General features: G+C 37.3%; 53 protein-coding genes and 1 pseudogene (2 of these 54 cut by a window edge). 43 read left to right on the top strand and 11 right to left on the bottom strand.

Annotation, left to right across the window (positions count from 1 at the left end; all coding sequences use genetic code 11):
* Positions 1 to 577, top strand: the final stretch of a protein-coding gene (serS, locus tag E7Z78_RS05590) for a serine--tRNA ligase (RefSeq protein WP_292742266.1). Its footprint begins 701 nt before the window's first position; only the last 577 of its 1,278 coding nucleotides appear in the window; its start codon lies off the left edge, out of view; the stop codon is at positions 575 to 577.
* Between the two features lie 129 nt (positions 578 to 706).
* Here the strand turns inward: serS and E7Z78_RS05595 are convergent, their stop codons facing one another.
* Positions 707 to 1,390 (bottom strand): TIGR00266 family protein, encoded by a 684-nt coding sequence (locus E7Z78_RS05595; RefSeq protein WP_292742241.1) that lies wholly within the window; start codon positions 1,388 to 1,390, stop codon positions 707 to 709.
* 152 nt (positions 1,391 to 1,542) lie between these two features.
* Between E7Z78_RS05595 and E7Z78_RS05600 the strand changes: the two genes are divergently transcribed.
* The 4 genes from E7Z78_RS05600 to E7Z78_RS05615 all read left to right on the top strand — a co-directional run bounded on the left by E7Z78_RS05600 (position 1,543) and on the right by E7Z78_RS05615 (position 4,301).
* Complete coding sequence (locus tag E7Z78_RS05600; protein WP_303724187.1) at positions 1,543 to 2,175, top strand: flavodoxin family protein; 633 nt, start codon at positions 1,543 to 1,545, stop codon at positions 2,173 to 2,175.
* Positions 2,172 to 2,804, top strand: coding sequence for a flavodoxin family protein (locus E7Z78_RS05605; RefSeq protein WP_292742265.1), 633 nt, complete (start codon positions 2,172 to 2,174; stop codon positions 2,802 to 2,804). Before E7Z78_RS05600 ends, E7Z78_RS05605 begins: the two co-directional genes overlap by 4 nt.
* Positions 2,801 to 3,400, top strand: a complete 600-nt coding sequence (locus E7Z78_RS05610; protein WP_292742264.1) for a flavodoxin family protein — start codon at positions 2,801 to 2,803, stop codon at positions 3,398 to 3,400. Before E7Z78_RS05605 ends, E7Z78_RS05610 begins: the two co-directional genes overlap by 4 nt.
* A 127-nt stretch (positions 3,401 to 3,527) precedes the next feature.
* Entirely contained in the window at positions 3,528 to 4,301 is a 774-nt protein-coding gene (locus tag E7Z78_RS05615) for a hypothetical protein (protein ID WP_303724188.1), read from the top strand.
* A 194-nt stretch (positions 4,302 to 4,495) separates the two neighbouring features.
* Here the strand turns inward: E7Z78_RS05615 and E7Z78_RS05620 are convergent, their stop codons facing one another.
* Positions 4,496 to 4,981 carry a DUF308 domain-containing protein gene (locus E7Z78_RS05620; RefSeq protein ID WP_292742263.1) on the bottom strand — a complete coding sequence of 162 codons (486 nt, stop codon included), beginning with the start codon at positions 4,979 to 4,981 and terminating at the stop codon, positions 4,496 to 4,498.
* Between the two features lie 56 nt (positions 4,982 to 5,037).
* On the opposite strand from E7Z78_RS05620, the gene E7Z78_RS05625 reads away from it, so the two are divergent.
* The 9 genes from E7Z78_RS05625 to E7Z78_RS05665 all read left to right on the top strand — a co-directional run bounded on the left by E7Z78_RS05625 (position 5,038) and on the right by E7Z78_RS05665 (position 16,128).
* Positions 5,038 to 5,556 (top strand): nitroreductase family protein, encoded by a 519-nt coding sequence (locus E7Z78_RS05625; protein WP_292742262.1) that lies wholly within the window; start codon positions 5,038 to 5,040, stop codon positions 5,554 to 5,556.
* On the top strand, positions 5,543 to 6,718 hold the full coding sequence (locus E7Z78_RS05630; protein ID WP_303724189.1) for a MalY/PatB family protein: 1,176 nt from the start codon (positions 5,543 to 5,545) through the stop codon (positions 6,716 to 6,718). The genes E7Z78_RS05625 and E7Z78_RS05630 overlap by 14 nt, the downstream gene beginning before the upstream one ends.
* 10 nt (positions 6,719 to 6,728) lie before the next feature.
* Positions 6,729 to 6,836 carry a zinc-ribbon domain-containing protein gene (locus tag E7Z78_RS05635; protein WP_292742232.1) on the top strand — a complete coding sequence of 36 codons (108 nt, stop codon included), beginning with the start codon at positions 6,729 to 6,731 and terminating at the stop codon, positions 6,834 to 6,836.
* Between the two features lie 109 nt (positions 6,837 to 6,945).
* Positions 6,946 to 7,101: a hypothetical protein gene (locus E7Z78_RS05640; RefSeq protein WP_292742259.1), complete on the top strand. Its 156-nt coding sequence runs from the start codon at positions 6,946 to 6,948 to the stop codon at positions 7,099 to 7,101.
* A gap of 235 nt (positions 7,102 to 7,336) precedes the next feature.
* On the top strand, positions 7,337 to 8,596 hold the full coding sequence (locus E7Z78_RS05645; protein WP_303724190.1) for a transposase: 1,260 nt from the start codon (positions 7,337 to 7,339) through the stop codon (positions 8,594 to 8,596).
* 87 nt (positions 8,597 to 8,683) lie between these two features.
* Positions 8,684 to 9,007, top strand: a complete 324-nt coding sequence (locus E7Z78_RS05650) for a hypothetical protein (RefSeq protein WP_292742257.1) — start codon at positions 8,684 to 8,686, stop codon at positions 9,005 to 9,007.
* Between the two features lie 214 nt (positions 9,008 to 9,221).
* Positions 9,222 to 12,776, top strand: coding sequence for a C1 family peptidase (locus E7Z78_RS05655; RefSeq protein ID WP_303724191.1), 3,555 nt, complete (start codon positions 9,222 to 9,224; stop codon positions 12,774 to 12,776).
* A 258-nt stretch (positions 12,777 to 13,034) separates the two neighbouring features.
* A complete protein-coding gene (locus E7Z78_RS05660) occupies positions 13,035 to 15,581 on the top strand; it encodes a lectin like domain-containing protein (RefSeq protein WP_303724192.1) in 2,547 nt (848 codons plus the stop codon).
* 10 nt (positions 15,582 to 15,591) lie between these two features.
* The gene (locus tag E7Z78_RS05665; protein ID WP_303724193.1) at positions 15,592 to 16,128 is read left to right on the top strand and encodes a hypothetical protein; all 537 of its coding nucleotides are present in this window, start codon (positions 15,592 to 15,594) and stop codon (positions 16,126 to 16,128) included.
* An 18-nt stretch (positions 16,129 to 16,146) separates the two neighbouring features.
* On the opposite strand, the gene nudC is transcribed toward E7Z78_RS05665, so the two are convergent.
* Positions 16,147 to 16,941 (bottom strand): NAD(+) diphosphatase, encoded by a 795-nt coding sequence (nudC, locus tag E7Z78_RS05670; RefSeq protein ID WP_303724194.1) that lies wholly within the window; start codon positions 16,939 to 16,941, stop codon positions 16,147 to 16,149.
* Between the two features lie 62 nt (positions 16,942 to 17,003).
* Here nudC and E7Z78_RS05675 point away from each other — a divergent pair, with 62 nt between their 5' ends.
* The 5 genes from E7Z78_RS05675 (at position 17,004) to E7Z78_RS05695 (ending at position 20,327) form a co-directional block, all read left to right on the top strand.
* Positions 17,004 to 17,504, top strand: a complete 501-nt coding sequence (locus tag E7Z78_RS05675) for a ferritin (protein ID WP_303724195.1) — start codon at positions 17,004 to 17,006, stop codon at positions 17,502 to 17,504.
* A gap of 39 nt (positions 17,505 to 17,543) precedes the next feature.
* A complete protein-coding gene (locus E7Z78_RS05680; protein ID WP_303724196.1) occupies positions 17,544 to 18,188 on the top strand; it encodes an adhesin in 645 nt (214 codons plus the stop codon).
* Between the two features lie 18 nt (positions 18,189 to 18,206).
* Positions 18,207 to 18,671 carry an NADAR family protein gene (locus E7Z78_RS05685; protein ID WP_303724229.1) on the top strand — a complete coding sequence of 155 codons (465 nt, stop codon included), beginning with the start codon at positions 18,207 to 18,209 and terminating at the stop codon, positions 18,669 to 18,671.
* A 106-nt stretch (positions 18,672 to 18,777) separates the two neighbouring features.
* Positions 18,778 to 19,761: a beta-ribofuranosylaminobenzene 5'-phosphate synthase gene (locus tag E7Z78_RS05690; protein WP_303724197.1), complete on the top strand. Its 984-nt coding sequence runs from the start codon at positions 18,778 to 18,780 to the stop codon at positions 19,759 to 19,761.
* A gap of 29 nt (positions 19,762 to 19,790) precedes the next feature.
* Positions 19,791 to 20,327: a ribonuclease H gene (locus E7Z78_RS05695; protein ID WP_303724198.1), complete on the top strand. Its 537-nt coding sequence runs from the start codon at positions 19,791 to 19,793 to the stop codon at positions 20,325 to 20,327.
* A gap of 64 nt (positions 20,328 to 20,391) precedes the next feature.
* Here E7Z78_RS05695 and E7Z78_RS05700 read toward each other — a convergent pair whose 3' ends face one another.
* From E7Z78_RS05700 to E7Z78_RS05710, 3 genes are all read right to left on the bottom strand, one after another.
* Complete coding sequence (locus E7Z78_RS05700; RefSeq protein WP_292742323.1) at positions 20,392 to 21,135, bottom strand: SDR family NAD(P)-dependent oxidoreductase; 744 nt, start codon at positions 21,133 to 21,135, stop codon at positions 20,392 to 20,394.
* Between the two features lie 183 nt (positions 21,136 to 21,318).
* Positions 21,319 to 21,750 carry an acetolactate synthase gene (locus tag E7Z78_RS05705; protein WP_303724199.1) on the bottom strand — a complete coding sequence of 144 codons (432 nt, stop codon included), beginning with the start codon at positions 21,748 to 21,750 and terminating at the stop codon, positions 21,319 to 21,321.
* Between the two features lie 8 nt (positions 21,751 to 21,758).
* Positions 21,759 to 23,060 (bottom strand): phenylacetate--CoA ligase family protein, encoded by a 1,302-nt coding sequence (locus E7Z78_RS05710; RefSeq protein WP_303724200.1) that lies wholly within the window; start codon positions 23,058 to 23,060, stop codon positions 21,759 to 21,761.
* A gap of 203 nt (positions 23,061 to 23,263) precedes the next feature.
* Here E7Z78_RS05710 and E7Z78_RS05715 point away from each other — a divergent pair, with 203 nt between their 5' ends.
* The 5 genes from E7Z78_RS05715 to E7Z78_RS05735 all read left to right on the top strand — a co-directional run bounded on the left by E7Z78_RS05715 (position 23,264) and on the right by E7Z78_RS05735 (position 25,655).
* The gene (locus tag E7Z78_RS05715) at positions 23,264 to 23,974 is read left to right on the top strand and encodes a DUF2162 domain-containing protein (protein WP_303724201.1); all 711 of its coding nucleotides are present in this window, start codon (positions 23,264 to 23,266) and stop codon (positions 23,972 to 23,974) included.
* Between the two features lie 15 nt (positions 23,975 to 23,989).
* Positions 23,990 to 24,634, top strand: coding sequence for a MotA/TolQ/ExbB proton channel family protein (locus E7Z78_RS05720; protein ID WP_303724202.1), 645 nt, complete (start codon positions 23,990 to 23,992; stop codon positions 24,632 to 24,634).
* An 8-nt stretch (positions 24,635 to 24,642) separates the two neighbouring features.
* Positions 24,643 to 24,963: a DUF2149 domain-containing protein gene (locus E7Z78_RS05725; protein ID WP_303724203.1), complete on the top strand. Its 321-nt coding sequence runs from the start codon at positions 24,643 to 24,645 to the stop codon at positions 24,961 to 24,963.
* A gap of 101 nt (positions 24,964 to 25,064) precedes the next feature.
* Positions 25,065 to 25,382 carry a transcription factor S gene (locus E7Z78_RS05730; RefSeq protein WP_303724204.1) on the top strand — a complete coding sequence of 106 codons (318 nt, stop codon included), beginning with the start codon at positions 25,065 to 25,067 and terminating at the stop codon, positions 25,380 to 25,382.
* A gap of 48 nt (positions 25,383 to 25,430) precedes the next feature.
* Positions 25,431 to 25,655 carry a hypothetical protein gene (locus tag E7Z78_RS05735; protein WP_303724205.1) on the top strand — a complete coding sequence of 75 codons (225 nt, stop codon included), beginning with the start codon at positions 25,431 to 25,433 and terminating at the stop codon, positions 25,653 to 25,655.
* A 3-nt stretch (positions 25,656 to 25,658) separates the two neighbouring features.
* On the opposite strand, the gene E7Z78_RS05740 is transcribed toward E7Z78_RS05735, so the two are convergent.
* Genes E7Z78_RS05740 through E7Z78_RS05750 form a run of 3 tightly spaced genes read right to left on the bottom strand, consistent with a single transcriptional unit; the run spans position 25,659 to position 29,912 of the window.
* Complete coding sequence (locus E7Z78_RS05740) at positions 25,659 to 26,075, bottom strand: hypothetical protein (protein WP_303724206.1); 417 nt, start codon at positions 26,073 to 26,075, stop codon at positions 25,659 to 25,661.
* 42 nt (positions 26,076 to 26,117) lie between these two features.
* Positions 26,118 to 28,007, bottom strand: coding sequence for a PP2C family protein-serine/threonine phosphatase (locus E7Z78_RS05745; RefSeq protein WP_303724207.1), 1,890 nt, complete (start codon positions 28,005 to 28,007; stop codon positions 26,118 to 26,120).
* Positions 28,008 to 29,912: a SpoIIE family protein phosphatase gene (locus E7Z78_RS05750; RefSeq protein WP_303724208.1), complete on the bottom strand. Its 1,905-nt coding sequence runs from the start codon at positions 29,910 to 29,912 to the stop codon at positions 28,008 to 28,010.
* Positions 29,913 to 30,019: 107 nt separating this feature from the next.
* Between E7Z78_RS05750 and E7Z78_RS05755 the strand changes: the two genes are divergently transcribed.
* The 11 genes and pseudogenes from E7Z78_RS05755 to E7Z78_RS05810 all read left to right on the top strand — a co-directional run bounded on the left by E7Z78_RS05755 (position 30,020) and on the right by E7Z78_RS05810 (position 43,556).
* The gene (locus E7Z78_RS05755) at positions 30,020 to 31,576 is read left to right on the top strand and encodes a ClC family H(+)/Cl(-) exchange transporter (protein ID WP_303724209.1); all 1,557 of its coding nucleotides are present in this window, start codon (positions 30,020 to 30,022) and stop codon (positions 31,574 to 31,576) included.
* On the top strand, positions 31,577 to 32,077 hold the full coding sequence (locus tag E7Z78_RS05760; RefSeq protein WP_303724210.1) for a nitroreductase family protein: 501 nt from the start codon (positions 31,577 to 31,579) through the stop codon (positions 32,075 to 32,077).
* Positions 32,078 to 32,195: 118 nt separating this feature from the next.
* Positions 32,196 to 34,019 carry a BspA family leucine-rich repeat surface protein gene (locus tag E7Z78_RS05765; protein WP_303724211.1) on the top strand — a complete coding sequence of 608 codons (1,824 nt, stop codon included), beginning with the start codon at positions 32,196 to 32,198 and terminating at the stop codon, positions 34,017 to 34,019.
* A 98-nt stretch (positions 34,020 to 34,117) separates the two neighbouring features.
* The gene (gene mch / locus E7Z78_RS05770) at positions 34,118 to 35,089 is read left to right on the top strand and encodes a methenyltetrahydromethanopterin cyclohydrolase (RefSeq protein WP_303724212.1); all 972 of its coding nucleotides are present in this window, start codon (positions 34,118 to 34,120) and stop codon (positions 35,087 to 35,089) included.
* Between the two features lie 134 nt (positions 35,090 to 35,223).
* Positions 35,224 to 36,054: a DUF4013 domain-containing protein gene (locus tag E7Z78_RS05775; protein WP_303724213.1), complete on the top strand. Its 831-nt coding sequence runs from the start codon at positions 35,224 to 35,226 to the stop codon at positions 36,052 to 36,054.
* Positions 36,055 to 36,161: 107 nt separating this feature from the next.
* Entirely contained in the window at positions 36,162 to 36,707 is a 546-nt protein-coding gene (gene rbr / locus E7Z78_RS05780) for a rubrerythrin (RefSeq protein WP_303724214.1), read from the top strand.
* A 56-nt stretch (positions 36,708 to 36,763) separates the two neighbouring features.
* Positions 36,764 to 37,096 carry a hypothetical protein gene (locus E7Z78_RS05785; protein WP_303724215.1) on the top strand — a complete coding sequence of 111 codons (333 nt, stop codon included), beginning with the start codon at positions 36,764 to 36,766 and terminating at the stop codon, positions 37,094 to 37,096.
* Positions 37,097 to 37,150: 54 nt separating this feature from the next.
* Positions 37,151 to 37,696: a rubrerythrin gene (rbr, locus tag E7Z78_RS05790; RefSeq protein ID WP_303724216.1), complete on the top strand. Its 546-nt coding sequence runs from the start codon at positions 37,151 to 37,153 to the stop codon at positions 37,694 to 37,696.
* Positions 37,697 to 37,770: 74 nt separating this feature from the next.
* On the top strand, positions 37,771 to 38,055 hold the full coding sequence (locus E7Z78_RS05795) for a hypothetical protein (protein WP_303724217.1): 285 nt from the start codon (positions 37,771 to 37,773) through the stop codon (positions 38,053 to 38,055).
* A gap of 17 nt (positions 38,056 to 38,072) precedes the next feature.
* Positions 38,073 to 39,484, top strand: a pseudogene (locus E7Z78_RS09740) (nicotinate phosphoribosyltransferase).
* Positions 39,485 to 39,629: 145 nt separating this feature from the next.
* Positions 39,630 to 43,556 carry a C1 family peptidase gene (locus E7Z78_RS05810; RefSeq protein ID WP_303724231.1) on the top strand — a complete coding sequence of 1,309 codons (3,927 nt, stop codon included), beginning with the start codon at positions 39,630 to 39,632 and terminating at the stop codon, positions 43,554 to 43,556.
* Between the two features lie 12 nt (positions 43,557 to 43,568).
* Here E7Z78_RS05810 and E7Z78_RS05815 read toward each other — a convergent pair whose 3' ends face one another.
* On the bottom strand, positions 43,569 to 44,279 hold the full coding sequence (locus E7Z78_RS05815) for a thymidylate synthase (RefSeq protein WP_303724219.1): 711 nt from the start codon (positions 44,277 to 44,279) through the stop codon (positions 43,569 to 43,571).
* Between the two features lie 274 nt (positions 44,280 to 44,553).
* On the bottom strand, positions 44,554 to 45,246 hold the full coding sequence (locus E7Z78_RS05820; protein WP_303724220.1) for a hypothetical protein: 693 nt from the start codon (positions 45,244 to 45,246) through the stop codon (positions 44,554 to 44,556).
* A 671-nt stretch (positions 45,247 to 45,917) separates the two neighbouring features.
* Between E7Z78_RS05820 and E7Z78_RS05825 the strand changes: the two genes are divergently transcribed.
* The 8 genes from E7Z78_RS05825 to E7Z78_RS05860 form a co-directional block, all read left to right on the top strand.
* Complete coding sequence (locus E7Z78_RS05825; protein ID WP_303724221.1) at positions 45,918 to 46,490, top strand: XRE family transcriptional regulator; 573 nt, start codon at positions 45,918 to 45,920, stop codon at positions 46,488 to 46,490.
* Positions 46,491 to 46,645: 155 nt separating this feature from the next.
* Entirely contained in the window at positions 46,646 to 48,310 is a 1,665-nt protein-coding gene (locus E7Z78_RS05830; protein ID WP_303724222.1) for an AMP-binding protein, read from the top strand.
* A gap of 197 nt (positions 48,311 to 48,507) precedes the next feature.
* Positions 48,508 to 48,867 carry a hypothetical protein gene (locus tag E7Z78_RS05835; RefSeq protein ID WP_303724223.1) on the top strand — a complete coding sequence of 120 codons (360 nt, stop codon included), beginning with the start codon at positions 48,508 to 48,510 and terminating at the stop codon, positions 48,865 to 48,867.
* Positions 48,860 to 49,255: a hypothetical protein gene (locus tag E7Z78_RS05840; RefSeq protein WP_303724224.1), complete on the top strand. Its 396-nt coding sequence runs from the start codon at positions 48,860 to 48,862 to the stop codon at positions 49,253 to 49,255. The genes E7Z78_RS05835 and E7Z78_RS05840 overlap by 8 nt, the downstream gene beginning before the upstream one ends.
* A gap of 343 nt (positions 49,256 to 49,598) precedes the next feature.
* Positions 49,599 to 50,120 carry a hypothetical protein gene (locus tag E7Z78_RS05845; RefSeq protein ID WP_303724225.1) on the top strand — a complete coding sequence of 174 codons (522 nt, stop codon included), beginning with the start codon at positions 49,599 to 49,601 and terminating at the stop codon, positions 50,118 to 50,120.
* Positions 50,117 to 50,269 (top strand): hypothetical protein, encoded by a 153-nt coding sequence (locus E7Z78_RS05850; protein WP_303724226.1) that lies wholly within the window; start codon positions 50,117 to 50,119, stop codon positions 50,267 to 50,269. Before E7Z78_RS05845 ends, E7Z78_RS05850 begins: the two co-directional genes overlap by 4 nt.
* Before the next feature lie 8 nt (positions 50,270 to 50,277).
* Complete coding sequence (locus tag E7Z78_RS05855; RefSeq protein ID WP_303724227.1) at positions 50,278 to 50,625, top strand: hypothetical protein; 348 nt, start codon at positions 50,278 to 50,280, stop codon at positions 50,623 to 50,625.
* Between the two features lie 620 nt (positions 50,626 to 51,245).
* Positions 51,246 to 57,671 carry part of the coding region annotated (locus tag E7Z78_RS05860) for a right-handed parallel beta-helix repeat-containing protein (protein WP_303724228.1) on the top strand (this coding region is incomplete at its 3' end). 3,431 nt of the annotated region lie beyond the right edge of the window, so 6,426 of the 9,857 annotated nt are shown.

Consider the following 57,671-nt stretch of genomic DNA (forward strand, 5'->3'; position numbering starts at 1 on the left):
AGCTGCTCTTCACAGGGATGAAATCATAAGTCCTGATGAATTGCCGTTAAGATACTGTGCATTATCAACCTGCTTTAGAAAAGAGGCAGGGTCTCACGGAAAAGACACATTAGGTATTTTCAGGGTTCACCAGTTTGAGAAAATCGAGCAGTTCATCTACTCAACACCTGAAGATTCAAGAAACCAGCATGACCATCTGATGGAAGTCACAGAAAGGATTTACCAGAAATTAGGCCTTCCATATCAAATCATTGCTATCGTGTCATCTGCATTGAATGACAATGCAGCTATCAAATACGATTTGGAAGCATGGTTCCCAGGTTCCGGTGCATTCAGGGAATTGGTATCATGTACCAACTGTAAAGACTACCAGGCTCGTAAGACCAAGACTCGTGTAGGTAGAGCAGGTTCTGGAGATGCTCAAACATTACACACATTAAACAGTACAGCTATTGCAACTGAAAGAACAATGTGCTGTATTTTGGAAAACTATCAGCAGGCTGACGGTAGTGTTAAAGTTCCTGAAGTGTTAGTCCCTTACATGAATGGAAAAACAGTTATCGAAGCTAAAAAATAGTTTTATTTTAAATTATGGAGATTTATCTCCAAATATATCCTTTTTTTATTATTATTTTTTTTTTATATCTGGTTTTTTTAAAAAAAGTTTAAAAAAGTTTATTTTATGAAAATAAACTTCTTTATTTGATTATTCTTTAGGTTGTGGCAGGTATGGTGTTATTGCCTCAACGAGTCTGCTTAGTGGCATGCTTTGAATCCAGACTCTTCCGGGTCCGGTCAATGTAGCGAAGAACAGTCCTTCACCACCGAACAGCATGTTTTTTGCACCTTTAACCCTTTGAATGTCAAAGTCAACGGTCTCTTCCATTGCAGCAACGTGACCTTGGTCGATAATCAGCTTTTCACCTGGTGCAAGGTCCTTTTCGATAACGTCTCCGTCAATTTCCAAGAAAAGCATTCCTTCTCCGGTGAACTTTTGAAGAATGAATCCTTCTCCACCGAATATTCCTGCACCGAGTTTTTTTCTGAAGTGCATTTGAATGTCAACACCTTTTTCGGATGTTAAGAATGCGTTTTTCTGACCGATAATGGAATTTGATCCGTTCAGTCTTATTGGGAGAATTTTTCCAGGATAGCATGATGCGAATCCTATTTCTGCACCGTCTTCTTGTGCTGTAAAGAAACTTAAGAATATTGTGTCTCCGGATAATGCTCTTCCAAGTCCTTTTAGAAGTCCTCCTCCTGTATTTGTATCCATTTTCATGTTTGAGCTCATGAATGCCATGGCTCCTGTCTCATCAACCATTGTTTCGCCTTTCTGCAATTTGCAGATTACTATTGGAAATGCTCCTCCGCGAATTTCATATTCCATGATATCACCTAATTAATTATTGAATTTTTATATTATATAGATATTCACCTATTATTTGTAATTTTGTTAATTCATTGTATGGATTTAATATAAATAGTTTTTTTAAGCATTAAATTCAATATAATTAATTAATAAGTTATATGGGGATTAAAATGAAAACAATTGTAATTAATGCAAGTCCAAGAAGAAAATGGAACACCGCACAAATCATGAAGGAAGCCGCTAAAGGTGCAGAGTCAGCCGGTGCTGAAGTTGAATACGTTGATTTATATAAACTTGATTTACATGGCTGCATGAGTTGTCTTGTATGTAAGAGAGAGGATAAGGAACGTTGCAAATGCTACTGGAAGGATGAACTGTCTCCTCTAATCGAAAGGATACTTGATGCTGATACATTATTAATCGGCTCTCCGATATACTTCAATGAGCCTACAAGCCACTACCGTGCACTGATGGAAAGACTGATATTCTGCATATTGTCCTACGACGGTTTCGGGTCATACTTTGAGGGCAAGGTAAATGTCGGATTGTTCTTTACAATGAACGCTCCTGAAGACTACTATGAGACAATGATGGAGGATTATCTCCAGTCATCATCCCAGGTTTTCAACATGCTCAACGGAGAGGTCAAAATCTATCCGGTATTCAATACATTGCAGGTCAATGACTACTCCAAGTATGCAATGGGAGCATTCAATGAGGAGGATAAGAAACGTAGTCGTGAAAAGCAATTCCCAGTTGACTTAAAAGAAGCCTTTAAAATAGGTGCGGAGCTATCCAAATGAAGACAATTGTCATTAATGCAAGTCCAAGAAAGAAATGGAACACTGCTGAGATAATGCAGGCAGCACAAAAGGGTGCAGAGTCAGCAGGTGCCGAAACAGAATACTTCAACCTCTATGACTTGGTGTTCAAGGGTTGCAGGAGCTGTCTTGCATGCAAGCTGAAAGAAAAGACCAAGGGTAAATGCTACTGGAACGATGACCTGACAAAGGTAATCGATAAGATTCTTGATGCGGATTGCCTCTTGATAGGCTCACCGATTTACTTCGGCCAGCCGACAAGCGAATTCAGGGCACTGGTTGAAAGGCTGATTTTCTGCATAATGTCATATGATGACGGTTCAAGCTATTTCACCGGAAAGGTCAATGTGGGAATATTCTACACAATGAACGCTCCACTGGACTTTTATGAACAGTCAATGAAGGACAGCCTGTCCAGCACAGAATTTTTATTCTCATTCTTAAACGGTCAGATTGTAACCTATCCTGTTTGCGATACCATCCAGGTCAGCGACTATTCCAAATTCAACATGGCAGGGTTTTCACAGGAAGCAAAGGAAAAGCAATGGATCCTGCAGTTCCCAAAAGACCTTGAAAAGGCATTTGAAATCGGAGCGGAGCTAAGCAAATGAAAGCGGTTGTCATTAATGCAGGTCCCAAAAGAAGGGACCATAACGCACAGCTTGCAAAATCATCTTTAAAGGGTGCCGAATCCACAGGGGCTGAAGTTGAATATGTTGATTTATATTCCCTTGATTTGTGCGGATGCATGAACTGTACAATCTGCAAGAAAGAGGAAAAAGTCGGCAAGTGCTACTGGAAGGATGAGGTTTCACCATTGATTGAAAGGATTCTTGATGCTGATTGTCTTTTGATTACAGTGCCAATCTTTTTCACTGAACCCACCAGCCATTACAGGGCATTGATTGAGAGACTGGTTTATTGCATAGTCTCCTATAAGACAGGTAACACATTTAAGGGCAAGATCAATGTGGGATTGTTCTACACACTGAATTATTCTGTGGAATATTTTGAAAAGTCCGTAAGGCCTAACCTTAAATCATCAGAAGGTCTGCTTGAGATGTTCAACGGGGAAGTTCAGATTCACTCATTCAGAAGCATTACCAAAAGGGAGTCTGAGGAATCCGATGAACTTGATGAAAAGGAAAAACTTTTTTCAGCTGATTTGGATAAAGTTTTTGAAATCAGCGCTGAATTATGCAAATAATTTGGTCATTTTTTTTAAATTTTTCACGTATACAAATTTTAAAAATGAATACATTTATATACTACCTAGTTGAAATATTGTATTGTATACAAAAACCAAAATTGTAATACAAATTTTAGGTGATACAATGACAAACCAAAAGAGAACTAGAAAGTTTGTATTCGGAAATGAAAAATTCGGAGGATCATACATTCCAGGGGAATTTGAAATCAATTTCCCGGAAGATTTGTCCCGTGAGGACTTCGAAAGAATCTTCGATGAAAGAATGCAGGCTCTACACAAAAGAGGACACGACCTTAAAGAGGAATTCTTCGACAATGACTCAAAAAGAAAGGAGAACCTCAAGCCATTGAGCATTCGTGTGAAACCACACACGAAGGAGTTCTTTAAGAATCACTCAATACTCTCACCAAGAGACGTGCTTGAGATGTATGAGGAATTCAACAACGGAAGTGAAGCATTCATAAACTCATTGCTTGAAGAGGAAAACCAATTGAAAATTGAATTGACAGAAATTCAGGAAAAACTACACAATGCGAAACTGTTCAGAGAAAAACTCGGTGATTTGAAACCCGAAGGTGAGGTTTTAACCGACGAGGACAAACTCCTAAAATTAAAACAGCAGTACGAAAGATCAGAAGTTAGACAAATTGGCAATGAGACTTCCGTCGGCAAGGCTCAAAACGATATCATTCAGCATATTCAAATGTACAATACACTTAAGGTTGATGCATACGGCAATGACTACATCATTCTTACAGTATACACCAATGCGCAGCCTGTTGTATTCTACTTCAAAAACGAATATGATGAAGATGATATCTTAGAGATAATCTCACGCATTAAAGAGTTCTGCGCCGAAAAAGACATAGGATTCCATGAATTGGAATCAGATATATAAACATTTTGCAAGTGTGACAAATCATCAAGTCGCACTTCAACTATTTTTATTTAAAACCAGCACCAAAAATACCAATTGGATTTAACATTAAATCCTAGACTTGGTTAATTAGAGTTTGATAAGTTTTAAGCAATGTAAAAGTGTTTAATTGGTGATGGTTGGAAAAAAATTCTTTTTTTTATAATTAGCCAAGTCTAATCTGATAGAAGCATTGCAATTCCCTCAATGATTAGGACTATGCCTATTATTATTGCAATGTATACTGGTTGTGACATTGCAAATGCCGCAAGAGCGATTGCAATTATTCCCATTATCAATACCAATATTGAAGTAAAGGTAGATACACGGCTCATTTTGGATACAAGTCCGGTAATACCGAAGATTATCATTATGAATCCGACAAGGTAGAATTGAACACCTGTAAGGAATGACAATGCATCAATATAGAATAGGAACAGGAATCCAAATATAATAGCTATTATACCAATGATAATAGTTATTGTTGAATAGGTATTGTTAATGTTGTTTCTCATGTTGAATCCCATGAATGCAGCTGAAATACCGAAGAACAGTAAGCTCAATCCAACGATGAATGAAACCATTCCTGCTGAAAACATTGGGAATATAATGAAAATCAAACCGAGAATAATGGACAAAAGTCCTGCACTCTTATTAATCACTATGTTCACCTCCATTTCTACTAATTATTTATATGATAAAGATATTATTTAAAAATATGTCTGATTTTGAAGAAATAATCAATACAAGAAGAAGCATTCGTGAATATGCTGATAAGGAAGTTAGTGATGATGATATTTTAAAAATCATTAAGGCAGGAATGCAGGCGCCAGGTTCAAGGCTTGGAGCTGAACCTTGGGAGTTTGTAGTGGTTAAAAACAAGGATACCCTTGCAAAACTCGGTGAAATTAAACCTAGAGTAACCAACGCGCCAGTTGCAATTGTTCTTGTGGCCAATATTGAAAGGTCATTTTATAAATTAGTATGGCAACAGGACATGGGAGCTGCTGCTGAAAACATGCTGCTTGAAGCGGTAAACCTTGGATTGGGTGCATTGTGGAATGGTGTTGCACCTGAAGAGGAAAGAATGGAGGCAATCGGTAAAATCATTGGAATTGATGATATAACTGAAACCAAGCCTTACTGTATAATTACAATAGGATACCCTGCCGACGGCTGGGAAAACAAGTTCATGGACAAGTTTGATGAGGAAAGAATACACTATGAAAAATACTAAGTACGACTTTGAAAGTGTTGTGGACAGGCACAACACCGATTCAGTCAAATGGGATTTATTTGATGATGATTTGCCGATGTGGGTGGCGGACATGGACTTCAAGGTGGCTCCAAAAATCAGCGAAGCCATCCTAGAAAGGGCCAATCACCCAGTATACGGCTATACCATAGTCACTGATGAGCTTTTTGATGCATACATCAGTTGGTGGGACAGAAGATATGGCTTGAAAATGTCTCGTGAGGATATGGCATATGCAATGGGAGTGATGCCGTCAATATCATCAATGATCAGGTGCCTGACTGATGTTGGCGATGAGATATTAATTCAAACACCTGTTTATCATGTCTTTTTCTATGTCATTGAGGAAAATGACAGGAAAGTGTTGGAGAATGAATTGATTTTTGAAAACGGCGAGTATAAAATCGATTTTGATGACTTGGATGAGAAACTGTCAAAAGTCAAGATGATGATTTTATGCAATCCCCACAATCCGATAGGAAAAATCTGGTCACGTGAGGAACTGGACAGGATTGATGAGCTGTGCCGAAAGCATGACGTCATACTGATTTCTGATGAGATACACTGTGACCTGACAGATCCCGGTGTCAAGTACAATCCGTTCAGGGCAAATGATAATGTCATAAGGTGCCTTTCACCGTCAAAATCATTCAATATAGCAGGATATCAAAGTTCAGTGGTTCATGCAACAAACCCTGAGCTATTGGAAAAGATAAAATCTCAAATTCACATTGACAATTCAGACTCATGCAACGTTTTTGCAACAACTGCTGTTCGATCAGCATACAATGAATCCGAGGACTGGCTGGAGGAGCTTAGGGAAGTCCTGTATGAAAACAAGCAGATTGTCAGGGATTACCTATCTGAAGAGCTTCCAATAGTCAAGTTGATTGAATGTGATGCCACATACCTGTTGTGGCTTGACTGTTCAGCTTTAAACACTCCATCAAAGGCATTGTCTGAATTCTTAAGGCAGAATCAGGGATTGTTCATCTCAGCAGGTTCCGATTTCGGCCAATGCGGAGACAATTTCCTGAGGATGAATATAGCATGCCCTCAAAAGTTATTAAAGGAAGGGTTGGATAAGCTTAAGGCTGGTGTAATTGCCTTAAACAACATAAACAGACTATCTAAAAATATATAGGGGGAGTTATATGAAGACATGTCCTCGTTGCGGTTCAATACTGGCTGATAATGAGCCATATTGTGACAACTGCGGTTTTGACCCTGATTTTGACAGTGATGATTGGGAAGATGAATGAACATATTCATCTAATCCATTTTTTTTTAAATAAATAAGCTAAATTTAAATAATCTAAACAAAAAAATTAATTATCATGAAGAAAGGTTTGAAGATTTTGTTTTGTTTTATTGTCATTTCTGGTGGGTTGTGCATATGCAAGTGATGAAAACTCAACCGAAATCATTGAAGTTCAAGACGAAGAATTAATCGAAAGCATTAACTTTAACATTATTGTGCAAGAATTCTCCGGCTTCTTTAAGCCGGGAGATGAATTGCACTTTTAAGGGGTTTTGTTGAATTTTTAGAATTTTTTTGCAAAATAAAAAAATATGCCGTATTACTTTCCAAATGCTCTTAGATAAACTCTATTTATTATAAATGTATATAAGTTGTTATAAGAAAAAGAAAACATATTCTTTTTTTGATGTTTAATCAAAAAAATCAAAATCTATGTTTTTTTTTCGAGTATACAAATAAAATTAATGAGATCTTTGTCTAAAAAAGTGTGGGGAGCATATTATGGTTGATAAAACTTTTATTTTGACCGATAAGATTGAGTTTGTCCCTGATGAGAATTTAGAAGGGGAATTAAATTTCAATTTACGGGCAACCGGTTACGTATTCAACAAAACATTAGAATACAGCATTTACCGTGAAAACCTAGTCAAAGAATTTGGAATAGGAAAAACATGTAAAATCAACCGTAATTACACACAAAAAATCGTAAGAAATCTAAAAAAACAAAAACCATTCCTGAAAAAAGCAGAATCCACTTGTATCCAGGCATCCACCGACCGTTTAATAAAAGCATATGAAGGATTCTATGATGGAAGAACTGGACGCCCTAAATTCAAGTCCCTTAAAAAAAATCCTGTACGATCCATCACACTCAGAAACAACGAATATAAAACTAAAACTGGAATAAAAGGATCTATAAGATGGGAAGGTAATAAATTACGCTTAAACAAACTTGGATACATTGAAGTCAAACATAAGCGAGACATTGATGGTAAGATCAAAGAAGCTACAATCCTAAAAGAAAACGGAAAATGGTTCGTGTGTATAACATATGAAGTAGAAAAAATACAACCCAGGGAAACATTTTCTGGCCCGTCTTTATATGTGGGCATAGATGTGGGATTAACAGACTTCCTAACATTTTCCAACGGAAAAGTTATACCTAAACCTGATTTAAAACGAATAAACGGTAGAATACAATATTACAATCAAAAACTGGCACGACAAAAGGAAGGTGGTTCCAACTGGAAAAAAACACTAAAAAAACTACACCGATGGATAAACAAGAAAAACAATGTCGTCAATGACTATTATCATAAAATATCTTATAATATTGTAAAACACTGTGAATTCATAGCAATGGAAACATTAAACATACGAGGAATGATACGTGCACGTAATTTAAGCAGAAGCATTCATGAAATCGGATGGGGAAAACTCATTGAAATGATACGATACAAAGCAGAATGGTACGGACGTGAATTCGTACAAATCAATCGATGGTTCCCTTCCAGTAAAAGATGCAATGTTTGTGGTGAAATAAATCATGGTTTAGGTCGTGATGAAAGAGAATGGGAATGTCCACGCTGCCATAGCATACTTCAAAGAGATGTTAATGCTGCAAAAAATATTTTAGACGAAGCTCTACGCGCCACTGGTTCAATGGTGCTATGCTTAGTAGATTTCATACCTATTGGTCAAGGAAAATTCGAATATTATTACGAATGGAAATGCTTTGACGAAACAATGGGTATGGCCTAAGAATCTCCAGCTTCTACAAGCGGGAGAGGTTCAAACAGATATAACTTCAAGGCAGAATATTTCTACACAGACTCATTTAACAGTGCTTTGAAGCAACTGAAAAAGGGCGGAGCCGCACTGATTGCGTTTCTTCCAAATCATTACGTGTCAGTTATAGATATAAGTAATAACGGAAAGAAGATATTGGTCAGCAATTCCTACGGTAAATACAATGTAGGTGGAAACAGCAAGGTGCCTACAAACTGGGTTTCAGTTAAATATTTCAAATCCAAGTTTGCAGGAGTTGGATTGGTTGTCAAGCTCAAGTACAAGATGTCTAAAAGTAAAAAAGCCGAAATGAAAAACTTCTACAACAGCATGGGTCCTAAATGGCAGAGGCAAAATGTCCATGAAAGGATAATTAACACATGATTTTTCAGGGCTGTCAATTAGGTCATAAGTAGTATTTTTTACTTTTTTTGATTGTTTTTGGGTTTTTTAATCAAAGTTTTTTTGAGTATTCTTGCAATATTGCGATAAAAAGACGAAATGAAGACCTAACAAACTGACATCGCCTTTTTTAAAAATATTCAAAATTATTTATACATTGATGAATAAAAACTTAATCATATAAAGGTAGATAATTATGAAGTTTTATAAGATAAGCATAATCTTTCTATTTTTATTCATTGTATCTATAGGGGTTGTTTGTGCTGAAGATGCTAATCACACAACACAGGATGCTCTTGAAATAAGTGAAGGCGACGTTGCCCTGGAAGCTTCCGAGGCAACATATACTGATTTAGGAGATCAAATAAAGGCCGCTACTGATTCAACAGTAAAATTAGAAAATGATTATAAGTATAATGACAGTGATAAACTGTATATAAATTTAAACCACTTGAATTTAACCATTGATGGTAACGAAAAATCAATCGATGGGAACAATAAAGCTGGTTTTTTGAAAATTTCTAATCATAGTAATGTAATAATTAAAAATCTTTTTGTGAAAAATTGTAATAATACAGCCATTATTGTTGGTAACTCAAAGTTGACTCTCATCAACGTAACATTTGAAAATAACCATGATGAGGAAAGCGGAGCGGCAGTTTATGCAAGAGGTTCTAATGTAACCTCAACAGACACTAAATTCCTGAATAATTACGCTTTTTATGGTTCTGCAATATATTCCACTTTATCTAATGTAACTATAAACAATGGGTTGTTTAAAAATGATAATCCTGTAGTTTGGAGCCTGATTAGGGGATCTGGAAGTGTATTAGAAATTAACAATACCATTTTTGCAAACACAACATCCAAATATGCGACTGCAATCTATAATAATGGGGTTACTATCATTAAAAAATCAAAATTCCTTAATCTATCTGCAAATGTTACAGCGGGTGCAATTGCAGTTAAGGGAAGCGCTTTTACTTTTACAACCATTGATGATTGTCAGTTCATAAATGTCACTTCCTCAAGAAATGGTGGAGCACTTTACCTGGATATTGCTGGAGATTCAGAAGAATCTTCTGGAATAGTTTCAATCAACAACACTCTATTTAAAAATTGTTCCTCTGAGTTTGGTGGTGCTGTGCTTCAATTGGATGGAAGTTTAAATATTTTTAATTCCCAATTTGAAGACAATTCTGCCGTTGAGAATGGTGGAGCTGTTTACACATCATATGCAAATCTGATAATCAAAAACACTACTTTCACAGGAAATAATGCCAGCACCGATAACGGTTGGGGAGGCGCAGTATTTTTTGATAAAGGCATCATAATTGTTGATGATTCCACATTTAAGAATAATGGAGCTAAAGAAGGAGCAGCAATCTTTAGCTATGATGGTAATTATCAAATCAAAAACTCCAAATTTGAAAACAACGCCAATGAGGACATTCACACTTACTTTGATGTAAAGAATTCAAAAATATCAAATTGTGGCAATGTTAAAAAGGTTATAAACTCCACAAAGTATCCTTATGATGTAAGGTATAGTGGAAATAGAATTGTATTGAACCGTACTGAAATTAAAGGTTCAGCTAATGATCCATACTTTAACTTGAATGATTTGGGTTTGGTGACTCCTGTTAGGAATCAAGGTTCAATGGGAGCCTGCTGGGCATTCGGTGCCGCTGGTGCTTTTGAGTCAGCATTCAAGATTGCAACAAACATTACAATTGATGTTTCTGAAAACAATATCCAGAACATGGGATTGAGATACTCCATTTTTGGTTCATCAGAATTCGGGGAAGCCGGAACATATTTCATGAGTGCTGCACACTTCCTAAGCTGGCTTGGAGCAATCAATTCAGAAGATGATACTTATGATGAACTTGGTAAGATTTCAGCATTGAGCTTCTCACCAAATGCGTATCATATTGTTGATGCAATCTTTGTGGATGTAACCAACAGAACAGCTTTAAAAGAGGCTTTGGTTAAATATGGTGCTTTAAACTTATTTGTTTTCGGTGCAGATTCCAATAATAAGTTTTATAACGACACTACTCATGCCCAATATACTTATGGAAACCATAGTGGAAACCACTATGTCACCCTTGTCGGGTGGAATGACACATTTTCAAGGAATAATTTTATAGAGGATCCTGGTTATGATGGTGCATGGATTTGTAAAAACAGCTGGGGAACTGGCTGGGGTGACAATGGATTCTACTACCTTTCATACTATGACGTTGCATTAAACGATTCAGAAGCGGTCGGTTTCATTATAGAAAACACAGAACCATATGAAAAACTCTACCAAAACGAGCTTGGAGGTTGCGATAAATATGATAAAGAGTACACTGAGTATGCTGACACATTTGTAAGCCAAGATGGGGACATCATTGCTGCTGTCGGAACATTCTTTGAAAAGGCAAACTCTCCTTACACCATTTCAATTTATGTTAATGACTATAAGGTTTACAGCCAAAGCGGCAGGTCACGTCATGCAGGATACAATACAATCAAGCTTAACAATTATGTGGCTATTGAAGACGGGTCAGTGTTCCGTATCAATATAAAGTCCACTTCAACACCGGTACTTACAAACACAAGACAGCACATATTAACAAACAACTCATTTGTTGTAGAAGACGGTAGTTATGATTTCTTCAAAAATGCCGTTGTGCCAATCAAGGTTTACACTTATCATACTTATCTGCAGGTTCCAAACATCGTTTCCTATAAAGGTAACGGCAATGTGGTGCTCAACATTATCGGGTCTGCTGTAGGCGATGTTATTGTTAACTTCAATGGTTCAACCACTGTCTTGACTCTTGAGGACGGTAATGCCAGCATTGATCTTGGCGTCTTGCCTGTTGGGGATTATGTTGTATCAATCTATTATAATAATTCCGTATTCATAAGCCATGTCAAGGTCTTCGAGACAACCATTGATTGCGGTGATTCAAATACAGCGACCTTTGCATACAATACTGACTTCACATTCACTGTAAAATTGGTGGATTGTCAAGGCCAACCAATTAAAAACACTGAAATACCTGTAAAATTTGATGGTGAAACAGTAAAAGGATTGAAAACAGACGAAAACGGTTATCTTGATGTCACAATATTTGCAGGAAATACTATCGGAAAACATTATCTTGACTATGTAAACCCAGTAAGCAAAGAGTCCCTGAGGGTGACACTCAATATCGTTTCAAGATTTGCCGGAAACGCCAATGTCAACATGTACTACTTCGACGGACACACATTCAAAGTTCGCATCAGGAATAATGATGGTAATTTTGCAGGAAGCGGTGAAGTCGTAACCATCAAAATCGGCAAAAAATCATTCAAGGTGAAAACAGACAAGAAAGGTTATGCAACCTTGAAGATTCCTAGCACAATAAAACCTGGAAAATACACAATATCCGCATCATATGTCGGCCAAACAGTCAAAAACAAGTTGACAGTAAAACAGGTTCTCAAGCTCACCAAGGTTAATGTCAAAAAGTCCGCTAAAAAATTGGTATTGAAGGCAACCTTGAAAAACGGCAAAAAGGCACTCAAGTCCAAGAAGGTGACATTCAAGTTCAACGGCAAAAAATACACTGCAAAAACCAACAAGAAGGGAATTGCAAAAGTCACCGTTAAAAAATCAGTGCTTAATAAACTGAAAGTTGGCAAGAAGGTAACCTATCAGGTAACATACTTGAAGGACACTGTAAAAAGAACTGTAAAAGTAAAAAGGTAGATGTTTCATCTACCATTTTTTTCTATTTTTCAAAAGCTATTTTTAATCAAATCCATGATTAATTAAAACATGGTTTCATTGGTCATCTATAATTTTACACTAGCTATTTTTTCATTACCTATGATGATTAAAAAGAAAATATCTTATTTAATTTTGTGATTATATTCACTAAAACATTTTTTGCCTTAATGATTAAATTATCATATATTTCTGTAAAATTTATTATTCAAAAAGGATAAATTATTTTTTGAGGATATGATGAGATCAAAACTTTCAATAATATTAATTGCAATATGTATTCTGCTCATGTTTACAACAGCCATCTCAGGATTTAGCCTTTCGGATATTTTGGCTGGCGGTGAATATCATTCATTCGATGAGCTGAAGGATTTAGTGTCAAATGATACCAATGAATTGAACCTGGATTTTAACTATAAATATGACAATGGTACCATCGACTTGAACGAGTATGAATCATTCACTCTAAATGGAAATGGTCATACGATTAAGGGGATTACAGGAAACGAGAGTTTCTCAATTGATGAAAAAAATGTCACAGTCAATAACGTTACATTTAAGGACTGCAGGCATGTGGGCTTTGATTTAATTGCATCTAATATCACATTCAACAATGTTAATTTCGAAGACTGCACCGCACTGAATAACGGGTCAACCTACCTGACTTCATATGAATCCAATGTAACATTCAAAAACTGCACATTCCAATCCAAGGAGGACTGCTCCAGTGAGTTTTTCGAGTCAGATGGCTGTGCAATATTCAACAATTGCTCATTTTCCGGTGAAAGCAGTCTGGACTACCCTCACATAGTTGTTGACAGGGGTGAATTGCTTGTTGCAAACTCCTCTTTCGAGAATCTCTCATCAAAGTCAGCAACTGCAATCAACTATAAGGGATGCAATCTCACCATATCAAACTCAAGCTTCACAAACCTCAACTCAGACTTGAGTGCAGGTGCGGTCATGGCCAAGTTCTTCCCTCGTAATGAGGATGGGGATGAAAGCAATATACTCAATTACAGCGCTGATGACTTTGTAATTGACAACTGCAATTTCACAAAGGTTTTATCAACACAGGATGGAGGTGCTGTTTATGTTGACCTTGACTCAGACTGTAAGAGTGTTGTTCAAAAACTCGTTTTGACAAATTCAAGATTCACTGACTGCAGTTCCCGCTTCGGCGGTGCCGTCGCCAATTTGGGTGGTGTTTTCAACATCAAAAACACAACATTTGAAAACAACTCCGCAGGTTTTGAGGGAGGTGCAATATACACTTCATGGAGCAATGTCAATCTTGAAGATTCCAATTTAATTAACAACACTGCATCCTCAAATGCCGGTGGAATCTATTTCGACAAGGGCAAGCTTACAATCAAGAATTCTACATTAGAAGACAATAATGTTTCCAAACAATCATCCAAGAGTGCAAATGCAATATATGCAAATGATGCGGTTCTCACTTTCAGGGATTCAAAATTCAACAACACTGGCCTTAGCGTCTATTCATCATTTTCAAATTCCACCAAAATGCATAATGTGGAACAGAACAGTGATGTTTTCTCACTAAACAACAATGATTACATAACATCAGTTGAAAATGACGGAGTCAACCTGAATCTTTTAAACAACACCAATAAATCAAATGGCACATTGCCTGACAAGTATGATTTGAGGGATCATGGTTGGGTAAGTCCTGTTAGAATACAAGGGGATAATGACGACTGCTGGGCCTTTGCAACTGCAAACTCAATGGAGTCATCACTTCTCAAGGCAACAGGCCAGAACTACAACATTTCACCGAACTACATACAAAAGCTTCAATTGAAGTACTATAATGTTGGAGATTCCAGAATTAACCACACCGGCTTTGCATACAGTGGCCTCGGCAATGCCCTAAGCTGGTATGGTGCAGCATTGGCTGATGCTCCTTACGATGACCGTGGATATGTCACTGATGTTGACTTTTCTGAAGAGAGGATTCATGTTCAGGATGCAATGATAATATTCGGCCAGAGAAATGACACTCAGGATTTAATCAAGAGAGCCATTCTTGATCATGGAGCGGTCAGCACTCAAATTGAATTTGGTTCAGAGGTTAATCCTAAATATAATGCCCATTATATCAACACCACTGAGTCCCAACCTAATCATTTCGTTTCAGTTATAGGATGGGATGACAATTATCCTGTTGACAACTTCATTGAACAGCCTCCAGGACCTGGTGCATGGATATACAAGGATTCCATGGGGGATAACGGCACAGCATACCTGTCATATTACGATGGAACATTCCTGGCAATGGATAAGAACCCAATTGTAGGTCAAAATGCTGGAATCTGTTATATATTTGAAAACGACAATGACTATAACATTAACTACCAGACAGATTTGACAGGGCTCACTGGCTTTGATGAAAACTACACAATGTATTCCAATGAATTCGTCTCAAAAGGCAATGATTCCATTGCTGCGGTTGGAACATACTTCAACGAATCCGGGATTGACTATTCATTTGATGTTTATGTCAACGGAAAACTTGCTCACTCACAAAACGGCACCAGTGATTTTGCAGGGTTCAGGACAATCATCATGGACAAGTACATTCCAGTCAAGACAGGAGATAATTTCAAGGTAATATTTAAAAACAATAATGTTCCATATCAGGAATATTCAAGACAGCACTACATGGCCAACATGAGCTTTGCAAGCAGTAACGGCAATGACTGGGTTGATTTTGCACCGGCTAACAAGACCGTGTGCCTTAAGGTTTACACTAGGGATAACTAGGAAGGTTTAGATGGAGATAAATATTGAGAAAAACACTTCCTCAAAGTATTATGATGAGGTTTTAAGTGTAATGTCAAATTACAAGAAACTGGTTAAAAATCCTAATCAGAAAATTGCAAGCATTAAAAGACAGGCAACAATACTGACAGGGATTTCACTGATATTTCTGGTTATTTTTGCAATATTGTATGCAAGGGATGTGACTTACTCATTATACATGTATGTTGTGGTCATATTCGCCGTGGCACTGGTTTTGGGGATAATATATTACCTGCTGATTAACAGAAGAATCAATAGTTTCAAGAGTGTCGATTCAGCCAAAAGGCTCGTAGTTGAAAATGATTTTGTTGAAATGCATGTTGGAAGTGAAAGGACAAGACTTGAAATGTCTGAAATCCAACATATTCTGATAAACAATTATTCAATATGTTTCCTTCCAAAAAATGTCAATTCCAAAATGATAGCTGTTGATGTGAAGTATAAGGATTCCATATTGAAAGCAATTGACAATAAAAGCTTAATTATAGATAATTCTAGTTTATACTAGTATTATTTATCTTTTTTTTTATACTGAGTCGATGAATTCCTGAATCAGCCAGTCGGAAATGCTGATGTCTGACCCGTATCTGATTATCTCATCCTTTTTAAACCATTTTGCCTTAAGTATCTCATCACCGTCAACCTTTATTTCACCGGAATCATACTCTGCAGTGAAAGCAAGCATCAGTGAATTTGGAAATGGCCAGGATTGGCTTCTTTGGTACTTGAGGTTTTTAATCTTGACGCCAACTTCCTCAAGGACTTCCCTGTGAACCGCTTCCTCAATGCCCTCGCCAGGTTCAACAAAACCGGCTATCAATGCGTATCTGATGTTGTCATGGTAGCTGTGCTTTGCCATGAGAAGCTCATTCCCTTTCCTGATGGCTACAATAATTGCAGGGGCGATGCGAGGATAATGGTTTTGACCGCATTCAGGACATTTTAGCATCATGTCCTTTTCGTCTAGCTTTGTTGGTGTTCCGCATCTTCCGCAAAACCTGTGTGATATGTACCAGTCCCTTACAAGAACCGCCTTTCCAGCAATATGGTAAAGATCATGATTGAATTCATAAACCTCCTGCAGAGGATAAAATGATTCATTGCCTTTAACATTTACAACAAAAGCATCCTTACCATTGTACTGGCCAATCAATAGGCAAAATTCAACATCAAAATCATTTAAATCTTTTGCCAATTCCTTATCACTAGTCAGATACAATTCTCTTTCATCATTGAAAACAAACAGGTAATCTTCGGTTTTTGGTGTTGCAGTATCGCTGAATGAAATCTCGTAATTTTCGTAAAGGGACTTTTCTATCATAATGTTTAATTTTGTAGTAGGTTTTATAAGAAATTAATTATAAAAATTATAGTGGTGATATTATGGTATCAGAAAATATGGAAAAAGCATTAAACGGCCAATTAAACGCTGAAATTTACTCAGGATACTTATACTTATCCATGGCAGCATACTTTGAAGATGAAGACTTAGCAGGATTCGCTACCTGGATGAGAGTTCAAGCTGAAGAAGAATTAGAACACGGAATGAAATTCTACGACTATATTATCAGAAGAGGAGCTTCCGTAACATTAACCGAAATTGAAGGACCTCAAACCGAATGGGACTCCCCAGTAGCAGCATTTGAACACGTTTTAGAACATGAAAAGAAAGTATCAGGTCTCATCAACGATTTAGTTGACTTAGCTATTGAAGAAAAAGACCATGCAACCAACAACTTCCTCCAATGGTTTGTTGAAGAACAAGTTGAAGAAGAAGAAAACGCTATGGAATTAGTTGCAAAAATCAAATTCGCTGACGGCGACAACAGATTAATGTACGAATTAAACAAGGAATTAGGTGGACGTGCACCTTCTGAAGACTAGATTCAATCTAGTCACTCCTATTTTTTTTTTAGTGATTTTATGTATGCAGAAGGCCCGACCGATGAAGCGCAAGTGGATTCAACCCAATTCGATGCAAAGCTATTGGGTGAGAATGATTTAGGCAGTGTACACATTCATGGTCCTTTTGGAGATGCTGACTCAAAGATTAAAATCGCTTATGTAATCGGAATGCATCCCCTAGAAAGCAAGTCCCACAGGGCATTGTTTGACGAATTGACAGGTAAAGAGGACTTGAAATACTGTTATTACTTATACAACATCAATGTCAATGACAAGGCATCACAAACAGAGGGACGCCTTGAAGGCCAGAAACTTGCACAGGAATTCATTAGGGATGACATCATCAACAAGAAATATGACTTGTTTTTAGACATTCACTCAAACAGGGGATCAAAAGGTCCAGGTGAGTATAAGATAACCAATTTTGTCTTTGCACCTGGATTTGACGATGAATCATCAAAGTTCATGAATGAAATAATAGACAATATTGATGAAATCATCTATTATGCACCGGAATTCCGCTCAAGCCCGCCGTTCATAACAGAACCGACCGCAAAGGCAGGAATACCGACCCTAGTATATGAATGTTACTCCTATGAGAAATTTGAATATACATGCGACTTGGCCTTGAAATTGATTGACTGTGTTGACAACTTGTTTTAGGTGATTATTTTGAAATTAGTGGGTTTTCACAATCCTGATGAGGAAAACGGTTACCTTTCAAATTGGCATCTCTCCAGATTTGAGGTTGACGGCATCGAGTACTCCTCAATGGAGCAGTACATGATGCATCAAAAGGCAATATACTTCAAGGATGATGCCATTGCAGATGAGATAATGGACACTGATGATCCTCGTGTGATAAAGGAATTGGGAAGAAAGGTGTCAAACTTCAACAGCTCATACTGGAATGGGATAAGGCAAATTGTAGTCTACAGAGGACTGTATGCCAAATTCAGCCAAAACGATGAGTTGGCAGAAAAGCTCAAATCCACAGGAGATGCAGTTCTTGCCGAATGCTCATACGGTGATAGGATATGGGCGATAGGCATTTCCATGGATGATGATGACAGGTTCGACATTTCAAAATGGAAAGGCCAAAACCTTTTGGGTTATGCTCTCATGATGGTTCGAGAGCAACTCTGAACTTTTTTTTTGAAATTTTTTGTTGTATGGTGTTAAAACAAAACAAAACTTTATAATACTATATAAACATAAATAAATAAGGTATTATTTTAAGGACGTGAAAACAATGATTATTAGAGCACCTTCAAGAATACATATGTCTCTTATCGATTTGAACGGGTCATATAGAAGAGTCGATGGTGGTATTGGTCTAGCATTAGCTGATCCACAATTTGTATTGGAAGTTGAGCAAATTGACAGTGGAATAGAACTTGAATTTGCTGAAACTGTAACAGATGAAGAAGCTATTGAAGAATGTAAGGAAAAAATTCCTGATGCGGCTCAAAGAACCGTAGAACACTTCAATATTGATTCAGGATTTAAATTTATTGTACATCAAACATATCCTCCACATTCAGGATTTGGAAGTGGAACTCAAATTGCTGTTTCAACAGCTCACTTAATCACAGAAACAATGGGAATTGAAATTGAAAGCCGTGAATTAAGCAGCATTGTTGGAAGAGGAGGAACCTCTGGTATCGGAACATACACTCACGATTTAGGAGGATTTATTTTAGATGGTGGACACAGTAAAGAGGAAAAACCATTGTTCCTGCCATCCGGTGCTTCACAGGCAAAACCTGCAACACTGATTGCAAGATATGAGTTTCCTGAAGAGTGGAACATTCTCATTGCCATTCCTCACATTGAAAAGCATGTGGAAGGTGATGATGAAGTGGATGTATTCCAGACCTATTGTCCAATTCCAAAAGAGGAAGTTGAACAAGTGTCTCACCTTATTTTAATGAACCTTGTTCCATTCATGCTTGAAAAGGACATTAAAAACTTTGGATGGGCTGTAAGCGAACTTCAAAAGGTCGGTTTCAACAAGCTTGAACACTCCCTTGATGACAGTTACCTTCCAATAATGAAGGCCATTGAAAAGGCTGGAGCATATGGTGTGGGAATCTCATCATTCGGTCCTGTTCTTTACACAATGTTTGATGATGAAAATGCAGACATTGTTGAAAAGACCAAGGAAATTATTGGTGACAAGGGAGATGTCTTTGTCACAAAAGCACAAAATCATGGATTTGTTATTGAAAAATAACATTCCAAAATTCTTTTTTTTTTGATATTATGGTTAGATACATTTATTATACTGACGGCGCAGCCACCATGAGGAACAAGGATGGAAAATATCTTCGTGAGGCTGGCGGATGGGCATTTGTCGAATTAAAAAACGCCAAGATAGAATCTCAACAATCCGGTGGGTGTCCATTAACAACAAACAATGAAATGGAACTCTATGCAATCTATGCGTCAATAAAGGATTTCTTAAGCAAATCCGATGAAGGGGATTCATTGGTGATATGTTCCGACTCAGCATACTGCATTAACATCTTCAAGAGCTGGGCAGCAGGCTGGCAGAGAAGAGGATGGCGCAAAAGCGACGGCAAGGAAATCCAGAATCTTGAAATTATCAAGGCTACTTGGGAATTGATTGGCAAAATAGATGACATCGCCTTTAAAAAGGTAAAAGGCCATTCAAGGGATAAACTTAATGTAATGGTTGACAAGTTGGCCGTTGAGGCAAAAAAAGTCGCTGAGGATACAGGCAAGACCACAGGATACAATCAGGAACCTGATGAGTTGCTTGGAAGTAAACAAAACTAATTTTTTTTGAGATGGTTAAATTAAAAGGGGGAAGCCCGAAGGCTTCCTGTTTTGTAAAAAGTGTTTAAATTTCAAATCCGCCGTCTGCTTTGATGATTTGGCCGTCAATGAATGATGAATCGTCACTAGCAAGGAATAATGCTAAGTGTGCAATGTCTTCACCTTCACCGCATCTTTTAACTGGGCATTGGTCAATCATTTGTTGTAATGCTCCTGGTCCACCGATACTGTCAACCATTGCGGTGTGGATTAAACCTGGTGCAATACCGTTACATCTGATTTCAGGACCTAATTCCCAAGCCATGGATCTGGTCAATCCCATCATTGCGTGTTTACTGTCGACGTATGCTGCAAATCCGTGGTGAGCTCCGAAGGATGCTACGGAACAGGTGTTGACGATTGTTCCTTTTCCTTTTTCTTTCATTACTGGTGCAACGAGTTGTGTCAAGAGTAATGCTGATGTTACATTAACGTTGAATACTCTGTTCCATTCTTCAAGGGTCAATTCCATTAATGGGGACATTGAAAGCATTCCTGCATTGTTGAATAATACGTCAATGGTTCCGTATTCTTCCATGGTAGCATCGAATATTTTTTGAACGTCATCTAGGTTTGCCATGTCGGCAATTACATAGATTGCTTCGTTTCCTGCTGCTTTAATGTCGTCTACAACTGCTTTTGCTCTTTCTTCGTTTCTTCCAGTTACAACAACTTTTGCTCCTTCTGCTGCAAATAATTTTGCTGATTCTCTACCCATACCGGAGGTTGCCCCGGTTACGATTGCTACTTTTCCTTCTAGTTTTCCCATTTTTACCACCTAAATCTAAACACCATGATAATTCATGATATTTATGTATAAAAATATGTGGAAAAATGTATTTAAATATTGTCTAACAAATGCAAAATATTTTTTACATTTGTAGAATGTTTATGTAAAAATTTAGAATATATTTGAAAATTGTTCCAAAATAAAAAAATAGTAATGAAGAAGTTACAGATTGTAAACCTCTTCAGCGGAAACGATAGGTATGTTGTTTTTAGTCAATACATCAATCAACTTGTCGATATCATCCGCATGTAGCAATAGAATCGCCTTTCCTTCCTTATCATGTGAAAATGCATAAAGATATTCCAAGTCAATCAGATTCTCTTTAATGATATCTAAAACGCTTGTAAGGCCACCTGGTGTGTCGTTCATTTCAACACCTATGATATCTGTGATTTTCACAAGAAAATTGTTTTCCTCAAGTGCTTCTTTACCTTTAATCGGATCATCCACCACAAGTCTTAGGATACCGAATTCAGAAGTGTCTGCCATGCACATTGCCCTGATGTTCACGTTTGCAACGGTAAGCACTTCTAAAGGCTTTGAGAGGCTTCCCATTCTGTTTTGTAAAAATATGGATAATTGTTTGATTTTCATGTTATCACCTAATGCAAGTTTCTTTTGTCAATTACTCTTTTTGCTTTTCCTTCAAATCTTGGTAATGTTTTTGGTTCTACTAATGTTACTTTTACACGTATTCCTGTTTCATTTTCGATTGATTTGCCGATTTTATCCTGGACAGCCATCATTTCTTTAACTCCATCGAAGAAAATCTCCTGTGAAGCTTCGACTTTAACCTCGATTTCATCCAAAGTGCCAGGTCTTGTAACTATAATCATATAATGAGGCTCTGTATCACCAACCTTAAGCAATGCTTTTTCGATTTGTGATGGGAAAATAGCTACTCCTTTCACTTTAATCATGTCGTCTGATCTGCCTGTGATTCTGCTCATTCTTGCATGGGTTCTTCCGCACTCACATTTTTCATAGGTGAGTTTGGTAAGGTCTTTTGTTCTGAATCTGATTACTGGCATTCCTTCCCTTTCAAGGTTGGTCAATACCAGTTCTCCAGGTTGGTTTTCACCTATCACCTGTTGGGTTTTAGGATTGATTATTTCAGGGTAGTAGATGTCCTCTGCAATGTGAAGTCCCTTTTGGGCGCAGCATTCAATACCGACACCTGGACCCATGAGTTCAGTCAATCCGTAGATGTTGTATGCCTTGGCGCCGAAGAGCTCTTCCACTCTTTGCCTTATCTCTTCGGTCCATCCTTCAGCTCCAAATCCGATTGCCTTGATGCCCAATTCTTTAGGGTCGATTCCGTCCTCAAGGGCAACTTCCGCAAGGTGGATTCCATATGATGGTGTGAAGATCAATCCGGTTGTTCCGAAGTCCTGCATGATTTCAATCTGTCTGCGGGTCTGTCCGGTTGAGATAGGGATGATTGCCGCTCCAACCTTATGTGAACCGTAGTGAACTCCAAAACCACCTGTAAACATACCGTAACCGTGGGTGTTTTGAAGAATGTCCTCTTCACCGATTCCCATCATGGTCAATCCTCTTGCAATGGTTTCTGCCCATGTGTCAAGATCCTTTTTGGTATATCCTGAAACGACAGGTTTTCCGGTGGTTCCTGATGAGGAGTGCAATTCCTTAATCTCTTTAATGTCAACTGCAAATAGGCCGAAAGGATAGCTTTCGCGCAGGTCATCTTTTGTGATGAATGGTAATTTTTCAATGTCCTTTAAAGTTTCAATATCTTCTGGATAAACTTCTGCTTCACTGTATTTCTTGTTGTAGTAAGGTATTTTATCAAATGCCCTTTTTACAGTGGATTGAAGTTTTTTTAATTGTAATTCTTCAAGGTCTTGCCTTGGCATGGTTTCAATTTCTTCGTTCCAAAACATGTATTTGCCTCATTATTTTTAATATAATTAATATCTCTATTTTATCAACCTTAAATATTGCCATAAATGTTTTAAGTCATTTTGTCCAATATATTATTGATGGTTGTATTCGTACACATCGATTGACTGAAAAATTTTATATATTTTATTAGATTAATATTTAATTGGAATTAATTAAATTTAATTTGATTGGAGAATTTACTATGGATATGATGAGTGTTTTATGGCAAGTTGGTATATTTGCGTCCGTTCTGGTATTCGGTATCAAAATCGGGCTCGCATCAGGTTTGGCTAACTTGTCTAAAAAATTGTTCGCAGTAATCTGTATTGCTTACGGTGGTGGTGTGATCCTTATTTCTGCAATCGCTTCTCTTTATTCTGAACAGTTGGTTCAGGCGATTTACAGTTATAATACAATATTCTACATTATCATGGCTTCAATCATGATTATTGCAGGTTTATTTACTATAAGAGAATGGAAAATTCATGATAAGAATACATCAACTGCAACTTCTCTAGCTATCATCGCTCCTTGTCCATGTTGTTTCGGTTCAATTATTGCAAGTGTATTGATTGTTGCTCCAACAATAGGTGTCAGTTCACTTAACCTGAGCTGGTATGCTGCAGCAGCACTTGTGGCAGTCATGATTGTAACCTATTTTGCATCAAATACTATTGTGCGTTTCCTAAACAGGCCTTATCCTATTGTTTTAGGAAATTTCATGCTACTATTAGGTGCTTATTTCTTGCTTTCAGCGATTGTTATACCGAACATTGCAGGAGTGTTATCAAAAACCACAAGTCCTATTACTATGGGTTCTCCTCAAGACGTGCTGATGGTGGTTGTAGCCTTTGCTATTTTACTATTCGGCGGCATGGTCTTAAACAGAAATGGTAGGAGTATTTTAAGATAAATATAGGTGAAAAATATGGCTTTAAATATACCTGGTGGAGAATTTTTAACTGGCTCACTTGATGTCATTTCACAAAGTCTAACAATCCCAGTATTGATAATTCTGCTTGTTATTGTTATTATTTCCATTATTACATTAGGTGGAGCCATTGCAGAGTACACATCAAGACGTAAGGTTCCTGTTGGAACAATTAGAGATTTGATTTATGATATTAACAGAGCGGAATCTGTGGATGCTTTAAAAAATGTTATAGCTAATGCAAAAATTCCAAAAGCACAGAAAAGAGCATTGGATGAAATCGCTTCTTCATCTGAACTTGGTGAAGCTTCAAGGGAAGCGCTTGCACGTAAATTATTCGAGTTTGAAGAAGAAAAGACTATGAACACATTACAAAAGACTGATATTATTACACGTATAGGACCTACCTTAGGGTTAATGGGTACATTGATTCCTATGGGTCCGGGTCTTGCAGCATTAGGCGCAGGAGACATCAATACATTGGCATCTTCCCTGACTGTGGCGTTCAACACCACAATTGTAGGTATCGGTTCCGGTGCATTATGTTACTTCATTGGAAAAGTCAGATCAGGCTGGTATGACAGATACTTATCCGATTTGGACGCTTTAATTGATGCAGTTCTTGACAGAATGAGAAGCTAGTGATTTTTATGGTAAGAAAACAGAGTAGGCGCAGACGTCAACGTGTCGAAGAAGACCCAATGGCAGGTACATCCAACCTTGTGGATGCAATGCTTGTTATTGCTGTAGGTTTTCTTGTTTTTGTTATCATAAGCTGGAACATGCAGGCAATGATTGATCCAGACCATAATATTCAAGAACAAATGCAGCAAAAGATGACTGAAGTTGACCAGGGTCAACAGTTGAATGAAACTCCAGACACTTCTAACAGTTCTGGACAAGGATATACCGAAATGGGTAAGGTATATAAGGACCCTGCGACGGGTAAGCTGATTATGGTGGAAGGTTGAGCTTCCACATCAAACTTTTTTTCTTTTTTATTTTGACCGATTATTTTATAAACACCTTCAACTAAACTATTACTTACGAATTTTTAATGGTGTTTATTGATATGGAATTCTGTCCAGATTGCGGTGCAATGCTAATGCCTAAAAAAGGCAAGATTAAATGTAGATGTGGTTATGAAAAAAATCTTACAAATGATGATATTGAAAAGCAGTATCACATGGAAGGGGAAACCAATCCTCAGGCAAAGGTGATTGTAACCGACAACAAGAATGTGGCACTTCCGACAACTCGAATAACTTGCTATAAGTGCGGAGGAACCAAGGGCTACTGGTGGACAGTTCAGACTCGTTCAGCCGATGAGGCTCCAACCAATTTTATCAGATGCGCCAAATGCGGAAACACATGGAGAAGCTCCAACTAGAACTTCTTATTGTAAATTTCTTCAAGTCAAAAAGTTTGAAGGGTTAATATGATTGATCGAGAAAATTTCAGGAAATCATTAGAGGATGCAACACTTGAAGAACTCATTAAAAAGCGAGACGAAATCATGCTAGAAATCCGCAGGTATGAAAAAGATAAGGAGCTAAGGGAAAATGATTTTTATGAATCCCCTCCTAAATTCATTTATGTCATGAACCATGAATATCTCGCAGAATTATGTCATTTAATTAATGAAAAACAATTAAAAAAATAGTGATTAGCTTTCTAATTCATTTTTAAGCTCTTCTAACCTGCAAAGCAAATTATAATATGTGCCGTCATTTATACAATCATCATACCATCCACCACCGGAATGGCGTTCTGCCCTATGGATTAATGTAAAAACAGTAATTATCTCAAGAAAATCCAATTTTTCTTTGGATAAGTCTTCAACGTATTTTTTCCCATATTTTTCTTTTATTTTTGTCATATTATTGATATAATCAACATCTAACATCTTATACATATATAACAGCATTGTAAAATCATGTGGATTAAATTGAGGATTATTTTCTTCAAGCATTGACTTATACTGTAAATAAAAATCCAAGATGTCCAACATCTCTTCTCTTGTAAAATCAGTTCTTCTGGTCTTTGGAAAATGCCAATTATCATCAACAGTTATTTTTCTCATAATTCATATTTTTGAACTTATTTAAATTAACATTTTTTGGAATTATTTCATTCTAACGATTATCATTGTGGTATCGTCAAATTGTTCTTGGCTGTTGCAGAACTCGTCAATGTCCTTTTTGACGCAATCGATGATGACGTTCAACTCATCGTCTTGATGTTCGTTGAGGATGTTTTTCAATCTTTCATCGCCATAGAATCCATTGTAATTGTCATTGGCTTCTGTAACTCCGTCAGTGTAGAGGAATATTGTATCATTTGAATTTAAGTGTATTTCATGGGTTTCGTAAGGCATGTCTTCCATTGCTGCAAGTACAAGGTCTGGGGAACTGTTTAAATATTCAAAGCTATCTCCATTTTTAACCAGTGGAGGATTGTGTCCTGCGTTGACATAGGACACCTCACCTGTTTTTGTGTTTATCCTTCCAAGCCAGCAGGTTACAAAGAGTGTCTCTGAATTTCCCTCGCATAACTCATTGTTGACCTCATAAAACACTTTGGAAAGGTCACTGTATTGTTTTGCATATTCCTGGATTAATGTCATTGCCTTAACCATTATCAATGCGGCTGTAACTCCTTTTCCGCTCACATCACCTATTACAAATCCGACATTATCATCATCTATCTGGAAGTAGTCATAGAAGTCTCCGCCAACTTCACGTGCGGCTTCCATGGACCCCCAAAGAGTAATGTTTTTGCCTTCGTAGAATTCTGCAAATTTAGTTGGTATCATTGAGTATTGGATGTCATGGGCCAGTTTCAGTTCTGTTTCATACCTTTCCTGGTCCTTGGTCAGTTTTATCAGATCCTCACCATAGTCCACAAGCTCCTTTTCCATGTTCACTAAAGATTGTGAGAGGGATTTTATCTCGTTGTTCACCTTTATTGATTTAAGGTTGTTTTTCAGCTCATCAACATCGTCCATTGTGTTTATTTCCTGTGAAATGTAATTGGATAAGCGATTTATTGGATTTACCACATATCTTTCTAAAAACAGCATATATATTATCATTGGAATTATGAATGCCATCAGGATATTTGAGAAACTGGATATATATAAATCCAATAGTTCCTCTCTGCTTGCTGTACTAATCAGCTGGTCAATGAAAATTGCCCTTCCAATAATGGTTAATACAATGAATGCAGTCATTATCAGGATTATGAAAAATATGGATATGCATGTCTTATAGAAGATGGTGAGCTTCAAGATATTGTCCATCTTCAAAACTTCATTGTCATAAGGCTTGATTAAAAAGACTAGTGTTAATATTAGGGATATTGAAACCAGTACTCCATTGTTCAAACCTGAGGACAATATCAGGAATACCTGTATAATGACTGCGGCCAAAAGGGATATGTCATAGATTTTAAGAGGCATCACTTGTGAAATCTGAATTTTTGGAGTGTAGATTGGAATCTTGAATTTACCGAACAGTCCAATGACAATCAGCATTGACACGAAACTCATGACCATTGTTGAGTCGAAAAGTCCAAAGTTTGAGGCGTCGATCATGAAGTAGCTGTTGTTTATAAGTATGTATGATTGGATAACGATAATCAAAAGGATTATTAATGTTTTGATGAAGCTGTATGTGTGGTTCATATTCGGAAGTTCATGACCTCTCCTGTTAAGAACTGAATACCATAGTTTCCAAGGCAATATTCCAAGAAGGATTATGAATGTTGTATTGAAAAGTATTAGCCAAACATCGGTTATGTTAAAGAAAATTATCCAATTTGTAATTTCCACTATAATAAATCCTACAACAGCGTATGGGCCGAGAAGCATGCTTAATATAGGCAATGTTGAGAACTCAAATGGCAATATGTCGCTTCCAAAAAGGAATCTTGACACTATCATAACTATTAATGTTACTGCCATTGATATTAGTGTAATGAATTTTCGTGAATTGAACAGTTTCATTTTATCCATTTAATTCACCCCCTCATACTTCACAACTAGCATTGTCATGTCATCGTATTGTTCCTGGCTTTCGCAGAACCTGTCGATGTCAGTGTTGATTTCATTGATGATGTCCATTGGTTTTGCATTTTTATGTTTGTTAATTGTCTCTTTAAGACGTTTTTCTCCATAAAAATTTTCATCAATGTCATTAGCATCGGTTATTCCATCAGTATAAAGGAATATTGTATCTCCCTTGTTTAAAGTGATTTCATGCTTTTCATAAGGCATGTCTTCCATTATTCCAACCACCAGATTCGGGTCATCGTTTAAATACTCAAAATTGCCGTTGTCTCTTTTTATAAGGGGAGGATTATGTCCTGCATTGACATATGTAAGTTTTCCGCTTGTAAAGTTTAGCTTTCCAAACCATATTGTCACGAACTGGTTTTCCTTGTTTCTCTCACACAATATGTCATTCACGCCCTCCATTGTTTTGGAGAGGTCTTTTGAGAATTTGGAATGGTTCTTGATAAGATGCATTGTCTTTACCATGAACAGTGTCGCAGGCATTCCCTTGCTGCTCACATCCCCGATAATGAAGTGGATTTCATCATCATCAATGCTGAAATAATCATAGAAGTCTCCTCCAACTTCCCTTGCAGGGTTCATGTATCCATATATTTCAAATGGTTTTCCTTTTGAAAACTCCTTAAAGTTTCTTGGAATCATGTTTGACTGGATGTCGTTTGCAACATTCAATTCGGTTTCTATCCTTTCCTTTTTAGCAGTAACCTCTGTAATCTTGTCAAAGTTCATTTTGATATTTTCGGATAATTGGATGAATGTTTTGACAAGCACTCCAACATCATCATCACTTTTTGAATATTTAATGAGTTTGGATCCAGTATTCTCATCACGATAGTTTCTCACGGAATCTATCAATCCATATAACGGATTGGTAATGTTCTTTTCCACGTAGTGAATGTGGATTAATGATAGCAATATGGTCAATGTTGTTGAAAATGCAATTGTAATCAGGTACCTGAACTCGGTTGCCAGCTCGTTAAAGTATTCGTGGCTGATAATACGGAAATATTCGAAGTTTATAATCAGGTTCACACCCAGAATGATTAGAAAAATCAGTATGACCTGTTCTATGATTGAATAGTTATGTGTCTTGACTTCTACATCATAATCAAAAGTGTTCAGGCAGAAGAGAACTGAAACGATTACTGTGCTTGCAAAAAAGATGTTTTCCAAATAGTCATTATCTATGATTGAGGATATTGTAAGAATCAGATATGCAATCAATATTGCCAATGGAATCAGGAAATACTTGTAAGGTATATTTATTCTTGAAATCCTTTTTTGAGGAATTTTCAGTGGAATTTTTAATGTGTTGAAGCTGCTTATGAAAAACAGTCCCAATATTATTGAGAATATGAAATTGTTCAGAATATATGAAATCCTTTCAAATGCTATTGTCAATGGATAAACAGGACTCATATTCTGATAGGCATAAAATGAAATGTTAATCAGAGCCCAGTAAACTATTGAGGTCAAAATGATTATCGCTAGAAATTTAAGGATATTATATATTGAGTTGAATCTTGGCGCGTTTATCCCGTAGCTTTTGAATGTGGTGTACCATAGCTTATATGCGAAAAATGAAATGAAAAACATTATTCCAAAATCAATAAAGCTGGCAATGGGATCCATTCCTGTAACCAGTTCACAAACAAGTGTTGAAAATGCCTGTCCAAGGGCACCGACCGGTCCAAAAATCAATCCGAAGGTAGGAGCAAGTCCAATGTCTGCAAGAATATACTCTCCGGTGATGCTTGTGAACTCGAAGAGATAATAGAATATTGCACTCACTGCGAATGTGAAAATAAACACAAATTTCTCATTTTTGAACAAATCTTTAAGCATGCTTTGAACCGTTTAGTTTAATATGATATATTATTTGTATGTGATAGTATTAAATTAGTAGTGTTTTGAAAATTGATTTATATAATTAAGCCATAAATTATTATATAATGAAAACTCTTGAAAAAACACTCAAATCCGTAACTGAAAATCCAAAATATATCTTCCGCCTAACCGTTCAGGGAGTTATGGTAGGTATATTTGCAGGTTTGATGGTTTGCCTGTACCGTTTTTTACTTGCAGGTTCTGAAAGTGTTTTAAGAGGATACCTCGATGTAATACATGGGAATGTATTCTACATTGTTTTGTTTTTTATGGCATTGGCTGTAATGGGGCTTCTCATTGACTTTCTGACAAAATGGGAAGTTGACTCAGCAGGAAGCGGAATACCACAGGTTTACGCTGAGGTGAAAGGCCATATGGAAGCCAACTGGGCGAAAGTGCTGTTCTCAAAGATCGTTTCAGGAGTTCTCACCGCACTTGGCGGATTGTCCCTTGGTCCGGAAGGCCCGTCCGTTCAGATTGGTGGTATGGCAGGTAAAGGAATAGCAAGACTTTTCAAGGGATCAAAGACCGATGAGCTGAGACTTATTCTGGTCGGTTCTGCCGTGGGTATTACAGCAGCATTCAATGCGCCATTGGCAGGTGTTATTTTTGTTTTTGAGGAAATAAACCATGGATTTGACAAGACATTGGTTTTCATTGCACTGGTATCAGCTATCGTATCCGATTTCATCTCAAAGATGATATTCGGCCAGTCAACAATACTTAACTTCCCGGTTTTAAACATTCCGCTTGAATCATATTGGGTTCTAATCGTTCTAGGTGTGATTATTGGATTTTTAGGATACATCTACAATATAGGAATGATCAAGTCAAGCGATTTCATGAACAATCTTAAAATCCCATCATGGCTTAAGTTCGTGTTGGTTTTCATGGTTTCAGGAGTTGTGGCATTGACAATACCTGAAATCAGTGACGGGGGTCACTTCATGATGGACATGCTGGATGTGGCCGTTCCATCATTGGGTGTTCTGGTAGTGCTGCTTTTAATGAAATACATTTTCTCAATGTTTTCATTCTCATCAGGAGCACCTGGAGGTATATTCCTGCCAATTCTCGTATTGGGTGCTTATATTGGTGCAGTATTCGGTTCAATTGCCGTTCCATCCCTCGGATTGCAGCATGACTTGATTTACAGGTTCATAATAATCTCAATGGCAGGATTTTTCGCAGCAACCGTCCGCTCCCCGATTACAGGAATTGTGCTTTTAGCGGAAATGTCCGGTTCAACCGAGTCACTGGTTGCAATGGTTATCGTGTCACTGATTGCATACGTCGTTCCAACACTTCTGGGCAACGAACCGATTTACGAGTCATTATACGACAGGTTACTGCTTAATAAAAACAGGGAATACGTTAAAAAACCTTCAAAACATGTATTGTCAGAGTATCTGGTGCCTTTGGATTGCAATTATATCAATTTCAAAATCAAGGACATTCCATTCCCGAAAAACGCCATTGTGGTTTCAATCATCAGAAACGGCAAGTACATCATTCCGACAGAGGACTTCAAAATACAGTATTCAGACCAGATTCAGATACTTACAGACAGCAACGATTATCCGTATGTGCGTGAGGAAATTCAAGAGTTATTTGGTGGTTAGATGAGCTTAATATTCAAAAGACATAGTGTTCGCAGATTCACAGACCAGAAAGTAGAGGATGAAAAGATAGAAAACCTGTTAAAGGCAGGAATGCAGGCTCCATCAGCATGTAATCAGCAGGCATGGGAGTTCATTGTGGTTTCAAAGCCAGAGGACAAGCTTGCAATCTCCAAAATGCATGAATATGCAAAGCCTGCCGAGAAGGCGTCCCATCTGATTGTGACACTGGGAAATCTTAACGGAGCAAACTGTCACCGTCTGATAGACCAGGATCTTGGAGCATGCAATGAAAACATTCTTCTTCAGGCAACTCATGAAGGCCTTGGTGCAGTATGGCTCGGATTCCATCCAATCGAAGACCGTACCTTAAGATTAAAGGAGTATTTAAACATTCCTGATAATTGCATTCCGTTTTCAGTGATTTGTGTAGGCTATCCTGCATATGAAAGTGAAGTCAAATTAAGGTATGACGAGTCAAAAGTCCATTATGACAGGTATTAGATTGATGATTTCAAAATGTTAGTGCATTTATGAAACATCAAAATTTTTTTTAATCTTTAAATATTTCCTTTTACATATCTTTAATTGTAAAAATTTTCATTTTTAAAAAGGGGTAGGTATGGCTAAAATTCACTTATATGATTTTGAACATTTGAACACAACAACTGAAAGCATTTACGAATTGGGGGATTTCAACCTCCTTATAGTGCTTAAGGACGGTAAGAACCTTACCAGTTGGGCAGATGTTGAAAATAAGGAGGATATAATATTCATAAGTGAAGATTTGTTCGGCCAGACCTCATTGGAAGCCAGATACCAGGGCATGAAAAACCTCAGGGCAATCGTAACATTCGGTGTAGGAAATGTTGAAAGCCTAAAAGGAATGTTTTCAGGCTGTGAATCACTTGAAGAAATATCATCTCTCTCCTCATGGGATGTAAGTGGTGTAACAGACATCAGCTACATGTTTGAGGACTGCAAAAGCCTTTCAAACATTTCAGCATTGAGGAAATGGAACGTTTCAAATGTGGTGAGCATTTCAAGAATGTTTTCAGGATGTGAGTCACTTGAGGAGATTTCAGCTCTTGAGTCATGGGATGTGAGCAGTGTAAATGACATGTATTATCTTTTTGCATACTGCACAAGCCTAAGGGACATTTCAGCTCTTGAGTCATGGGATGTGAGCAATGTCTTGGACATGGGGTGCCTGTTTGACTTCTGCGCTTCACTTGAAGACATTTCCCCATTGCAGAACTGGGATCTGTCAAATGTATTCAATATTACAGCATTATTCAGAGGATGCGTTAATTTAAAGGACATTTCACCATTATCTAAATGGGACCTGTCCAGAATGCACAGGAACAAGGCACTGCTTGCGGTGTTTTCATACTGTACCAATCTGAGAAACATTTCACCGTTGAAGAAATGGGACGTGTCCAACATCACTCGTATGAGTGGACTATTTGAAGGGTGCACTTCACTGAGGGACGCTTCACCATTGAAAAAATGGGATGTGAGCAATGTTACTTCACTTGATTTTCTCTTTAGGGAATGCAGTTCACTGTCTGATATAAGCAACTTCAAGTCATGGGATATTGATAGTCTTGAATCAGTCACAGGAATGCTTGACGGCTGCAGTGACCTGATTGATGTTTCCCCATTCAAGAAATGGGACGTTTCAAACATAAAGTCAATGAACAAGCTGTTCTACAATTGCATTTCACTCACTGATGTTTCAAGCCTGAATGATTGGGAAGTATCACATGGCACTTCAATCAAGGCAATTTTCGACAAGTGCGATTCATTGGAGGAGTATCCTGGATGGTTTAAGGTTGCAATGATGAAAAACAATGAGGCAGACACTGAAACCCGTCAAAAGATAATCAACGACCTGGATGCGGAATTCTTTAAAAATCATGACCTTAACGAATTCGATGAGGACACACAATTGTTCATGGTTGCCGCAACAGACAGCCAAAGCCTTTTGGCATACATTTCAGAGAGATCCAAGAACAGGTTCATACAGGAAAAGGCACTTGACAGAATCACCGATGAGGAAATCCTGACCAGAATAGTGTTGAATGACCATAACTGTGACTTATCAAGAGTCAACGGCAAGATTAAATCATATTTCTACAATAGGGAAAGGGCGTTAATTAAAATCACCAACAAGGCATTTCTGATGAGGATAGCCAAGGAACTTCCTCATATACTTGACAATTTCGCTCACCTTGCCAAATACATCGATACAGATGCTGAATGGGTTGATATAGTTCTCAATGCAAAATCCCAGCACATCAGAATATTTGCCCTGGCCAATGTCAAGTCCGCAAATTCATTTGAGACTGTCATTCAACAGAGCAGTGACGAACAGCTGGTCAAGGTTGCACGTTTAAACATGCCTAAAGAAAAGCCTATTGAAGATGAGCAAAAAGATAACTAGTTTTTTCAAATTCATTTAGGCAAATATAAATAATAATAAAAATAAATTCTTATTCAATAACTTAATGTTTAAGTTAAATTTTTTTAGAGGTTAAAACTATGGTAAGTGTAAACGTAGAAGCTAAAAAAACCGTAGATGTAATGATTGAAAAAGCAGATGAATTAAACATCGCTGTTGCAACTTTAGATAATGGTGCTACTGTTATCGACTGTGGTGTAAATGTCGATGGAAGTTTCAAGGCAGGAGAACTTTATACTAAAGTATGTCTTGGTGGACTTGCAGATGTTGGAATTTCCATTCCAGGAGATTTATCTGAAAAATTCGCACTTCCTTCAGTCAAAATCAAAACAGACTCACCTTCAATTTCAACCTTAGGTTCACAAAAAGCAGGTTGGTCCGTTTCTGTCGGAGATTTCTTCGCATTAGGTTCAGGACCTGCAAGAGCAATCGCTTTAAAACCAGCAGAAACCTATGAAGAAATCGGTTACGAAGACAAAGACGCTGACTTAGCAATCTTGACCTTGGAAGCTGACGTATTGCCTGGTGAAGATGTTGCACAATACATCGCTGATGAATGTAACGTTGACGTTAAGGATGTCTACTTGCTTGTAGCTCCTACTTCTTCTCTCGTTGGATCAATCCAAATCTCCGGTAGAGTAGTTGAAAACGGAACTTACAAAATGTTAGAATTTATCAAATTCGACGTAACCAAAGTAAAACATGCAGCAGGTATTGCACCTATCGCACCTGTTGACCCAGACGGACTCAAGGCTATGGGTAAAACCAACGATGCAGTGCTCTTCGGTGGAAGAACCTACTACTATGTTGAATCTGAAGAAGGCGATGACATTGCTGATGTTGCAGCTCAATTACCATCTTCCGCTGCTGACGGATATGGTAAACCATTCTTTGACGTATTTAAAGAAGCTGGATTTGACTTTTACCAAATCGACAAAGGAATGTTTGCTCCTGCAGAAGTAGTCATCAATGACTTAACCACTGGTAAAATTTATAAGGAAGGATTTGTAAACGCTGACTTGCTTAAAAAATCCTTCGGTGTAGATGAATAATTCTATTCATCTTTACTTTTTTCTTTTTTTTTTAATCATCTTTTACAATTTGTATAGTAAATTTTATATAATCTTATTTTTAAATTATTATTAACACTTAATCGGAGTGTTAATTAAATTAAAAGGTGAAAAACATGGAAATAACTGAAATTATTAAGGATTCATTCACTTTTCCGGTTAATAACTTGAAGGCACTTGGAATATATATTGCATTCACTTTAGCTGCAGGAATTGTTATTGGGCTTGCCGCTGTATGCACACAGTTTTCCGTTAACAACTCCGCTTTACTGATTGTGTCTTTCCTCCTATTGATTGTTTCCCTATTGATAGGATTCATACTAGCCGGATATGAGATTGATATTATAAAAACAGGTATAGACTTTGAGGAAATTGCTCCAAGCATTGACATTAAAAACGACCTGGTAAGAGGTATTAAGGCAATAATTGTTGCCATAGTCTATTATATCATTCCAGCAATAATCACAATCATTGTGGCTGCATTAACAAATCTGCCTCAAAACATGATTAACGTTGCTCAAAATCTTAACCAGACAATCGCAAACACCAACGGCACAGTCGTTGCAAGCTCTGCAATTGATATGGTTCCAAAGGAATTAATAGCTAACCTTGCCGGATCAATAACACTGACCGTGCTGGTTGGAATAGTCTTGTTCATCATATTCTCATTTTTCCACTACATGGCAAATGCAAGACTTGCAAACACCGACAGTTTAGGTGAGGCATTGAACATTCCTGAAGCTTTCAGGGACCTTTCAAGAATAGGCTTTGGAAAAGTAATAGCTACTGTACTTCTCCTTATAATAATTGTTGTAGTAATCACTGCAATTCTAGGATACATCTACCAGTACATCCCTGCATTAACAATATTAAACATTATCGTATCTCCATTCTTGATGTTTGCAATGAACAGGGCTAACGGTTTACTGTATAGTGATATAGTTTAAATGCAATATTTTTTTTCTTTTTTTTCTTTTTTTCATATCAAACTTAACTAATTTTAAAAACATATTTATGTAATGATAATAAATAGTAATATATTGGAGATGTTATTATGGCTGATTTAAAAGGCACAAAAACAGAAGAAAATTTAAAGGCAGCATTCGCTGGCGAGTCCCAAGCACATACTAAATACCAATATTTTGCAGCTAAAGCAAAAGAAGAAGGCTACGTTCAAATCCACGATATTTTCATGGAAACTTCCAAAAACGAAAGAGAACACGCTAAAATCTGGTTCAAATTATTACACGATGAAGACGTACCAGACACTATTGCTAACTTAAACGCTGCAGCAGATGGTGAAAACGAAGAATGGACTGAAATGTACAAAGAGTTCGCAGAAACCGCTAAAGAAGAAGGTTTCCCAATGATTGCATTCTTATTTGAAAAAGTGGGAGCAATCGAAAAAGAACACGAAGAAAGATACAGAACATTACTTGCAAACGTTGAAAACGATGCAGTGTTCAACAAAGCAGAAGAAATCGAATGGAAATGTGAAAACTGTGGATTTGTTTTCAAAGGTCCTAATGCACCTGAAAAATGTCCTGTATGTGGACTTCCAAAAGCACATTTCGAAGAAAGAGCAACCAACTTTAAATAAGCTCTTTTAACTTTTTTTTATTTTTACTTTTTTTAAAATCAATACTTAGTGATTATATGAACAAGATGGTAGTATTTTTCATCAGACACCCAAGGTTTCCCGACATCACCCTCAAGGGACTGGTAGACGGGGATTACCTGCTTGATGAGGAAGCTCAAGAGTATGCAGAAGGAATCATCCAATATTATCAGGGAGACAACATCAGATGGGAGTTTCCAGTCAATAAGTTCATGAGAAATTCCATCAAATGGAACGCTTACGAGGAGTTCAGGCAATTCATCCTGGACAATGAAAAGGATCTGGCCTGCACAATATTCGAGGGTGGCAAGGACAAGATCAACTGCAGATATGAGGACCTGTTCATTCAAAGGGAAGTATTGACTTGGTAGGAAAAATATATAAACATCAAATTAATTAATATACTTTTTAAAGGAGATGAAATTATGGCAGATTTAAAAGGAACCAAAACCGAAGAAAACTTAAAAGCAGCACTTGCTGGTGAATCCCAAGCACGTGTAAAATACGAATTTTACGCTTCTCAAGCTAAAAAAGATGGTTACGTTGAAATCAAAGAGATTTTCCAAGAATCATCCGACAATGAAAAAGAACATGCTAAAATCTGGTTCAAACTCTTGAACGGAGGCAAAGTGCCTGACACTTTAACCAACCTCGCAGATGCAGCAGCAGGCGAACACGAAGAATGGACTGAAATGTACAAAGAGTTCGCTGAAACCGCACGTGAAGAAGGCTTCGACGACATTGCAGACTTATTCGATGCAGCTGGTGCAACCGAAAAAGCACACGAAGACAGATACAATGCATTAACCGCAAAAATCAAAGCTGACAAAGTGTTCAAGAAAGATGAAGAAATCGCATGGAAATGTAACAACTGTGGATACATCCATTATGGAACAGACGCTCCTGAAGTCTGCCCATTATGTGACCACCCACAAGCACACTTCAGAAAACAAGACACTAGTTACATCTAGGTCTTTTTTTCCTTTTTTATTTTTTTTACCACAAAATCACCAATTATTTCAATATCTTAAGATATAGTACTCATATGGAAATTGAGGTAACTGTTCAAAATCAGAATGAATTCGATGAGTCAATTCAAAGATATATTGAAAGCGGTTATGAACTTGAAAGCAGAGTTGGAGACACAGCCATATTGAGAAAGAAGGGTTTTAAATTATGGATTTTCATAGTTTTGCTTTTGTTTTTCATAATTGGGGCAGTGTTATATTATTTCCTCTCGGATGACAATATAGTCGTCATAAGAAATCTCAAAAGCGAAGCTGAAGAGGTTTCTGCAAGAATGATAGATGATAATGCAATTAATGTATAAAATATATTCGTGATAAAATGATTGAAAACAATATTTGTCTTTTAACAGATAGTTACAAGGTAACTCACCACTACTTCTACCCAAAAGGCACAGAAAAGATTTACTCCTACCTTGAAAGCAGAGTGGGCGCCGAGTTCAACAAGACAATTTTTTACGGACTTCAATACATCCTAAAGAAGTATCTGGAAGGGCAGGTCGTAACTCAACAAAAGATAGATGAGGCTGACAATCTCATATCAGCACATATAGGTCCGGATATTTTCAACAGGGATGGCTGGCAATACATATTGGATGAGCATGACGGCAGATTGCCTATTGAAATCAAGGCGGTTCCGGAAGGAACTCCTGTGGATGTAAGCAATGTTCTCATGACTGTTGAAAACACAGATAAGAAATCCTACTGGCTTGTAAACTACCTGGAATCATTGTTGCTTCAGGTATGGTATCCGTCAACAGTTGCAACATTATCAGCGGAAGTCAGAAAACTGTGCAACTTCTACTGGATGTTACAGGTTCTGAAAAGGACAATCTGGATTTCATGCTTCATGATTTCGGTTATCGTGGAGCAACATCAACAGAATCATCAATGCTATGCGGATCAGCACACCTTTTAAGCTTTTCCGGAACAGACACAATCCCTGCATTGACAATTCCTGAAAACTACTACAATGACTCTGACCTTTACGGTTTTTCAGTTCAGGCAACAGAGCACAGCGTGATGACTTCACTCGGTCCTGAAGGTGAATTCGACCAGGTCTTAAATGTAATCGACAAGGCAAGAGAGGGAATATTGTCAATTGTTATCGATTCATATAACTACCGTAATTTCCTCACAGAAGCCGGAAAATCAGGTACTGATTTGAATGAGGCAATATTGAACTTCCTTGACGGTGAGAATAACAAGGTTGTGTTCCGTCCGGACAGTGGAGAGCCTGTATCAACCACTATCGATTGTCTTAACTTGCTGTCAGAAGGCTTTGGTAGTCACCTGACTGATAAGGGATATAAAGTGTTTGACCTCAACATCGGACTTCTTTGGGGTGACGGTTTAAACTATCAAAAGATTCGTGACATACTCTTTGCAATGAAATCAAGCGGTTGGGCTGCCCAGAACATCATATTCGGTATGGGTGGAGGATTGCACTCCAATGTCACCCGTGACACTCAAAGGAATGCCTTCAAGTGCTCTGCACAATTGCGTGACGGAGAATGGCATGACATATTCAAAAACCCATTGGATTCAAGTAAAAAGTCCAAGACAGGAAGATTCAAATTGGTTAACGACAATAACTCCTTCAAAACAATTCCAATTGATGGCGAAGGTGAGGATTGTCTTCAAACAGTATTTAAGAATGGTGAATTGCTCATTGATGATATGTTTGCCGACATCAAGTCAAGGGCATTGAACTATTCCAATAACAGGATTTAAAATCCTTATTTTTTCTTTTTTTCTTTAAATTTTACTTTTCATCAAACAGTATTTATATTATAAAAAACTTAAATACTAATATTCTATACATTTTACCAATTATATGAGTCTAAATTGGTACAATGGGGGAAATATTTTGAGGAAAATGAAATTTATTGCATTGATGTCTATATTGGCATGTCTGTTGATTGTGATTCCGACAGGTTTTGCAGCCGATAATGCCACAGCACTTGGATTGAATGATACAAGTGATGTTTTAGGTGCTGATTATTACTTTGATGCTAATGTTGAAAACGATACTGGGGACGGAACCCTTGACAATCCTTATAAAAATTTAACAGATGAAAGGATTAAATCAGATTCAGTTATACATCTGGCTGATGGCGAATACGAATTGGATGATTCAAAAACCATTAGGAATGTCACAATCATAGGCCAGCATGTTGAATCTACAATCATTAAATTTTATGGTACTGGTTTTAAAGTTTCAACAAATCTAAATCTTCAAAATGTTACCTTGCTTAATCTGGCTATTACAGATAATGGTAATGCCAATATTAATGCAAATAATGTAATATTTAAAAATTCATTATCAAGTGCAATAAAATCAACTTATGCAGGCACTACAATCAATTTGTACAACTGTACCTTTTTCAACAATACTGCAGATTATGGTGGTGCAATAAATATTAATATGGGTACATTAAACATTGATGATACTTTATTTGACAGCAATTCAGCAAGATTATACGGTGGAGCAATTGCAGGTCAGAGCGAATCCACATTCATCACTGTTAAAAAGTCCAGATTCATGAATGACTACTCTCGTCAGGATGCTGGTGGTGCAATCTATATTCTGGACTCCTTGAAACTGTACTGTCAGGATACTGAATTCATTAACTGTTCAGCTACTTTTGGAGGTGCTGTAACTTCTTTAAGGTCTAATTCAACATTCATCAACATTACCGCAAGGGACAATAAGGCCAAATATGACGGTGGGGCAATATATGCAATGTATCAAATCCTGTCAGTTTTCAACTCCACTTTTATGAATAACTCTGCAAAAAATGCAGGAGCTGTTTATGCTGACGGATTGAATCTTTACATTAGCAATAATGGATTTGAAAGAAACACTGCTTCAAAAAATGCTGGTGCAGTATATAGTCTTGCAAATAAGTTGTCTTCTAGTTCAATATTGGATGAATCATTGAATAATTCATTTTCAAATAATTCTGCAGGTATTTATGATGATGTATTCGAATCAGAAAGTGTGAATTTAACCATTGGCAGCAATGATTACCTGTTAATCAGGTATAACTCCACTTTTGATGGAACATTGCCAAGTTCATATGATTTAAGAAAAGATCATTATGTTACTCCCGTTAAAAATCAAGGACAAAACGGTAACTGTTGGGCTTTCGCATCAATTGCTTCTCTTGAATCATGCATCTTGAAGGCAACCGGTAAAATATATGACCTTTCAGAATCCAATATGAAAAACATTATGGCATTATTCTCCGATTACGGTTGGGACATGTACCCTAACACTGGAGGATATGATAAAATGGGTTATGGATACCTTGTAAGCTGGTTAGGTCCGATAAATGAAACGGATGATGAGTATAATATAGGAACTGTGGTTTCTCCTGTCTTGAATAGTATGTTCCATATTCAAAATGTTTTGTTCTTACAAAGAAACGATCCTTTGGACAATGATGCTATTAAAAGAGCCATCCTTGAATATGGTGCAGTGGCAACATCAATTTACTGGGCAGGTGCTTATAATGGTAATCATTATTATAATGGTGATAAGGGTGCTAACCATGCAGTGACTATTGTAGGATGGGATGATAATTACTCAAGAACTAAATTCTCAACAAGACCTCCTGGTGATGGTGCATGGATCATTAAGAACAGTTGGGGTCCAAACTCAGGTTTAAACGGATACTATTATGTTTCATATTATGATGCAGTATGTGCCAAACCTGGTGCATTGGAGAAGAATTTCGTCTTTGTCTTCAATGATTCAATCAAATACGATAAGAATTACCAGTATGACATTGCAGGTAAGACAGATTACCTTTATAATTACTACAGCAATGTCCTGTATAAGAACATATTCAAGGCATCAGACAATGAATATTTAACAGCGGTTTCAACTTACTTTGACAGGCAAACCAACTGGAATCTGTCAATTTATGTGAATGGATTGTTGAAGCACACTCAAGTTGGAAGCTCTCCTAATAGCTATTCAACAATTGAATTGACTCAATATATCCCATTGAATATTGGGGATTTCTTTGAAGTTGTATTTAACATAACTGTTGATGGTGATGCGGGTGTTCCAATTTCAGAAGCGGTCAGCTTAAACAAGGAACTCTATTCCCGAGGCATATCATTCATTAGCTATGATGGTGAACATTGGGATGACTTATATGATTTTTCAGTTTCATATCCTGGCCACACTTACGCTTCTCAAGTTGCCTGCATAAAGGCGTTCACAGTATTGAATCCGGTCAACACAACAATTAACTTGACTGTTGAAAACACTGACAGTCCTTCCATAATCAAGGCTTTGGTATTGAATGAGTATGGAAACCCTGTCCTGTCAGGCAATGTCACATTCAATATTGAAGGTCAGGATTATGTTGTGGATATCGTTAACGGCTATGCAAGCTTGTTCCATGTCTTCAAGAATTTCGGAGCTAATTTAATCACTGCAAGCTTTGAAAAGACAGGTTTCATTTCATCAAGTTCAAACGTCACAGTGGACATATCAAAAGGCGATATTGAAATCGCATTGTACAGCACTGTTGGACTGCTCGATGCTCATATCAGCATCACCCTCTCAAAACCGATCAATGAGACAGTATATGTTAATGTAAATCAAAGCATTCATGAGGTCACTGTCACTGATGGTGTTGGAAAACTTGATTTAACTGACTTGTACTATGGAAAATATGACGTTGAGGCATATTTTGTCAATGACTACTACAATTGTGTAAACGGCACTGATTCATTCAACATAAACTATCTTAAGACATTCATTGAGGCAAGTGATGCTGAAGCATATCATAATGATGACTTTACGTATTCTATCAGGCTATTGGACAGGAATAACAATCCTATTTCTGGAAAAACCATCAGATTCACTGTTTGTAAAGTAACCAAGGAGAACACTACCAATGATGAGGGTATTGCATCAGTAAACTTCAAACTGGATGTTGGAAGATATGCAATTGATGTTTCATGTCCTTATGATGGCAAATGCCTCGAATCAGAGATTTCCAAAAATATTTTAATCAAATCAACAATCTCATTGCCTGCAGCCACAAAATACACATTTAATTCAAGCTATATTGTATATCTCTTGGATGTCAACGGTCAGAAATTGGCCAATGAGGAAGTCACCCTCGCAATTGGGGCCAACAATTACGCCCTAAAAACAGATTCAAATGGAATGTTAAGCTATGATATCTATTTAACTCCAGGATCATACAACATTATTGTGAATAACCTCAACACAGGAGAGGTTAAAACCCAAAATATCAATGTTGTCAAAAGGATAACTGAAAACAAGGCTTTGACAATGTATTATGGTGCAGGTTCATCATATAAAGTCAGGATATTTGACGACAATGGTAATGTTGCTGAAAATGCAAAAGTGAAATTCACAGTCAACGGCAAGTCCTATTACAAGTACAGTGATTCCAATGGATATGCATCATTGAAAATATCCTTGAAGCCTAACAAGTATACAATAACTGCTGAATATAAGGGATTCAAGGTTTCCAATAAGATTACAGTCAAATCCACAATAATCGCCAAGGACAAGACTGTCAAAAAAGGAAAAACCATTAAGTTTAAAGCCAAATTATTGAATTCCAAGGGTAAAATCCTTAAAAACAAGAAATTAACCTTCAAGTTCAAGGGCAAGACCTATAAGGTAAAGACCAACAGTAAGGGTATTGCAACCCTGAAAATCACCAAGAGGTATAAGGTTGGAAAATACACCATTTCAACTAAATATTGTGCATTAAAAATAAAAAATAAGATAACAATTAAAAAATAAGGTTAAAAAACCTTATTTATTTGCTTTTATTAATTTTCTAGCTGCTTTAATGTCAGTATTGTAGATATGGCCTGAGGTTGAGTGGTAATGAACTCCGCCGAAGTTAAGTTTTTCTCCGACAATTTCCTTGTTAACTTCCTCTTTCATTTTTAAACCTAAATATGCGATGAAGAACATGTTTGAGTAGAATGCTCCGAAAATGTCATTGCTTCTGAATATGCAGTGTATTGTAAGCTCATTGTCACGCACAAGGCACTGGAGGAACTGAAGGCATGGAATGTCTTCCTCTTCTGCATCCTCAATAGGGTTGATTGTCACTGCCACTGCACGGTTTGATCCGGTTGCTGTCAGGATCCTTTTTTTCATGCTTTCGAACTGGTCAACGTCAAAGTGTGCGAATATACGGTTAGGGTATGTGTAGACGAACCCTTGTGTGTTGTTGATTATGTCTGGGTCTTCCACTGATTTTACATACTCGTATAATGCATCGCTTTTGATTGGGCATCCTTCAATGTCGTATTTTCCGGATTTGATGTCTGCAAGCATCATTTCGGTAGTGTAGTTTTGATATTTTGCCCTGAATTTCAAATCCATTGGGTCATCTATTACGTAGAAGTTTCCTAAACTTTCCAATAGATGATGATTTGAGTCCTTATATGTTTCCTTTCCGCTTTTCAAGATTTTATCTACAAAATCTAAGTAACATTGATTAATACTTAACATTTAAAACAGTCCTTTTAGTAAAATTAATTAAAACTTTGTAATTGTTAATATTAATATTTTATTTTTTTAAAAAATTTCCATAAACTAATTGCTTCATGTAGATTATCATTTTCCACATCATTGATTTTATATGATAATGCGGATATTTTAGATAATGCTTTCATTATTATGGATGGATATTTCTTAAAATTGATTTAATTAGTCATTAATTCAATTATTGGATATCTAAAATGAGTGGAGTTTTTGGTAAAAAAAGAAGTGTGGTAAAAATATGCTAGCAGGCATATTTTTCCATCAGTTTGAATAAGTCCTTGGCCCAGTCGGTTGAATCCTGCTTGGTAATGTTTTCTGGAATCTCATATACGAAAGTAGGATATCCTGCCTGTGCAATAGGCTTTGAAACAAGAACTGCAGATGTGGACTTGTATGACTCGTTTCCTGTCCGTGGATAATATCCGAAATCGCTGGTCTTGTTTATCTTTTTTGCAATTTTCACAGAGGCATTGTCCATTTCAGGTGTTGCCAGATAGAATCCTTCTCCATACCATTCCACATGTGAATGGCTGATGATTACGCAATCTGCATCTGATGAGGTAACGTCCGGATTTACAAAGTCATGAACAAGGCTTTCACCATTTGCCCTTCCCTTCTTGTAGTTTTTAGGGTCTTTGGTTACATTGACCTGATAGTGGATGATCTTGACGTCATCCCTTCCGTCAACATATTCTTTTGCCGCTTTTGTTTCAGGATCGATTGATAGTGTTTCCCTTGGATGAATGCCGGTAATCAATGCGATTGAATTGTTGGCGCTCATGTTCCCGTAGGTTATTTTCTCAACGGTACCTAAACTGTTGTTTCCAATAACTCGGTAGGGGGAATTGCTCTTTTGATACTCTTCACTAAAAATCAACAATCCCAGTATGAGCAAAAGAACCACAATAATAATGATTTTAGTTTTCTTTTGCAAAATTTCACCTTACTTGATATTTGGGTAATTATTGTATAATATACTTTGCTAAAAATCATCTAAAAAAGAGTAATGTGTGAATTAAAAAAACAGTATTGATATTATCCAGCCCAATCAATTAAGATTAAACCAGATAATAATACATTTATATACTGTTTTTTTGTGTTTGTTCGTTTGCGTTTTATAAAACGTGCATAAATTACATATCATTTTGGAAAAACATATTTCTATGTTTTCCAATTAAATTTATCTTGCTTAAACTATTTAAACTTAATTGAATAAGACTAGTTTTTAACTAGCCTTATCATCTGGAAATTTTAAAACTAAATATAGTTTCTCAAATATTTTGTAAAGAAAAGGGGAAAGTCTTTACAGTAATTAGTTTGTTAGGATAATATAAATGCTTTTTCTTTGATTTGAGCTCAATTTTGCAGGTTAAAATCGTTTTTGTAGTCAAAAAACTATTGCATTTATATATGATGATATTGAGACAATTAGCTATTTGCCTCAATTTTTAAACATTGCTCATTTTTCACTTATTTTTTAACAATTAATTTAATCAAATTCATGGAATTTAATGCGGATTTTTGGATACTTTTAAATATATTATTGAATATAATTATATATACTTAGATTATTTTAAGTGTAAATTCAAAAAAAGTGTGAAATATATGACAAACGAAGATTTTGCAAAAAAAATTAAAGACATTAGAGCTAGACAGGACATGTCTATAGAAGACCTCGCAGAAAGAAGTGGCGTAAAGCTTGAAGTTCTCAAAGCCATGGAAGCTGGGGAAGTAATTCCATCACTCACCCCGTTAACCAAGATGGCAAGAGCATTAGGGGTAAGGCTTGGAACATTCCTTGACGACACACCGGAACTCGGACCGGTAGTAACCCGTGGCGGAAAGACCGAAAACTCACTTTACTTCTCAGGCCGTGAAGACGTGACAAACGCAACCAACCTTGAGTTCCACTCATTAGGCGCAGGTAAAATAGACAGGAACATCGACCCGTTCATGATCGATATCCAGTTTGAGGAAGGGGAAAAGGAACTGTCCTCTCACGAGGGTGAAGAGTTCATTTATGTACTTGAAGGTGAAATTGAAGTCATCTACGGTAAGGAAACCTATGCAATCGGCGTAGGCGACACCATATTCTATGACTCAGCGGTACCGCACCACCTCCACGCGAAAAGCGAGAACGGCGCAAAGATATTAGCCGTACTATACACTCCGTACTAGGTGATTTAGGATGAATAAAATAACTTTCAAGCCAAAAACCGATAGATTTTACACTGCTGATTTTGAATTACACTTGGAAACATTGCAATTGGGATTGCATTAATGATTTGTATTTTGGTTAGTTATTTTATTATAAGATATTAGAGGTGAAGAGTATGAGTGAATTATTTACAGAGCTTCCATTAGGGAAGTTTTTCGAGTCAATGGTTGAAAAGCAACCAGATCATGAATTTATCGTTTATCCAGACAGAAACTTAAGATTTACATATAAGGAATTTGACGAAAGAGTAGACAACCTGGCAAAAGGAATGCTAGCTATCGGTATTGAAAAAGGAGACCATGTAGGGATATGGGCTAAAAACGTTCCTGAATGGCTCACATACATGTTTGCAACCGCAAAAATCGGTGCAACAATCGTTACAGTAAACACAGCTTACCAGTCACACGAGCTTGAATATGTCCTCAAGCAGTCCGACATGAAGGCACTGGCAATGACTGACGCTTTCAGGGACACAAGCTACTTTGATATTATCAATGAACTGGTACCGGAATTAAAAAGCTGTGCAAGGGGACACCTTGTTGCCGAGAAGTTCCCTCACCTGAAGTTCATCTTCCACGTCGGACAGGAAAAGCACCGTGGAATGTACAACACCAATGAGCTATTGCTTTTAGGAATGAACTATGATGATGACGAGTACCAGAAGGTGAAGGATTCCGTAACCCAGCATGACGTAATCAACATGCAGTACACATCCGGAACCGAAGGATTCCCAAAGGGCGTAATGCTCACCTCACGTAACATCGTAAACGACGGTTACTACATTGGGGAAAACATGTATTACACTCCTGAAGACAGACTGCTTCTCCAGGTGCCATTATTCCATTGTTTCGGTACAGTGCTTGGTGTTATGGCAGTAATCACTCACGGATCAACCATGGTTGTTCTTGAGGAATACGACCCTCTTCTAGCTATATCCTCAATCCAGAAGGAAAAATGTACCTCAATCTATGGTGTTCCGACAATGTTTATCGGTATGATGAACCATCCGATGTTTGACATGTTCGACATGAGCTCACTTCGTACAGGAATCATGGCAGGCTCAACTTGTCCTGTCGAGACCATGAAGGATGCGATTGAGAAAATGAACATGAAGGGAATAACCAGTGTATACGGCCTTACCGAGGCAGCACCTGGTTTTACACAAACAAACGCAAAGGATTCATTCGAGAAGAAAATCAACACTGTCGGACGTAAGTTCCCAAACATTGAGGTTAAAATCGTTGACCCTGACACCGGTGAGGAACTGGGACCTGGTGAGAAAGGGGAAATCATGTGCAGGGGATTCAACGTCATGAAAGGTTACTACAACATGCCTGAAAAGACCGCTGAAACCATCGAGCCTGACGGATGGCTTCACTCAGGAGACCTTGCGACAGTGGATGAGGACGGATACTACTCAATCGTGGGCCGTATCAAGGACATGATCATCCGTGGTGGGGAAAACATCTACCCTCGTGAAATCGAGGAGTTCCTGTTCACCAATGAATGCGTGCAGGACGTTCAGGTTGCAGGAATACCTGATGAGAAGTACGGTGAAATCGTAGGGGCATTCATCATCAAGGAAGAAGGATTTGATGATGTGACTGAAGCCGATATCCGTGACTTCTGTATAGGATCCATTGCAAGGTACAAGGTGCCTAAATACGTGTTCTTCGTCGATGAGTTCCCACTCACAACAAGTGGTAAGATTCAAAAGTATAAGCTGGGCGACTTAGGTCTCAAGCTATTGGATGAAAGACGCGAAAGGGGAGAATTGTAAATCTCCTTAACATTATTTTTTTATTTTAATTCATTTTTATCATTCATTATTTAGTTGCTATTTTTTTAATTACTTCACTATGAAAGCAATATTGCTTTGAGCTTGAAATAAGATTATCATTTCAATAAAAACCTTTTTAAATCAATAGGCCAATATATAATAGTGTTAAGTGCATTTAAACTTAACAGGTTGATATTATGTATGATGAAAAGAATTTTGATGAGAAATTTAAGGAACTTGGTGAGTACTATAATATCAATTCCCCAGATGAAATCCGCAAGCAATTGAAAATGAACGAGAACATCTTCACGCTACTTGAGGAGGTGAAGCCTTACCTTGAAGAATCATTCAGTGATGCTGAATACACTCTTGAGATGAATTTCGAACCTGAAATGGATGATGATTTTATAATTTTAAGAGTCGACGTTACTGAAGAGAGATTCAACAATGGCATTGGAGATGAAATGAGACAATTTGACTCTAAAACTCGTGAACTTTGGAAAAATGCAAATATCTGTCGTGAATTATGTGTAATGCCGGGGATTTTAGATGTTTGATTTTAGAAATGTCAAGGATGTGGCAGATTATCTTGCTCTTAGAGAAGGTGAGGAGTATAGTCGCTCTGCAATCAGCAGGTACTATTATTCACTTTTTGGTTGTGCCAGATTATATTTGATTTTAATCATGCATGAAACGGAATTCATCAGTGGAAAGAACATTCACAAGAGGATTTGCGACAGGTTAAAGAATTCTAATAACCCTACTGAAAATTCAATAGGTGGGATTTTAGAGAATTTAAGACAAATTAGAAATCAAGCGGATTATGATTGGGAAAAATATGATGGTTCTTTTTTCGAGAAAAGACTCAACTTCGTTAAAAAGGAGTCAAGAATAGGTCTTGAACAAATTGAAGCCCTCAAGAACTCACCACCACTTAAACTATAAATAAATTTTTTTTTAAATCATCAAAAATTTACACTTAGACATCACTATTGCCATGCAAGCAACCATAAAAAAGAAAACCTTTATATATAACCTGAAGGTAATGTTACTATGCACTTTAAATTAAACATCATCATTTGATATTATTTGAATTTGGACTCTGTACGAACTTTTGGGAATTTGGAGGCTGATAAAAATGACACCACACGTAAACATAACTGCATATGGGAGTGCAGTATTCTTTTAGACTCTATACGTCCAGTCATTTCACCTAGACTGGGCTGTAATTGTTATTAGTAAAAAGGCTTTTGAAATTTTATAAACCGTCATCATTTGAGGAATAAGTATGGAAACAAAAGGAAATATCAATTTAAACGTTAGAAAGACTGTTGAAAACTCCGTAGCAGGAAATGAGGATTTTCACTTTTATGTGGATGAACTCACATCCAGAGACTACATGCCCACCTATGCCGGAATGGCAGATGAGAAGTATGGGTATGATGAGATGGATGATGAGTTTTTTGAGTTTGTTGAAAGGAAAGCCAGTGAGGATGGAATCTACATCCGATTGGTGTTCGCCACAGGCCAGATGGACAATGGCGAAGCGGTGTTTCACCTGGAATACGGTGGAAGCGAAAGGGAGTTTCGCACTAGTGATGTGGACAATGTCCTTGTCTTTGAGTTTGCCGACTTTGGGGTAAAGGTCAAGGGAGATGAGTTAACTTTCGGAGCCACAATCGATGGGGGCTGCGGTCACACTCCATATTTTGCCGAGTTCGGTTCCGACAAGGCAAATGATGAGTTCATATCACCTAATAATCCTTTAAATCAGCTGGTTATTGAAATCATGAGGGGGATGATAAGATGATCAACAATTTTGTAAGCGGTTTTCAGCTATTAATTGTAATGCTTTCAGTGTCAATAATAATGTACACGATACTTAGGGGGGATGATAGAAAAAGCAGCTATTACACACTGCTGCTTAATCTGTGCATGCTGTGGATGGTATTGATTTAGAGGTTTGAATGCATTTAAATTTAGCCCAATATTCACAAGAGATTTATGAGTTTTTAAGTGCCGAGACACTTGAAAAAATAGACTATGGCATTTTGGACTTGTCCAATGTCTGTGACTTGGAGTTGAGGGAGGTTCTTCATTTTTTTGAGGAGCTTCTCACAATGGAGCTGAAAGTTAACTATATGGAAAACAGCACCGGGATTTTCAGGGTCCATACTGTTGACGGAGGGTATTGCTACCGGGAATTTGGAAATGTCCTTGAAGCTGACTCGATTGATGAGTTAAGGGAGTTGGTTTTGAGCGAGAACAGGATATGGTATGTCTTTGATGATTTACTTTCAGATGAAATTATTTAGGTGAATTTACTTCACTTTAATTATTTTTTTAAATTTTAAATAATTTGTAATTTATTGAATATTATTCAACTTGTTGAAAATTCATAATGTCATATTTTTTTTACTTTTTTTATTCATTTTCAATTTCATATTGTTGCATGATTAAACAGTAATAATCGTTTATTTTAACTTTTTAGGCAATTATAAACTTTTTTTATTCAATTTTTTTAAAGCAATTTGGCCATATAATTATAACATTTATATATTATTGCAAACAAATGTATAGTTCGTAAGGGAATGGTCGATTTTTGTTTGATTGTACAAAAACGGTTTTTTAATCAAGCAGATTTAAAATCAAAATGAAATTTGTACAGTAAAATCGAATAATTATTGTCATTCTTTTATGATTTGATCATGTTTCATGATTGAATTGGTATGATAAATAATATTTATTATACGGGTAAGTAAAAAATTGTATTCATAATGGAGGAGATAATATCAATAGAAAAATAGAAAAATCTATTTTACTTATTTTGATATTATTCTTGTTCGTATCTTTAGTGGGAGTAGTTAGTGCATCGCAGGATTCAGCAATGAATAATACGATATCGACAGACACGGGTGGTGATAACCTACCGTTGATGTTGCAAGATGAAACTACAGTTGATAAATTACAGGCCAGTAACGATGATAAATTATCGGCCACACATGATGTGTCTGGTTCAACAGTTCAGGACATCAAAAATCTGTTTGATTCCGGAGCTGTTCAGGAAGGAGACACAATCTATTTGGGAAACCAAAGTATCTCATCCACTTGGGGTGAATGGGATGCAAACCAAGTAATTAATGTTAATGTCGCTAATGTGATTATTTCCGGTGGAACTAGTGATAATCCAAATGGATTTTCAACAATTGACGCTCATTCAGCAAAAGTGTTTAGCTTTAATGCAGCCGGAATAACATTGAACAACGTTAAGATTTTAAATTCCTATGGTGGAAATGGACCTGGATCTGCAATTAATATCGATGCTTCAGATTGTACAATAAACAATTGTGTATTTGAAAATTGTCAAGTAAAAGAAGGTGGTGCTATTCATGGATCTAGTTCCGCTTCAAATACCCAAATTACCAATTGTAACTTTACAAATAATGAAGCTAGATGGAGTGGATCTGGTGGAGCAATCTACTTTGCAGGTTCCGATAATAAAATTGATGGTTGTAATTTCGAACAAAACGCTGCAGGTACTTACGGGGCTGTTTATAGTGCCGGAAACCTTGCAATAACAAATTCCAATTTCAACCAAAACATTGCATCAGGTTCTGCTGCTGTTTATAGTGGAGGAACTCTTACAGTGAGAAATTCTAATTTCACTTCAAATGGTAGAGCTATTAATGCTCATTCCGATGCAGAATTAACTGATTGTAAAGTAGAAAATCATGAATCATCTAATGCAGCAGTTACAGTTTTAGGTACAGCAACTGTAAGAAATTCCAACTTTACTAGCAATAAAGCTAGCAATGGTAATGGTGGAGCATTAGATGTTACTGGAGCTAATTCTGTAGTTGATAACTGTAACTTTGTCGGCAACGAAGCTACTAAAGCATATTTGTCTGGTGGTGCAGTTGCATTACATGGTTCTGGTTCAACTATTTTAAACAGTAATTTTGAAAGAAACAAAGCAGGACAAGGTGGTGCAGTAAGTATTGAAACATTAAGTATTAGTATTGATAACTGTAATTTCACTGAAAATGAGGCTGCAACTGGTGGTGCAATTTATATTAACAATGATAATACCGCCATATCAAATTCTAATTTCAATGAAAACACTGCTACCAGTCAAGGTGGAGCAATATACATTGCTGACAACTGTCACAATGCACAAATGACTGACTCTAATTTCACAGACAACAATGCTGCTACAGGAAAAGCAATTTATGCTGACGGTAGTGGTGACGGTAAAGTAACAAACTGTGAACTTGGTGGAGTAACTGATTTAACTGTTACTGGAGGATATCCTAAATTAACATTTACTCTGGCAACAGACTACTCAAACATTGTTGTAGGAAACATTGACGGAGCATCTGGTGGCGACGGCTCTAAAGTTCCATTACCAAACGAAGAAATCCAAGTGGAAATCCGTAATAGTAATGGTGATTTAGTTGACACTGTCACTGGTGTAACCGATAGTAACGGACAGATAGTCTATGATTACTCACATCTTCCAAAAGATACCTACACATATACCGCAACTTATTTGGACGGTAAAACAAAAGAGGGTACTTTTGGTATTATAGAAGTTGAGGGTAACGGATTTTCTGATATTCAAAGGGCAATCGACAACGCTCAAGCTGGCGACATCATTTTCCTTAAAGATATCACTTATCTAAATGATATTGATGGAACTATGGTTATTGACAAAACTCTTTCAATAATCGGTACTGATGGAACTGTCTTGGATGCGGAAGGTGAATCCAGAATATTCACCATCAATGATGGTGTAAGTAATGTGGTTCTGGACCATATGAATTTCATAAACGGTAATGTCGCTGATGGTGACGGTGGAGCAATTTATGTTGGTGCAAATGCACACAATTTCAATGTATTGAATTCAAACTTCACAAACAACCATGCGGACAGTGAAGGTGCTGACGGTGGAGCAATTTATGTTGCTGGAGGTTCCAATAATGGTGTAATAAGCAATGTAACTTTCATCAACAACACTGCCGATATCGGTGGTGGAGCCGTCAAAATCCAAAACGGTTATGAATGGAATGTATATAACTCTACATTCACCAACAACACCGCTTACGGTAATGGTGAAGATGCAGGTAGAGGTATTGAAAACGGTGGAGGAGCTATCTGGTCATGTTATGGTGAAGTTGGCATACACAACTCCACATTTACAGCCAACAAAGGTACCTATGGTGGTGCATTAAGAGGACCGTTCAATACTGAAGATTCCGAGTTCTACGACAATGTGGCTACCAACGGTAACGGTGGTGCTATTGACGTGACCATCGATGTATATTATGTTCAACCTCCGGTTCTCAGCTATGTTAACACTACATTTGTTAACAACACTGCAAGAGGAGACCGTGGTGATGAGCGTGCTCAAGGTGGAGGAGTTCACATGTATAATATTGAACACGTAGAAATCCTTGAGTGTGAATTCTACAACAACACCGCAGACAGGGGTGGAGCAATCGATTTATACATCATTAACACAGTTAATGTTGACAATTCCATCATTAAAAACAACACCGCTACCTCAGAAGGTGGAGGACTGTACATCAACACTACAGACACTCCAAGTACATTCACCAATTCCAATATCTCCGATAACAGTGCAGGTACTGAAGGTGGAGCTATTTGTCTTGTTGCAAATGGCGCTTTATTTGAAAACGTGACTTCAGTAAACAACACTGCTGCAAAAGGAGGTTCCGCATATATTGAAGGTAATAATACTTTGGTACAGAACTGTACTTTCAGTAACAACAAGGCGATTGTAACTGATCAAGAGAACTCAGGTGTTGGTGGGGCAATTGATATTGTCGGTAACGACTGTCATCTTTTCAATGTAACATCAGACAACAACACCGCTTACCGTGGTGGATCAACATTCATCAGGGGTAACAACACCTTAGTCATGGATTCTGAATTCGACAACAACAACGCTACCCTCAGGGGTGGAGGTTTGAACATTGCAGGTTCAGGATGTCAAATAATCAACGTTGACGTATCCAACAACAATGCGTTTGATAGTGATGAGGATGAATCCGGTCTCGGTGGAGGTCTCTATATTGTTGCTGACGGAACACTCTTGAGAAATGTAACTGCTGATAACAACGCCGCTAAAAACGGTGGTGGAGCATACATCAAGGGTAATGATGTGATTGTAGACAATTGTACATTAAGTAACAACAGAGCTATCTACAACGAAAGCCAAACCAATACATCCGGTCTCGGTGGAGCATTGGACATTTTAGGTAATGGATGTAACGTTACAAATGTTAATTCATTCAATAACAGTGCTCATCGTGGAGGATCCACTTTCATTCGTGGTAACAACACTCGTGTTGAAGACTGTAAATTGGATGGTAACAACGCTACCCTCAGGGGTGGAGGATTGAACATCGCTGAATGTGAAAACTGTACTGTTACAAATGTGGAAATCAACAACAACCATGCAGGCCTTATGGGTGGTGGTATTTACGTAGTTTCCGATGGAGCTCAATTCACAAATATCACTGCTGATAACAACAATGCTGAACGTGGTGGAGGAGCTTTCATTAACGGTACTGGCGTATTGGTTCAGGACTCAGAGTTCAACAACAACAAGGCTAACTTCAACGAAAGCAATCCTAACTCAACCGGTCTCGGTGGAGCATTGGACATTGCAGGTAATGACTGTCATATTATTAACACACACTCCAACAACAACACCGCTTACCGTGGTGGGTCAACATTCATTAGGGGTGACAACACATTGATTGAAAACTGTAACCTGGACAATAACTCCGCAACCCTCAGGGGTGGTGGATTGAACATTGCAGGTGACAATTGTACAGTTAACAATGTGAGTGTATCCAATAACAAGGCAGGTACCATGGGTGGTGGGCTTTACATCATGTCCAACGGTACAACCATTAATGGTATCATTGCAGACAACAACACCGCTCAACGTGGAGGATCCACATTCATCAACGGTACTAATGTAATCGTTAAAAACGGTGAGTTAAACAATAACAAGGCTATCTATAACGGTACCGATAACACCGGTTTAGGTGGTGGATTCGACATTGTCGGTGACAATATTTTAGTTGACAATGTTCACTCAAACAACAACACCGCTTATCGTGGTGGTTCCACATTCATCAGAGGTTCAAATGTGACTGTTCAGAACTGTAACCTGGACAACAACACCGCTGAAATCAGAGGTGGAGCATTGAACATCGGAGGCGGTGACAACTGTAAGATTATAAATGTCAGTGTGTCAAACAACCGTGCTTCCGAGAAAGGTGGAGCTGTATATGTAGTTGGTGACAATGCATTCTTTGATAATGTGACTTCTATACACAATCATGCTGAACGTGGTGGATCATCATTCATCGAAGGTAACAATGTCACTGTAATAAATTCCGACTTGAACAACAACACTGCTAGTGTTCGTGGTGGTGGATTAAACGTTGCAGGAGACGGATGTACATTTGTCAATGTGACCCTGTCAAATTGTAACGCTACCGAAGAGGGTGGTGCTATTTACGTTAGAGGAAACGATAATGAATTCGATAACGTAACTTCAGTAAACAACCATGCTCATTCAGGTGGATCCACCTATATTACAGGTAATAACACCATTGTAAAGGATTGTACACTTGTTGACAATAGTGCTATATCCTCTGGTGGTGCAATAGCAATCGAAGGAAACAATAATAATTTCACAGGAAACAACATTTCTAAAAATACTGCGTATATGGGTGGAGCTATCTCTATTGATGGTGAGAACAATCTGTTCACATACAACAACATTACCTTCAATGAAGCTCACAACAATGATGAATATCCTTTATACAGTTCTGGAGGAGCTATGGCCATACAAGGAGAAAACACCAATTTCACCCATAACAACATTTCATGCAATTTCGCAGATGAAACTGGTGGTGCAATGGTTTGTTATGGTGATAATTTATACATGGAAGACATCTTTGCTTTCAACAATTCTGCAGAAAATGGTGGTTTTGCCCAAATCATGTGGGCTAATGATTTAATCATTAAGAACTCTACATTCCTAAGCAACCAGGCTACAGGAAATATCGATAGAGATAGGGGTGAAGGTGGAGCAATTCATGTTTCAAACTCTGAAAACATTGATATTCAAGGATACTTCAGCTACAACACAGCTACAAACGGTTCTGCAATCTATGTGCAAGATTCAACATTAAAGGTTCATGATTCAACATTCTTTGACAATCAGGCTAAATCCTACTTGCTCATCATTGACTATGACAGATGGAACAGTACCGCTAACTGTACTGTTAAAGGAGTTTGCAATTGTACTTGCAATTGCTCAAGCCATAATGTAGTAAATCGTGAAAATACCATGAACAATGTGCATAATAGGATGTTGGACAAAATGCGTGCCAACGGAATGATTGATCTTATTCGTGCAAGCAACTATGATGTTTGCGAATGTGAATGCGGATGTGAAGGACACTGTGCAGATGATGGTTCATGTGACTGTTCTTGTGAAGACTATAAATACATTGCAACAGTATATGAAGGTGAAAACATCACAATCATTGTCTACCATAAAGGTGGTGACAATATTGCTAATGCAATGTATAACAGAGATAGTGATGTTCTTGTAAACAATATCAGCTATCCTTTCTATGACAAAGACGGCAATGAAGTCATTAAGCAAACTCCATCAGAAGACATTAATCCTGTAATCGGTCCTGAAAACAGTCATGACGGTGAGGATATCTATCAATATCCTTTCGAAAACAATCAGATTATCACAATCATTGTTTATAATGAATCTGGTAATGTAGTGAAAAATGTCACATATGATGAAATTAATAAAACCGACATTTATGGTGCTACCAAATTGCTTTTAACCAATTTAACAGTAGGAAACTATACTGTTCACGCAATTTACAGGGAAAGTACCTATTACACTGCTATTGAAAACAAATCTTCATTCAGGGCAATACCTATTGAAGATGAATTGGTTCAAAAAATTACTGTCAATGAGACTGTTTTAGTTGGGGATAATGTTGATTTTGTTGTTATTGTAAATAACACTAACAATTTCACCCTGCACAATGTTACTATTACTGAAATATTCAATACAGCTGAATTACAGTATGTTAACCATACTAACAGCCGTTTATGGATAATAAACAGTACTTATTATATTAATAAGACTGTTGACGGTAAAAAAGTAAATTATACTTGTATAGTATTTAAATATCAAGGTGATTTAGCAGGTAATTCAAGTGCTAACTTTACTATAACATTCAATACATTGACTACCGGTACTTTAGTAAATACAGTCAATTTAACA

The organism is Methanobrevibacter thaueri (genome assembly GCF_015062915.1).
GTDB lineage: Archaea > Methanobacteriota > Methanobacteria > Methanobacteriales > Methanobacteriaceae > Methanocatella > Methanocatella thaueri_B.

What these genes read in the sequence shown, in the direction of transcription:
- E7Z78_RS05595 (WP_292742241.1), bottom strand. Translation starts at nt 1,390, where the DNA reads ATGGAATATGAAATTCGCGGAGGAGCATTTCCAATAGTAATCTGCAAA.
- E7Z78_RS05600 (WP_303724187.1), top strand. Translation starts at nt 1,543, where the DNA reads ATGAAAACAATTGTAATTAATGCAAGTCCAAGAAGAAAATGGAACACC.
- E7Z78_RS05605 (WP_292742265.1), top strand. Translation starts at nt 2,172, where the DNA reads ATGAAGACAATTGTCATTAATGCAAGTCCAAGAAAGAAATGGAACACT.
- E7Z78_RS05610 (WP_292742264.1), top strand. Translation starts at nt 2,801, where the DNA reads ATGAAAGCGGTTGTCATTAATGCAGGTCCCAAAAGAAGGGACCATAAC.
- E7Z78_RS05615 (WP_303724188.1), top strand. Translation starts at nt 3,528, where the DNA reads ATGACAAACCAAAAGAGAACTAGAAAGTTTGTATTCGGAAATGAAAAA.
- E7Z78_RS05625 (WP_292742262.1), top strand. Translation starts at nt 5,038, where the DNA reads ATGTCTGATTTTGAAGAAATAATCAATACAAGAAGAAGCATTCGTGAA.
- E7Z78_RS05630 (WP_303724189.1), top strand. Translation starts at nt 5,543, where the DNA reads ATGAAAAATACTAAGTACGACTTTGAAAGTGTTGTGGACAGGCACAAC.
- E7Z78_RS05635 (WP_292742232.1), top strand. Translation starts at nt 6,729, where the DNA reads ATGAAGACATGTCCTCGTTGCGGTTCAATACTGGCTGATAATGAGCCA.
- E7Z78_RS05645 (WP_303724190.1), top strand. Translation starts at nt 7,337, where the DNA reads ATGGTTGATAAAACTTTTATTTTGACCGATAAGATTGAGTTTGTCCCT.
- E7Z78_RS05655 (WP_303724191.1), top strand. Translation starts at nt 9,222, where the DNA reads ATGAAGTTTTATAAGATAAGCATAATCTTTCTATTTTTATTCATTGTA.
- E7Z78_RS05660 (WP_303724192.1), top strand. Translation starts at nt 13,035, where the DNA reads ATGAGATCAAAACTTTCAATAATATTAATTGCAATATGTATTCTGCTC.
- E7Z78_RS05665 (WP_303724193.1), top strand. Translation starts at nt 15,592, where the DNA reads ATGGAGATAAATATTGAGAAAAACACTTCCTCAAAGTATTATGATGAG.
- nudC (WP_303724194.1), bottom strand. Translation starts at nt 16,941, where the DNA reads ATGATAGAAAAGTCCCTTTACGAAAATTACGAGATTTCATTCAGCGAT.
- E7Z78_RS05675 (WP_303724195.1), top strand. Translation starts at nt 17,004, where the DNA reads ATGGTATCAGAAAATATGGAAAAAGCATTAAACGGCCAATTAAACGCT.
- E7Z78_RS05680 (WP_303724196.1), top strand. Translation starts at nt 17,544, where the DNA reads ATGTATGCAGAAGGCCCGACCGATGAAGCGCAAGTGGATTCAACCCAA.
- E7Z78_RS05690 (WP_303724197.1), top strand. Translation starts at nt 18,778, where the DNA reads ATGATTATTAGAGCACCTTCAAGAATACATATGTCTCTTATCGATTTG.
- E7Z78_RS05695 (WP_303724198.1), top strand. Translation starts at nt 19,791, where the DNA reads ATGGTTAGATACATTTATTATACTGACGGCGCAGCCACCATGAGGAAC.
- E7Z78_RS05700 (WP_292742323.1), bottom strand. Translation starts at nt 21,135, where the DNA reads ATGGGAAAACTAGAAGGAAAAGTAGCAATCGTAACCGGGGCAACCTCC.
- E7Z78_RS05705 (WP_303724199.1), bottom strand. Translation starts at nt 21,750, where the DNA reads ATGAAAATCAAACAATTATCCATATTTTTACAAAACAGAATGGGAAGC.
- E7Z78_RS05710 (WP_303724200.1), bottom strand. Translation starts at nt 23,060, where the DNA reads ATGTTTTGGAACGAAGAAATTGAAACCATGCCAAGGCAAGACCTTGAA.
- E7Z78_RS05715 (WP_303724201.1), top strand. Translation starts at nt 23,264, where the DNA reads ATGGATATGATGAGTGTTTTATGGCAAGTTGGTATATTTGCGTCCGTT.
- E7Z78_RS05720 (WP_303724202.1), top strand. Translation starts at nt 23,990, where the DNA reads ATGGCTTTAAATATACCTGGTGGAGAATTTTTAACTGGCTCACTTGAT.
- E7Z78_RS05725 (WP_303724203.1), top strand. Translation starts at nt 24,643, where the DNA reads ATGGTAAGAAAACAGAGTAGGCGCAGACGTCAACGTGTCGAAGAAGAC.
- E7Z78_RS05730 (WP_303724204.1), top strand. Translation starts at nt 25,065, where the DNA reads ATGGAATTCTGTCCAGATTGCGGTGCAATGCTAATGCCTAAAAAAGGC.
- E7Z78_RS05735 (WP_303724205.1), top strand. Translation starts at nt 25,431, where the DNA reads ATGATTGATCGAGAAAATTTCAGGAAATCATTAGAGGATGCAACACTT.
- E7Z78_RS05740 (WP_303724206.1), bottom strand. Translation starts at nt 26,075, where the DNA reads ATGAGAAAAATAACTGTTGATGATAATTGGCATTTTCCAAAGACCAGA.
- E7Z78_RS05745 (WP_303724207.1), bottom strand. Translation starts at nt 28,007, where the DNA reads ATGGATAAAATGAAACTGTTCAATTCACGAAAATTCATTACACTAATA.
- E7Z78_RS05750 (WP_303724208.1), bottom strand. Translation starts at nt 29,912, where the DNA reads ATGCTTAAAGATTTGTTCAAAAATGAGAAATTTGTGTTTATTTTCACA.
- E7Z78_RS05755 (WP_303724209.1), top strand. Translation starts at nt 30,020, where the DNA reads ATGAAAACTCTTGAAAAAACACTCAAATCCGTAACTGAAAATCCAAAA.
- E7Z78_RS05760 (WP_303724210.1), top strand. Translation starts at nt 31,577, where the DNA reads ATGAGCTTAATATTCAAAAGACATAGTGTTCGCAGATTCACAGACCAG.
- E7Z78_RS05765 (WP_303724211.1), top strand. Translation starts at nt 32,196, where the DNA reads ATGGCTAAAATTCACTTATATGATTTTGAACATTTGAACACAACAACT.
- mch (WP_303724212.1), top strand. Translation starts at nt 34,118, where the DNA reads ATGGTAAGTGTAAACGTAGAAGCTAAAAAAACCGTAGATGTAATGATT.
- E7Z78_RS05775 (WP_303724213.1), top strand. Translation starts at nt 35,224, where the DNA reads ATGGAAATAACTGAAATTATTAAGGATTCATTCACTTTTCCGGTTAAT.
- rbr (WP_303724214.1), top strand. Translation starts at nt 36,162, where the DNA reads ATGGCTGATTTAAAAGGCACAAAAACAGAAGAAAATTTAAAGGCAGCA.
- E7Z78_RS05785 (WP_303724215.1), top strand. Translation starts at nt 36,764, where the DNA reads ATGAACAAGATGGTAGTATTTTTCATCAGACACCCAAGGTTTCCCGAC.
- rbr (WP_303724216.1), top strand. Translation starts at nt 37,151, where the DNA reads ATGGCAGATTTAAAAGGAACCAAAACCGAAGAAAACTTAAAAGCAGCA.
- E7Z78_RS05795 (WP_303724217.1), top strand. Translation starts at nt 37,771, where the DNA reads ATGGAAATTGAGGTAACTGTTCAAAATCAGAATGAATTCGATGAGTCA.
- E7Z78_RS05810 (WP_303724231.1), top strand. Translation starts at nt 39,630, where the DNA reads ATGAAATTTATTGCATTGATGTCTATATTGGCATGTCTGTTGATTGTG.
- E7Z78_RS05815 (WP_303724219.1), bottom strand. Translation starts at nt 44,279, where the DNA reads ATGTTAAGTATTAATCAATGTTACTTAGATTTTGTAGATAAAATCTTG.
- E7Z78_RS05825 (WP_303724221.1), top strand. Translation starts at nt 45,918, where the DNA reads ATGACAAACGAAGATTTTGCAAAAAAAATTAAAGACATTAGAGCTAGA.
- E7Z78_RS05830 (WP_303724222.1), top strand. Translation starts at nt 46,646, where the DNA reads ATGAGTGAATTATTTACAGAGCTTCCATTAGGGAAGTTTTTCGAGTCA.
- E7Z78_RS05835 (WP_303724223.1), top strand. Translation starts at nt 48,508, where the DNA reads ATGTATGATGAAAAGAATTTTGATGAGAAATTTAAGGAACTTGGTGAG.
- E7Z78_RS05840 (WP_303724224.1), top strand. Translation starts at nt 48,860, where the DNA reads ATGTTTGATTTTAGAAATGTCAAGGATGTGGCAGATTATCTTGCTCTT.
- E7Z78_RS05845 (WP_303724225.1), top strand. Translation starts at nt 49,599, where the DNA reads ATGGAAACAAAAGGAAATATCAATTTAAACGTTAGAAAGACTGTTGAA.
- E7Z78_RS05850 (WP_303724226.1), top strand. Translation starts at nt 50,117, where the DNA reads ATGATCAACAATTTTGTAAGCGGTTTTCAGCTATTAATTGTAATGCTT.
- E7Z78_RS05855 (WP_303724227.1), top strand. Translation starts at nt 50,278, where the DNA reads ATGCATTTAAATTTAGCCCAATATTCACAAGAGATTTATGAGTTTTTA.